51 protein-coding genes, 1 tRNA gene, 2 pseudogenes and 2 riboswitches (2 of these 56 cut by a window edge) are annotated in these 57,671 nt (G+C 59.4%); of the genes and pseudogenes, 19 read left to right on the forward strand and 35 right to left on the reverse strand.

Translation table 11 applies throughout. The features are described from left to right. Positions 1–639: the beginning of a sugar ABC transporter ATP-binding protein gene (locus FPT12_RS09325; protein ID WP_145015918.1), read on the reverse strand. The gene continues 852 nt to the left of window position 1, outside the view; the window shows 639 of its 1,491 coding nt (coding positions 1–639); its start codon is at positions 637–639; its stop codon lies beyond the left edge, outside the window. A 162-nt stretch (positions 640–801) separates the two neighbouring features. Between FPT12_RS09325 and gcvA the strand changes: the two genes are divergently transcribed. After that, complete coding sequence (gene gcvA / locus FPT12_RS09330; protein ID WP_178098669.1) at positions 802–1,782, forward strand: transcriptional regulator GcvA; 981 nt, start codon at positions 802–804, stop codon at positions 1,780–1,782. Between the two features lie 76 nt (positions 1,783–1,858). Then, positions 1,859–2,087: pseudogene (locus tag FPT12_RS28310) on the forward strand (phage baseplate assembly protein V); the annotation flags it as partial. Positions 2,088–2,871: 784 nt separating this feature from the next. On the opposite strand, the gene FPT12_RS09335 reads toward FPT12_RS28310, so the two are convergent. Next, positions 2,872–3,834 carry an SDR family NAD(P)-dependent oxidoreductase gene (locus FPT12_RS09335; RefSeq protein WP_145015921.1) on the reverse strand — a complete coding sequence of 321 codons (963 nt, stop codon included), beginning with the start codon at positions 3,832–3,834 and terminating at the stop codon, positions 2,872–2,874. 79 nt (positions 3,835–3,913) lie between these two features. On the opposite strand from FPT12_RS09335, the gene FPT12_RS09340 reads away from it, so the two are divergent. Further along, on the forward strand, positions 3,914–4,879 hold the full coding sequence (locus tag FPT12_RS09340) for an AraC family transcriptional regulator (RefSeq protein ID WP_306108834.1): 966 nt from the start codon (positions 3,914–3,916) through the stop codon (positions 4,877–4,879). Positions 4,880–4,888: 9 nt separating this feature from the next. On the opposite strand, the pseudogene FPT12_RS09345 reads toward FPT12_RS09340, so the two are convergent. Beyond that, positions 4,889–5,128 (reverse strand): annotated as a pseudogene (locus FPT12_RS09345) (transposase domain-containing protein); the annotation flags it as partial. Between the two features lie 287 nt (positions 5,129–5,415). Here FPT12_RS09345 and FPT12_RS09350 point away from each other — a divergent pair. Next, positions 5,416–6,693 (forward strand): sugar MFS transporter, encoded by a 1,278-nt coding sequence (locus tag FPT12_RS09350; RefSeq protein WP_145015923.1) that lies wholly within the window; start codon positions 5,416–5,418, stop codon positions 6,691–6,693. A 123-nt stretch (positions 6,694–6,816) separates the two neighbouring features. On the opposite strand, the gene FPT12_RS09355 is transcribed toward FPT12_RS09350, so the two are convergent. Next, on the reverse strand, positions 6,817–8,244 hold the full coding sequence (locus FPT12_RS09355; protein ID WP_145015925.1) for a phosphatidylserine decarboxylase family protein: 1,428 nt from the start codon (positions 8,242–8,244) through the stop codon (positions 6,817–6,819). Between the two features lie 331 nt (positions 8,245–8,575). Here FPT12_RS09355 and FPT12_RS09360 point away from each other — a divergent pair, with 331 nt between their 5' ends. Continuing rightward, entirely contained in the window at positions 8,576–9,025 is a 450-nt protein-coding gene (locus FPT12_RS09360; protein ID WP_145015927.1) for a hypothetical protein, read from the forward strand. Positions 9,026–9,241: 216 nt separating this feature from the next. Here FPT12_RS09360 and FPT12_RS09365 read toward each other — a convergent pair whose 3' ends face one another. Both FPT12_RS09365 and FPT12_RS09370 read right to left on the reverse strand, forming a co-directional pair. Continuing rightward, complete coding sequence (locus FPT12_RS09365; protein WP_145015929.1) at positions 9,242–9,586, reverse strand: cupin domain-containing protein; 345 nt, start codon at positions 9,584–9,586, stop codon at positions 9,242–9,244. Positions 9,587–9,867: 281 nt separating this feature from the next. Beyond that, a complete protein-coding gene (locus FPT12_RS09370) occupies positions 9,868–10,425 on the reverse strand; it encodes an ester cyclase (RefSeq protein WP_145015931.1) in 558 nt (185 codons plus the stop codon). A 103-nt stretch (positions 10,426–10,528) separates the two neighbouring features. Between FPT12_RS09370 and FPT12_RS09375 the strand changes: the two genes are divergently transcribed. After that, complete coding sequence (locus tag FPT12_RS09375; protein ID WP_145015933.1) at positions 10,529–11,452, forward strand: LysR family transcriptional regulator; 924 nt, start codon at positions 10,529–10,531, stop codon at positions 11,450–11,452. Positions 11,453–11,455: 3 nt separating this feature from the next. On the opposite strand, the gene FPT12_RS09380 is transcribed toward FPT12_RS09375, so the two are convergent. Further along, positions 11,456–12,448, reverse strand: a complete 993-nt coding sequence (locus FPT12_RS09380) for a sodium:calcium antiporter (RefSeq protein WP_256676683.1) — start codon at positions 12,446–12,448, stop codon at positions 11,456–11,458. A 33-nt stretch (positions 12,449–12,481) separates the two neighbouring features. After that, a riboswitch (yybP-ykoY riboswitch) is annotated at positions 12,482–12,640 on the reverse strand. 409 nt (positions 12,641–13,049) lie between these two features. After that, a riboswitch (M-box (ykoK) riboswitch) is annotated at positions 13,050–13,225 on the forward strand. A gap of 145 nt (positions 13,226–13,370) precedes the next feature. On the opposite strand from FPT12_RS09380, the gene FPT12_RS09385 reads away from it, so the two are divergent. Further along, entirely contained in the window at positions 13,371–14,321 is a 951-nt protein-coding gene (locus tag FPT12_RS09385) for a magnesium transporter (protein WP_218570716.1), read from the forward strand. Positions 14,322–14,380: 59 nt separating this feature from the next. Here the strand turns inward: FPT12_RS09385 and FPT12_RS09390 are convergent. From FPT12_RS09390 to FPT12_RS09465, 16 genes are all read right to left on the reverse strand, one after another. Next, a tRNA-Sec gene (locus FPT12_RS09390) sits at positions 14,381–14,476 on the reverse strand. Positions 14,477–14,482: 6 nt separating this feature from the next. Further along, positions 14,483–16,402 carry a selenocysteine-specific translation elongation factor gene (gene selB / locus FPT12_RS09395; RefSeq protein WP_145015937.1) on the reverse strand — a complete coding sequence of 640 codons (1,920 nt, stop codon included), beginning with the start codon at positions 16,400–16,402 and terminating at the stop codon, positions 14,483–14,485. Further along, positions 16,399–17,829 (reverse strand): L-seryl-tRNA(Sec) selenium transferase, encoded by a 1,431-nt coding sequence (selA, locus tag FPT12_RS09400; RefSeq protein ID WP_145015939.1) that lies wholly within the window; start codon positions 17,827–17,829, stop codon positions 16,399–16,401. The genes selB and selA overlap by 4 nt, the downstream gene beginning before the upstream one ends. 85 nt (positions 17,830–17,914) lie before the next feature. After that, the gene (gene fdhE, locus FPT12_RS09405; protein ID WP_145015941.1) at positions 17,915–18,841 is read right to left on the reverse strand and encodes a formate dehydrogenase accessory protein FdhE; all 927 of its coding nucleotides are present in this window, start codon (positions 18,839–18,841) and stop codon (positions 17,915–17,917) included. Between the two features lie 4 nt (positions 18,842–18,845). Beyond that, positions 18,846–19,499, reverse strand: a complete 654-nt coding sequence (locus tag FPT12_RS09410) for a formate dehydrogenase subunit gamma (RefSeq protein WP_145015943.1) — start codon at positions 19,497–19,499, stop codon at positions 18,846–18,848. Continuing rightward, positions 19,496–20,446, reverse strand: coding sequence for a formate dehydrogenase subunit beta (fdxH, locus tag FPT12_RS09415; protein WP_145015945.1), 951 nt, complete (start codon positions 20,444–20,446; stop codon positions 19,496–19,498). Before fdxH ends, FPT12_RS09410 begins: the two co-directional genes overlap by 4 nt. Further along, positions 20,446–23,511, reverse strand: a complete 3,066-nt coding sequence (gene fdnG, locus FPT12_RS09420; RefSeq protein WP_145015947.1) for a formate dehydrogenase-N subunit alpha — start codon at positions 23,509–23,511, stop codon at positions 20,446–20,448. The genes fdxH and fdnG overlap by 1 nt, the downstream gene beginning before the upstream one ends. Before the next feature lie 143 nt (positions 23,512–23,654). Further along, positions 23,655–24,002 (reverse strand): carboxymuconolactone decarboxylase family protein, encoded by a 348-nt coding sequence (locus FPT12_RS09425; protein ID WP_145015949.1) that lies wholly within the window; start codon positions 24,000–24,002, stop codon positions 23,655–23,657. Positions 24,003–24,061: 59 nt separating this feature from the next. Beyond that, on the reverse strand, positions 24,062–24,316 hold the full coding sequence (locus tag FPT12_RS27825; RefSeq protein WP_218570717.1) for a DUF255 domain-containing protein: 255 nt from the start codon (positions 24,314–24,316) through the stop codon (positions 24,062–24,064). A 24-nt stretch (positions 24,317–24,340) separates the two neighbouring features. Further along, positions 24,341–25,189, reverse strand: a complete 849-nt coding sequence (sufT, locus tag FPT12_RS09435) for a putative Fe-S cluster assembly protein SufT (RefSeq protein ID WP_178098671.1) — start codon at positions 25,187–25,189, stop codon at positions 24,341–24,343. Positions 25,190–25,195: 6 nt separating this feature from the next. Then, on the reverse strand, positions 25,196–25,654 hold the full coding sequence (gene sufU, locus FPT12_RS09440; RefSeq protein ID WP_178098672.1) for a Fe-S cluster assembly sulfur transfer protein SufU: 459 nt from the start codon (positions 25,652–25,654) through the stop codon (positions 25,196–25,198). Continuing rightward, complete coding sequence (locus FPT12_RS09445; protein ID WP_145015953.1) at positions 25,647–26,924, reverse strand: cysteine desulfurase; 1,278 nt, start codon at positions 26,922–26,924, stop codon at positions 25,647–25,649. Before FPT12_RS09445 ends, sufU begins: the two co-directional genes overlap by 8 nt. Next, positions 26,921–28,231, reverse strand: a complete 1,311-nt coding sequence (gene sufD, locus FPT12_RS09450) for a Fe-S cluster assembly protein SufD (protein WP_145015955.1) — start codon at positions 28,229–28,231, stop codon at positions 26,921–26,923. Before sufD ends, FPT12_RS09445 begins: the two co-directional genes overlap by 4 nt. After that, positions 28,228–28,992, reverse strand: a complete 765-nt coding sequence (gene sufC, locus FPT12_RS09455; RefSeq protein ID WP_145015957.1) for a Fe-S cluster assembly ATPase SufC — start codon at positions 28,990–28,992, stop codon at positions 28,228–28,230. The genes sufD and sufC overlap by 4 nt, the downstream gene beginning before the upstream one ends. A 16-nt stretch (positions 28,993–29,008) precedes the next feature. After that, positions 29,009–30,457: a Fe-S cluster assembly protein SufB gene (gene sufB / locus FPT12_RS09460; RefSeq protein ID WP_145015959.1), complete on the reverse strand. Its 1,449-nt coding sequence runs from the start codon at positions 30,455–30,457 to the stop codon at positions 29,009–29,011. 89 nt (positions 30,458–30,546) lie between these two features. Next, positions 30,547–30,864 carry a non-heme iron oxygenase ferredoxin subunit gene (locus tag FPT12_RS09465; protein WP_145015961.1) on the reverse strand — a complete coding sequence of 106 codons (318 nt, stop codon included), beginning with the start codon at positions 30,862–30,864 and terminating at the stop codon, positions 30,547–30,549. 213 nt (positions 30,865–31,077) lie between these two features. Between FPT12_RS09465 and FPT12_RS09470 the strand changes: the two genes are divergently transcribed. The 3 genes from FPT12_RS09470 to FPT12_RS09480 are packed head-to-tail and all read left to right on the forward strand — an operon-like array spanning position 31,078 to position 35,029. Further along, positions 31,078–32,451, forward strand: a complete 1,374-nt coding sequence (locus FPT12_RS09470) for a glutamine synthetase family protein (protein ID WP_145015963.1) — start codon at positions 31,078–31,080, stop codon at positions 32,449–32,451. Positions 32,452–32,473: 22 nt separating this feature from the next. Beyond that, entirely contained in the window at positions 32,474–33,865 is a 1,392-nt protein-coding gene (locus tag FPT12_RS09475; RefSeq protein ID WP_145015965.1) for an aldehyde dehydrogenase family protein, read from the forward strand. A 3-nt stretch (positions 33,866–33,868) separates the two neighbouring features. After that, the gene (locus FPT12_RS09480; RefSeq protein ID WP_145015967.1) at positions 33,869–35,029 is read left to right on the forward strand and encodes an iron-containing alcohol dehydrogenase; all 1,161 of its coding nucleotides are present in this window, start codon (positions 33,869–33,871) and stop codon (positions 35,027–35,029) included. Between the two features lie 51 nt (positions 35,030–35,080). Here the strand turns inward: FPT12_RS09480 and cls are convergent, their stop codons facing one another. After that, positions 35,081–36,475 carry a cardiolipin synthase gene (gene cls, locus FPT12_RS09485; protein ID WP_145015969.1) on the reverse strand — a complete coding sequence of 465 codons (1,395 nt, stop codon included), beginning with the start codon at positions 36,473–36,475 and terminating at the stop codon, positions 35,081–35,083. A gap of 237 nt (positions 36,476–36,712) precedes the next feature. Between cls and FPT12_RS09490 the strand changes: the two genes are divergently transcribed. Next, positions 36,713–37,441, forward strand: a complete 729-nt coding sequence (locus FPT12_RS09490; protein ID WP_145015971.1) for a Crp/Fnr family transcriptional regulator — start codon at positions 36,713–36,715, stop codon at positions 37,439–37,441. A 123-nt stretch (positions 37,442–37,564) separates the two neighbouring features. Further along, positions 37,565–38,260 carry a Crp/Fnr family transcriptional regulator gene (locus tag FPT12_RS09495; protein WP_178098690.1) on the forward strand — a complete coding sequence of 232 codons (696 nt, stop codon included), beginning with the start codon at positions 37,565–37,567 and terminating at the stop codon, positions 38,258–38,260. 5 nt (positions 38,261–38,265) lie between these two features. Here the strand turns inward: FPT12_RS09495 and FPT12_RS09500 are convergent, their stop codons facing one another. The 5 genes from FPT12_RS09500 to FPT12_RS09520 all read right to left on the reverse strand — a co-directional run bounded on the left by FPT12_RS09500 (position 38,266) and on the right by FPT12_RS09520 (position 41,829). Next, complete coding sequence (locus FPT12_RS09500; RefSeq protein ID WP_256676684.1) at positions 38,266–39,117, reverse strand: sensor histidine kinase KdpD; 852 nt, start codon at positions 39,115–39,117, stop codon at positions 38,266–38,268. Position 39,118: 1 nt separating this feature from the next. Continuing rightward, entirely contained in the window at positions 39,119–39,568 is a 450-nt protein-coding gene (locus tag FPT12_RS09505) for a carboxypeptidase regulatory-like domain-containing protein (RefSeq protein WP_145016110.1), read from the reverse strand. Between the two features lie 125 nt (positions 39,569–39,693). Further along, positions 39,694–39,852, reverse strand: a complete 159-nt coding sequence (locus FPT12_RS09510) for a DUF3309 family protein (protein WP_081013818.1) — start codon at positions 39,850–39,852, stop codon at positions 39,694–39,696. A gap of 244 nt (positions 39,853–40,096) precedes the next feature. Next, a complete protein-coding gene (locus FPT12_RS09515) occupies positions 40,097–40,657 on the reverse strand; it encodes a YSC84-related protein (protein ID WP_145015973.1) in 561 nt (186 codons plus the stop codon). 239 nt (positions 40,658–40,896) lie between these two features. Further along, positions 40,897–41,829 (reverse strand): helix-turn-helix domain-containing protein, encoded by a 933-nt coding sequence (locus FPT12_RS09520; protein ID WP_145015975.1) that lies wholly within the window; start codon positions 41,827–41,829, stop codon positions 40,897–40,899. Positions 41,830–42,002: 173 nt separating this feature from the next. On the opposite strand from FPT12_RS09520, the gene FPT12_RS09525 reads away from it, so the two are divergent. The 5 genes from FPT12_RS09525 to FPT12_RS09545 all read left to right on the forward strand — a co-directional run bounded on the left by FPT12_RS09525 (position 42,003) and on the right by FPT12_RS09545 (position 47,284). After that, positions 42,003–43,361, forward strand: a complete 1,359-nt coding sequence (locus FPT12_RS09525; protein ID WP_145015977.1) for a glutamine synthetase family protein — start codon at positions 42,003–42,005, stop codon at positions 43,359–43,361. An 87-nt stretch (positions 43,362–43,448) separates the two neighbouring features. Then, positions 43,449–44,537 carry a polyamine ABC transporter substrate-binding protein gene (locus tag FPT12_RS09530; RefSeq protein ID WP_145015979.1) on the forward strand — a complete coding sequence of 363 codons (1,089 nt, stop codon included), beginning with the start codon at positions 43,449–43,451 and terminating at the stop codon, positions 44,535–44,537. Further along, complete coding sequence (locus FPT12_RS09535; RefSeq protein ID WP_145015981.1) at positions 44,534–45,844, forward strand: FAD-binding oxidoreductase; 1,311 nt, start codon at positions 44,534–44,536, stop codon at positions 45,842–45,844. The genes FPT12_RS09530 and FPT12_RS09535 overlap by 4 nt, the downstream gene beginning before the upstream one ends. A gap of 36 nt (positions 45,845–45,880) precedes the next feature. Beyond that, complete coding sequence (locus FPT12_RS09540) at positions 45,881–46,378, forward strand: GNAT family N-acetyltransferase (protein ID WP_145015983.1); 498 nt, start codon at positions 45,881–45,883, stop codon at positions 46,376–46,378. A 108-nt stretch (positions 46,379–46,486) separates the two neighbouring features. Continuing rightward, positions 46,487–47,284, forward strand: coding sequence for a DJ-1/PfpI family protein (locus tag FPT12_RS09545; protein WP_145015985.1), 798 nt, complete (start codon positions 46,487–46,489; stop codon positions 47,282–47,284). Between the two features lie 12 nt (positions 47,285–47,296). On the opposite strand, the gene FPT12_RS09550 is transcribed toward FPT12_RS09545, so the two are convergent. Together FPT12_RS09550 and FPT12_RS09555 are read right to left on the reverse strand one after the other, a co-directional pair. Further along, positions 47,297–49,561, reverse strand: coding sequence for an ATP-dependent DNA helicase (locus tag FPT12_RS09550; protein ID WP_145015987.1), 2,265 nt, complete (start codon positions 49,559–49,561; stop codon positions 47,297–47,299). Then, positions 49,558–51,210, reverse strand: a complete 1,653-nt coding sequence (locus FPT12_RS09555) for a VRR-NUC domain-containing protein (RefSeq protein WP_145015989.1) — start codon at positions 51,208–51,210, stop codon at positions 49,558–49,560. Before FPT12_RS09555 ends, FPT12_RS09550 begins: the two co-directional genes overlap by 4 nt. A 332-nt stretch (positions 51,211–51,542) precedes the next feature. On the opposite strand from FPT12_RS09555, the gene FPT12_RS09560 reads away from it, so the two are divergent. Next, complete coding sequence (locus tag FPT12_RS09560) at positions 51,543–51,770, forward strand: YgdI/YgdR family lipoprotein (protein ID WP_145015991.1); 228 nt, start codon at positions 51,543–51,545, stop codon at positions 51,768–51,770. A 9-nt stretch (positions 51,771–51,779) separates the two neighbouring features. Here FPT12_RS09560 and FPT12_RS09565 read toward each other — a convergent pair whose 3' ends face one another. Beyond that, positions 51,780–52,166 carry a hypothetical protein gene (locus FPT12_RS09565; RefSeq protein ID WP_145015993.1) on the reverse strand — a complete coding sequence of 129 codons (387 nt, stop codon included), beginning with the start codon at positions 52,164–52,166 and terminating at the stop codon, positions 51,780–51,782. Between the two features lie 286 nt (positions 52,167–52,452). Here FPT12_RS09565 and FPT12_RS09570 point away from each other — a divergent pair, with 286 nt between their 5' ends. Next, positions 52,453–52,896 carry a hypothetical protein gene (locus tag FPT12_RS09570; RefSeq protein WP_256676688.1) on the forward strand — a complete coding sequence of 148 codons (444 nt, stop codon included), beginning with the start codon at positions 52,453–52,455 and terminating at the stop codon, positions 52,894–52,896. Between the two features lie 49 nt (positions 52,897–52,945). Here FPT12_RS09570 and FPT12_RS09575 read toward each other — a convergent pair whose 3' ends face one another. The 3 genes from FPT12_RS09575 to FPT12_RS09585 form a co-directional block, all read right to left on the reverse strand. After that, complete coding sequence (locus FPT12_RS09575) at positions 52,946–54,799, reverse strand: polyurethanase (RefSeq protein WP_145015995.1); 1,854 nt, start codon at positions 54,797–54,799, stop codon at positions 52,946–52,948. Between the two features lie 106 nt (positions 54,800–54,905). Then, on the reverse strand, positions 54,906–56,600 hold the full coding sequence (locus FPT12_RS09580; RefSeq protein ID WP_145015997.1) for a polyurethanase: 1,695 nt from the start codon (positions 56,598–56,600) through the stop codon (positions 54,906–54,908). Positions 56,601–56,646: 46 nt separating this feature from the next. After that, positions 56,647–57,671, reverse strand: the 3' portion of a protein-coding gene (locus tag FPT12_RS09585) for an autotransporter serine protease (RefSeq protein WP_145016112.1). Its footprint extends 2,029 nt past the window's final position; 1,025 of the gene's 3,054 nt are visible here — the last part of the coding sequence; its start codon lies beyond the right edge, outside the window — the gene reads right to left on this strand; the stop codon is at positions 56,647–56,649.

Below are 57,671 nucleotides of genomic sequence, written 5' to 3' on the forward strand. Positions count from 1 at the left end.
GGTCACGGCGTCTGCCATGCGCTTGATGTCATCGATCTTGTGCGAGATGTAGAGAATCGCTGTGCCTTTGGCGCACAGCACCTGCAACGCCTGGTGCAGGCGATCGGCTTCCCTGGCACCCAAAGCAGCGGTCGGCTCATCGAGAATCAGCACCGAACAGCGCCGGCCCACGCCACGGGCGATTTCCAGCAACTGCCGTTCGCCCAGAGACAGCTCATCGACCAAGCTGTCCAGCGATACATCCAGGCCCACCATGTTCAGCACTTCAGACGCTTGCTGGCGATCCAGACAGTTGTTCCGCGCCCACGAATGTTGCGCAGTACCCAGGCCAAAGGCACTCAGGTTTTCAAGCACGGTCAATGGGGTGAACAAGGTGGAGTGCTGATAAACCGGAACCACGCCCTGGTTCAACGCATCGCGCACCGAACCGAAGACCACCGGCTGCCCGTCCAGCACGAGTGCGCCGTCGTCCGGACGAATGGCGCCGACCAGGATTTTGACGAATGTCGATTTTCCTGCGCCGTTCTCCCCCATCAATGCGTGAATCTGCCCCGCTTTCAACACCAGGTTCGCATCACGCAGAGCGCAGGTAGTGCCGTAGTGCTTGGAAATTCCTGACGCCTGAAAAATGGTTTTCATTGTACTTAGGCTCTTCCAACTCTGGGTTTACACGCCCCCGCCGGCACTAGTCGCCGGCTGATGGGTGATATTAGGGGCGACCTGCGAGGCCTGACAAACAACTTGTTGCACCCCCATGCATGAGCCAGAATCATGCATGGACCTTTCCCAGGTGGTACCCATATGTCGTCTCAGTTACCTCCGCTCGCTGCCCTCAGGGTGTTCGAAGTCGCCGCCCGTCATCTGTCTTTCACCGATGCGGGCAAGGAGCTGTTCATTACCCAAAGCGCCGTCAGTCGCCAGATCCGCACCCTGGAATCCTTCCTGGGCTGCAAGCTGTTCGTGCGCATGACCCGGCGCATCGAACTGACCGACGCCGGCAAGCAATACCTGCAGAGCATTCAGGCCGCGTTCCAAGCCATTGCCAAGGCCACCACCAAAGTCAGGAACTACAAAGACCCGCAGAGAGTGACGGTCAACGTGCTGCCGACGCTCGCCACACTCTGGCTGATGCCACGCTTGGGCAATTTCACCCAGGCTTATCCGGACATCGAGCTACGCCTGATCACCTCGATCCATCCGGTGGATTTTCATTCAGGCACCGTCGACGTCGCACTACGGGTCGGGCGGCTGCCGGGCAAGGTCTATCAGAAGAACCAGCCGCACATAGAATTGGAAATGGTCGAAAGTTGGGCCGGCGTCAGGGCTGAGCCGTTGTTTGCCGACGTGCTGGTGCCGGTCATTGCCCGCCGCCTACTGTCCCAGGGCGCACCGCTGGAGACGCCCAAGGATCTGTTGCATTACCGGCTGATCAATACCTCAAGCCGCAAGCATGCCTGGCCTGACTGGCTTGGCCTGCACAAGCTCAATTACGAAAAATTCAAGGAGACGGTGGATTTCGGGCACTTTTTTATTGCGTTGCAGGCAGCACGGGATTGCAAGGGCGTGGCAATCGTGCCGTTGGTGCTGCTCCAGCAATGCGATTTTCGCCATGAACTGCAGTGCCCTTTCGAGCCTGGGCTTGAGAGTGCCGGGGAGTATTACCTGCTGACCGGCAAAGACGCGGCGGAGGACCGCTCCCTGAGATTGTTCTGCAAATGGGTGCAGAGTGAGGCGGCGCAGATTCGTGAACTGGCGAGCAAGATCATTCATGAAGCCAAGTGAATTCCACCGCGCATGCCCTCAGCTCATGCCTGCGTGCAATCAAATCGTTTGTCAGTGCATGAGCACCTGCCAATGATCGATGGTCACCGCACTGGCAGACGAAGAGATCCAGTGCAATCAGTTCGGCAGGGTCAAGGTGAAGTTCCATTGGGACCACGAAGGCAAATTAGACGACAAGAGTAGTTGCTGGCTGGGAGTATCCCCCAGTAGAAGCTGTGACATTGCGATCCCTCGAATGGGAATGGAAGTGATAGTTGCATTTCTTGAAATGCGACCCTGACCAACCGCTGATCAGCGGCTGCCTGTCGTCGTGATAGTACTCAAGGGCACATCGCCCTTGAGATGATTCTTTCCCTACTCTCTCCACGCGCGAGGTCCTGCTACTGTCAGGCATCTATGGACCTGTTCAGCGGGTTTTGGGCGACGCCTTGACTGAACGGCGTGAGCTCTTCTCGCCGAGAGAGCTGTGGCACGCCGCCAGCTGTTCGCTCAGAACCTCCGCACGCGCTAGTGCCGCAGCAGCTTGCTCGCGGGTGCTGGTCAGCTCAGTCTCAACCCGCTGCAGGGTATGCTTGAGGTCGTCACGTTGTTCGCTTGCCGCCACGCACGCCTGGCGGGCCTGCTCCAACTGCTCACGCCAGGCCTGACCCTGCGCCTCGGCGGTGTCCTACCTGTTTCTTGATTCGGAAACCGGATCTGGCCCGAATATCTATGCGTGCATTGGCGAGAAAGCCATGGTGAGCGAGGTTATTTCCTACAGCATCTAATCATCACTGCCCCCATGGGAGTAGATGATCATCCGCCAGTCATTGCTTGCCAAGGCAATGACATTACGCAAGACGGGATTACCGGGCGCGTACAGTGGAATTGATCAGTTGCTGCCGCATAAGTGTGACTGTCCGGCGAAGTCGCCTTTTCTAAGCCACCAGTGCGGATGAGCAACTGTTCGCACGGGGTCTTTGTGCAGTTCTTACATCATGCGCGACAGCGGCGGCGAGTCGATAGCAGTTTCTCCGCTGCGCAGCCGAAGTGAAGTTCTCCAGCCACGAACAGAAGGAAACATAGGTATGGAAGTTCCATACCGATGACTCATTTCCTTTCAAAAGCGTCAATCCCTGTTAGTTGAGCGGATAGTGCCCAAAGGCGTTCGGCTTGATCAGGGTCGGCTGCATAAGGCCGAACGCCGACAAAGGATGGTGGTTCGCTTGCATCCAGCGAAGCGATCTCACAGTCCTCACAATATAAGCCTCCCATGCCATTCAACTGTGGAGCTGTTGCGGCCCAAACTTGGGTTGCCGCACCTTGCTGCGTCGTCTTGAAAGTCGGATCGGCAAGGTGGCCGTTGACGTCTAGCCAGCCGGCGGCAATCATTTCATCCTGCGCCAGATGACGCTGGAGCGGAGTGAGAATCTTGCCGGGGTGAAGGGAGAAAGCCCGGACACCCTCGTGTTGACCAAGCCGATCAAGGTGGACAGCAAACAATGCATTGGCCGTCTTCGACTGCCCATATGCCAACCACTTGTCGTAGCCCTGCGTAAATTGCACATCGTTCCAGCGGATACCCGATTGGTGATGCCCCGCCGATGACACTACTACCACTCTTGCTCGACCCTTTAGCGCAGGCCATAGCAAATTCACGAGGGCGTAGTGCCCCAGATGATTGGTGGCGAACTGTGCCTCCCAACCCGCCCCTACGCGGGTTTCCGGGCAAGCCATGATTCCCGCGCTGCCGATCAGGATGTCGACGTGTCGGTCGCTTGCCAAGAAACGCTGAGCGAAGTCGCGTACGCTGGTCAGATCAGAAAGATCCAGTCGCTCGATTTCTACATTGGAGATTCCGCTAGTCTTTGCGCGAGCAGCTTCTACATCACGCGCTGCAACAACGACACTCGCGCCTGCCTTCGTCAGTACTCTTGTCGTCTCCAGACCCAGGCCGGAGTGCCCCCCGGTGACGATGGCGGTGGTGTTGGACAGATCGCACCCTTCAAGTAGCTCTGATGCGGTGGTTACCGCTCCGAAACCGGAGCGGATGGGAGACTGTTTGCTGGTCATGGTGGTTCCTTGGGCATCTGACATGGAGTCGGGGCAAAACCCACGTCCACTATTGTCTAGGCTAGACTTAGGACTGTGAATGCAGCAAAGTCCCATTATCTATCGAGATCGTCCTAAACACCTTATGGATCCCCTGTCCGAAGCCCTCTCCATCCTAAGTACTCATAGCTCCTTTTTTGCAGGTCTGAAGGCTGGTGGAGACTGGGCCATCGACTTTCCACCACCCGACGGCATCAAGTTCAATGCAATCCTTGAAGGTACTTGTTGGCTGGTAGTGGAAGGCGTGGAGCAACCCATCCGATTGACGGCCGGAGATTGCTTTCTTTTGCCGCGCAAGCGGGCGTTTTCACTCCGCAGCGACTTGGCATTTCCGGCCATCCACTCGGATGCGATTTATCGCCATGCCGTCGATGGCATCGCCAGTTGTGGGACGGCCGATGCGTTTTTCCTGATCGGGGGACGTTTTGACTTCGGTGAAGAAGCGCGCATTCTATTTGACGGACTGCCTCCCGTGGCAGTCATCAAAAGTGGTTCGGATCAAGCATCTGTGCTGAATTGGGCCTTGCAGCGTATTGCTCATGAACTCACCAATCCGTCTCTTGGTAACTCGATTGTGGTTCAGCATCTCGGCCACATCATGCTGGTGCAGGTTCTACGAATTTATTTGATCCAAGAAGGAAATAGCGCGCCGAGCTGGTTGCTTGCTATATCTGATCCACGTATCGGGGCGACCATTCAAGCCATTCATGCCGATCCGGCGCGTTCTTGGACGGTCGAGAACCTTGCCAAAATCGCGGGTGTTTCTCGCTCGACCTTCGCTTTGCGATTCAAGCAAAAATCTGGTGTCGCCCCTTTAGAGTACGTCTTGCGCTGGCGCATGCAATTAGCTACGAGATTGTTGAAAACAAACCACACCACCATTTCGTCCATAGCACAAAAGCTGGGCTATGACTCCGACAGTGCATTTAGCCACGCTTTCAAGCGCATTATGACGTGTTCGCCTCGTGAATACAGAGAGAGAGTGGCCCCCATATCCCAGCAATAGGGCTGATATTCAGTAGGCTGACGAGGCACATGCTTTGATAAGTAAGGTAGGTATCCATTGATGTGGCAGCAGCAGCTCGATCTCACTGGCTCGCTGCGTCGGCAACCGCGTCAGCACATCCTTGAGATACGCATACGGATCATGCCCATTCACGCGGGCTGACTGGATCAAGCTCATGATCGCCGCCGCCCGCCTACCGCTGCGTAGCGACCCGGCGAACAACCAGTTCGAGCGTCCAAGTGCCCACGGCCCTGCTGCAGCCCAAATGAACGAATTTACCCCTTATCTCGGCATAACCCCCAAGAGATCCAGCGGCTTGCCAAACGAAAAGTCAGGCACTAAGGTAGCGCCCTCTAACGACTGGCCCCGGACTTTGGGTGAGCGGTAGCGGCTACAGACAAAAAATCAAATGGCAGCGCACCCTCCTTTGGCGAGTACTTCACCGCACAAAGATAGCGCTGTCTCACTATCAAGGTGCCTGAGACTCGATAGAGTTTTCCTTGAAAGTAACAATCACAAGAAAGAGGAAGCCCGTGATGACGAACGCTAGTGCTAGCGCGACTGTCACCAACAGTTTGGCAACACCCAACACTCAACGGATGAGCATCTACGTGTTCGCGCTGTTTTTCATCCTCGGCAGCATCACCAGCCTTAACGATGTCCTGGTGCCAAAACTCAAGCACCTCTTCAGCCTCAGCTATACCGAGGCCATGCTTGTGCAGTCGTCATTCTTTTTTGCCTATTTCATTTTCGCCATACCCGCAGGCCTGCTCATTTCGCGAATCGGCTACATGAGAGCGGCCGTCCTCGGGTTGCTGCTGATGGCTGGTGGATGCCTGCTCTTCATTCCTGCCACCCAGTCCGCATTATTTCCAGCCTTCCTCGGCGCCCTCTTTGTGCTTGCGATTGGCGTGACAACCGTTCAGGTCGTTGCGAACCCGCTGCTTTCACTACTAGGAACCGCCGCAATGGCCCCCAGCCGCCTCACCCTCGGCCATGCATTCAATTCGCTGGGAACCACGGTCGCACCCTACCTGGGTGCCATGCTGATTCTGGGCTCCCTCAATGCGGTAGATACCTCCGCATTGTCGCCAGCAGAACTGACGTCCTTCCTGTCGCAGGAAGCCAGCGTGATCAGCAACACCTATGCAAGCATTACGCTCTTCATCTGCATCGTCGCCTTGATCGTCTGGCTGAAAAGAAATGAACTGCAACCGTCAACAAGACCTGAACGTCTCAATCCACTCGCTGCGCTCGACCTTCTAAAGCAGCCGCGCTTTGCACTCGGCACCGTTTGCATATTTCTCTATGTCGGCGCCGAAGTCACGATTGGCAGCCTCATCACCGACTACCTCATGCTGCCGACAACTCTGGCCCTTCCCGCCGAAGCCGCAGGCAAGCATGTTGCCTTCTATTGGGGTGGCGCCCTGGTTGGCCGCTTTATCGGCTCGGCGCTGATGCGCACTTTCGCGCCCGGGAAACTGCTGGCCTTTGCCGCCACGGCAGTCATTGTGCTGTTGACGATCTCTGCCACCACACAAGGCGTTGTTGCCGGATGGTCGCTGCTGGCCGTCGGGCTGTTCAACTCCATCATGTTTCCGACGATCTTTACCCTTGCGACCGCAGGGCTCGGTCATCGCGCGGCGGAAGGTTCGGGCCTGTTCTGTTGCGCCATTGTTGGCGGGGCATTTATTCCGCCATTGACGGGGTATGCGGCCGACCTCACGACGCTCGCGATGGCATTGAGCGTGCCAGCGACCTGTTATGCCGGCATCGCAATCTACGGTTGGTATGCCCGCGCTCCGAAGCACTAGCATTCCCTGGCGCGCGGCTAGCCCATTGGTAGAAGCTAACGATCCGATTCAACCGCTTGTTCGCCGTACCAGGATCTCAGGGCACTGGCGCGATTGCGCCGGTGCCCCTTGTCAGCCATCAGATTACTTTGACCCTGTTTTATCCAGCGCCGTGGCGATGACACTGCCCATTCGCGTAGGTTGGGGATCGTTCTGGTGCTGCACTGCGTTGACAGCCCACTCCTCGAGACGCACCCGGTCTCGCTGGAAGATCATCATGTGCGTCGAACCGCCAAACTCGAAGTGTCCGATTTCGGTACCACGGGTGATGCTGACGGGTTCAGCCCCCTCATCGACGATGAACTCTGGCTCGATAATGCACGTCGACACCTCGACCATCCCTATGCAGATGAGCCCGACGTAGCCGCATGCCGGGTGCTCGAAGATGAAGATGGCACGGGCTGCAACATGGCCGAGGTAAGGCTGCGATTCGGTACCTTCCCAGGTGCCACTGTCCTCGCCTTGTCCCGGGCGCTGTGCGAAGTAGGTTCCCGGCTGCACCCATGAACGCACAAGGGTGCCGTCCAGCGGTGCGTTCCAACGGTGGTAGTGTGTCGCCGACAGGAACCCCTGGTAGATTTGTCCCCCCTCGAAGGGCTTCGCCCACCGTTCCTGTCCCCCGAAAATGTCGAGCAAGGAGTAGTTGACATCCTTGATCCAGAAGTCGCTCTCGAACGAGACGTTATTTTCGTATTGCCACGGCGTGGTCTCACAGCCAATGTCGATCTGGGTCGTTGGATCTCCCAGGAACGGACGTGCGCCGGACACGAACTTGCGGATAAAAAATGAGTTCCATGAATCAAAACCATACCCCGGCTTCTCGGGATCACACTCCATTTCATCCCACACACCGGCCTTCCACGCAGCTTCGGAGATCCAAGAGCCTTCTTTCTCGGGGTCATTGATGTCGAGCTTGTCGAGTGAGTCACTGCTCTTGAGGAACGTGTTCCACGCATTGAGCACCTTCTTGAATTGAAGGTTGAACGTCGTATCGTGGAACAGCGCGACGCCCGCTTTAGTGGCCATCGAAACCGCCAGGAAGCCATTCATTGGAGTACCGACCTGGGCCGTCGCATTGAAGGACGAGGACGTCGTGATGATCTCGTTGAGAATCTCGAAGAAGCTGTCGTAGCCTTTAATCCAGACAGCGTCGCCATCCTCGTCTTTGATCTCCTCCCTGGTTTTTTCATCAAGCGTCAGGACGAAAGCGTTCGACTGCTCGATCATCGACATAACCCACATGCGGTACACGCTGTGCGTTGTCACCCAAGCCTTGAATTCAGCTATCTGAGGTTGCATCGGGGTGAGCGTACCGGCCCTTTTTTTCGCGGCGATAAAGTCACGAAGCGGAACGAGGTACCTAGCAGTCGCCCACACGCGGTTGGGAACCCAGAAGCCCATCTGGATAGGCCCGGCATTCTCTAGCGTGAGCAAGCTGGACGAGGTCCCTTCTATGCGGGCTTCCTTCGAAGGCTGTTTTGGGTTTGATATCTGGTTATCGAATTGAGTCATTTCTTACTCCTTTAAATTTAGGGACTCCCAAAAATTCCATCCAGGCAATTTGTAGAGTCGCTATTCCAGACTGCGGTTGTGTAACGACTAGCTATAAACAGCCCCCACAAGGGGCAAGAACTCACACCTTCAGGTGTGATAACGATTTAACGGGCTGGGTGGGCAACATTCCTTGTTCCCTGTCCAGGGAGGGGTGTTGCCGCGTCCGGATGACCGTATAGAAGTGTTGTTCACAATAGTTGGTAACGCCGTTCTCGCTAGCTTTTGACTGAAAGCGGGCACATTTATTTTCCAGAAGCTTAATGGTTTCTTTGACCTAGAGCCGCCGGTCATGAAGCGCATCTTTCGGCTGATCGTGTTGAAAAAGTCGGATTTTCAGATCGCCAGAACTCAGTCACTACCACCATCGGAGACGCAATTGTGGTTCTTCAGTAATTCCGCTTGCAGGCCTAAGAGCCGCGGCAGGCGGCCTCAGCAGGAAAAGCAAGCCGCCCCTCTGCTCCTGCAACACCTGGAACAAGCTGTTCAGTGGCTGGAACAAGAGGCGGGACAAGCAGCCGCGCAGCACGACCTGACAGGCATGTTGCGCAGTCGGCGTGATATTGCGTTGGTGCTGATTGGGTTCTGGCGCGGGTTTCGCGGCGATGAATTGTCACGACTCAGGGTCGAGCATATTCAGGCTGAAACCGGCTCAGGGATTACCTTCTACCTGCCGCACAGCAAAGGTGATCGTCAGCACCTGGGAACGACCTTCCGTACGCCAGCCTTGAGAAGCTGCTAATGGCTGGGATGTAAAAGCACTGATGACGTACGTCGGCTGGAAGGACATGAAATCGGCTATGCGCTATATCGACACGGCCGACTCATTTGGGGAATTAGCGATGGAGCATTCGCCCTATCCTTCGCTAATGCCAAGAAAATATTCCAGCACTCTCGCCGAAACGCTCTAGGAAGTGGCATTAATTCAGGTTGCCTGATAACCGCTCAATAGCTGAGTTCACTCTTGCCTGACAATATCGACCGAGATCTCCACCGCCGCAATCGTTCCTCTGTTCTCAAGCCAGTGCGTGGTGTTCCTGTCCTCGGGCCAGCCCACTCCCGGCCCGTAGTCCGTGGCGACTCCATTTCGATGGTCAGTGATCGTTCCTTGCAGAATGTAGACGATGCCTGGTCGGTCTTTATGGTTGTGAACCGGACCGAAGACGCCTCCAGGCTCGATGGTTACCATACGCATTCGAAATTGGTGTCCTGCCATGCCCTCGATCTCGGGACCAAGGTCAACCGTGGCAAGTAACTTCACCGCAACACCTTTCGTTTCAGGTGCAACTTGCTCGTTGCTCATCGTGTTCTCCTCTCTGTACAGACAGGGCCTAGCTGAAAGTAGACACCCTAAAAGGCTAACCGGGGTCCTATCGTAACGCTACGGGGCCATATAACGGTCTCGGCTCCGACCAGATGCACGCATTTATAGGGTTTCAGCTTCGCGATGCGGTCATGCGCACTGACCGACATCATGCGGCTGCCGCTCCGGCGCGATTGAGAAATGTCCGGCGACTGACTTGTTCCAATGTACTGGAGTCGTCAGCAATCGATTCATGATCAATGTCCATCAGCGTGATCCCCTTACTTCACCATGCCAAGCTGTTGCAGCAGGGTCAGGTTATCTTCGAGATGCCAGTTCTCGGCGATACGACCTTCGACGACGCGATAGATGTCCGTCGCGATGAAATCGATCGTCTGCCCTTTGCCCTGAACACCCTTGAACTGGCCGGTAAAGTGACCGGTGAAACGCAAATGAGCGATGACCCGGTCGCCGACCACCATCATCTGCTCCACTTCACACTGGATATCGGGAATCGCCGCATGCATCGTTTTCGATGCCGCGATCGGTCCTGTGATGCCTTGGGGGCGACCTGGCGGCAGTGTCGAATCCTTGAAGTCGGGTATCAGGGCCGCGCGAGCGAGCGCTTCGTCGCCGGTGGTCCAGAACGTTCCATAACGACGTGCAGCCAGGATCTGCTCCTCGACCTGCGCCTTTGCAAGACTATGGTCGACGATCACCGTGCGGGGCTGGACGAGCGGATCGGTCGCGGCGAAGACGGGGCTCACCGCAACGGCGACCAGGGAAGAGAGCAACCAGCAACGTGCGTGGGTCGGGCGTGCAACAGGGAAAAGTGACATCAGGAGTCTCCAATCGTTGATTCATGTCGCCATTCTGTGCAGATCCCGCTTATTTGATAATTGACGTACTATTTGAATAACTTTCAAAAGATATCGAAATATCATGGACTACCTGGGCGACATCAGGCTGTTTGTCGAAGCCGCCAATCTGGGCGGATTGTCGGCCGCTGGCCGCAAACTCGGACTATCCCCCGCTGCCGCCAGTGCGCGCCTCGTCAAGCTCGAATCGGTGTTGCATACGCGTCTATTCGAGCGCACGACACGCCACCTGCGCTTGACGGATGAGGGGCAGGCGTATTTGGCCTATTGTCAGCAGGCACTCCAGGCACTCGATGATGGCCATGCCTTTCTACAGGCCGGGAAAAGCGTCGTGGGGGGTAAGGTGCGAATTTCCGCAACCTCGGATTTCGGTCGCAACGTGCTGAAGAACTGGCTTGACCAGTTCAACACGCAATACCCCGAGGTGAAGTTCGCGTTAGTGCTGTCGGATTCGTTGTCGCATTTGTTGCAAGACGATATCGATCTCGCCATCCGATTTGGTGTGCCACCGGACAGCTCCTTCGTTGCCCGCCCCCTGGCACCCAACCGGCGCGTGCTGTGCGCATCGCCCCAATATCTAGCAACCCATGGCGCCCCCGAGCATCCACGGGATCTGGAGCATTTCGACTGCATTGTCCTCAACGCTGTTGCCGGGCTCGCGAACGAATGGCGCTTTACCCGAAATGGCAAAGTCGACAGTTATACGGTCCCGCTCGCAAACGCTCGCGAGACGAATGACGGCGCGGTCGCTCGAGAATGGGCAGTTCACGGTTACGGCATTGCAATGAAATCACTGTGGGATATTGGCCCGGACCTGCGAGCAGGACGCTTGCAGATCCTGTTGCCGGAGTGGCGAACTGCGGAGGCGCCAGTACATGCCCTGTATCAACGCAACCGGTACATGGCGCCCCGCGTACGTGCCCTTCTGGATTTTCTGGCCGAGCGCTTTGCAGAAGAATCCAGCCACCTGGACGACTACTTGAGCTGACAGCTACGCCAGATCAAGAACCTTCAAAAGGACTGCAAAGAGGATGTACAACAACACCATCGATGCCAATAGCCAGCGCGAAATGATGCCCTTTCGGAAAGCGAAGAACATGATGCCCACACCTATCAAGGTGATAATTGCTGCCAGAACCAGCGACGTGTCCAGCGCCCAAGACGTAAAGAACAACCCGAATGCGGTGGGCACTGTGGCTTGAATCATCATGGCGCCACTGATGTTGGCCAAGGCCAGTCGGTGTTTACCCTGCCGAACCCAGATGATGGCATTCAGTGTTTCAGGTAGTTCGGTAGCAATTGGGCTGAGCAACAGGGCCAGCAGTTGTGGGTGAATACCCAGCATTGGCCCCAGGACATCGAGTTGTCCCACAAAGAAGTGAGAGGCCGCGAAGATAACCGCCAATGCGATAAGCGTTTGAATCACCGCCGCCGAGGTCGACGGAGTCGCTTTGCCTGGCGCAAGTTTCAGGGGCTCAAGTTCATGCTCTTCTTCATCCTGCCCGCCACGCATTTCCTTCCAGAAATACGCCGCATAGGCCGCCAGGAAAAGCACCCCCAACCAGGGTTTGTAGACGAACACGACAAGACCGAGCGCAATCTTCGCCACAAAGATTGCGAGGAACCATCCTTGATCGCGGCTGAGTCGTTTGAAGTCCTGACGGATGGCCTCGGTATTCGCCAGGCGCTGACGACACAGCAAGAGTGTTACACCGACTACCGCATAGGCGATCGTCGCCAAAACCAGAGGGCCGCCAAGTGCAGCACCGACACCGAGGGACTTCTGCTCTGGTGTGTCGCCAAACACAACGGCAATAAACGTGATGACGCTTTCGGGTAACGCCGTACCAAAGGCCGCCAGAATGGAACCAGTGGCTTGTTGCCCGACCGCAAGTTTGCGACCGACCCACTCGATGCCATTGACGAAGTATTCACAAGCCAGATAGATGACAACCGCGGAGCCCAACAGCAACGCAAACGTCATGGGCATTGAATGCATGAGGAAACCTGAGGGGCCGGACACAAGAGCCAATGGTTCAGACACCCGCGTCCGACCCACAGACAGGTATCTTCACCAATGGTCTTGCCAAGTCATGTGACCGGTCACGCCATGGCTTGCGAGCCAAGTATGTTGACGTGACCCCTTCCGGAAACGAAGGCGGCTACTCCCCAAGGGAGCGGCGATCCTAATGACGAAGCACAAAGGCGTCAACGGCTTAGTTGCAGGTACAACATATTAAATGACCACGAATAGAGTCGGCACTTCAAACTTCCGCCCTATTACTTTGTTGCAGGCCCATATATAGCTGGCGCGGGAGGTGCTTTAAACAGCCGACACAAATATTTGTAACATTATATGTTGCCAAAAACCTAAAATATCACTTTCTGAATGAACGCTGAACACTATCCATCGAGTGGGTTACAGCAAAGGTAATCCCTCTTATTCTTGTTCCGGACGTAATCCTTCAGGGGATTACCGAATATTCTTTAATGGCAATTATTATTGATGAGGTGATTAAACAGCGGCGAACTGACACCGGCGTTGCCCGACTCCAGATCGGTACCGCCCTGATGTATTTAATGTTGCAGTATCTCGTTCGGCGAGGCTCCTATACAAACACAGGTCACTGATCTGACGACGTCGAGAGACGCCCAAGGTTAAGACAGGCTCTATCGGATTAAGGTTTAGCCCAAAGTGACTTCCGGCCGGAGTGGCCCGGATACGTTGTACAGTGCCAAAACTTAGACGTGGAGATCGCTTTCTGCACTCTCTTCTCTGGTTTACGCCCCTATGTGAGAACTGTTTGTGGTCAAAACAGCTATGGGGACTACCTCAAATGTCAATGGCAAGCGCTACCCCTTCCACCTTCAAGGATATCCGCCTGAAAGACACAGTAGTGTCTTACATGAGCCCTCTGCTCATCACCGTGAATGGCAACATGACGGTGGACCAGGCTAGGGAACATCTGCTCAAGCAACTGCCGGACGATGATATTCCGGCCCACATTTTTGTCACCGATCCGCATAGCACGTTGCATGGCCAGTTGTCGGTCAAAACACTGCTTACCGAGAAAAACACCGACCTTTGTGTCCGCGATCTGATGAAGCCCATCCGCTTTTCGGTTTCGCCGAATCAACTCCGGCACGATGTCGCCCCGGAGCTGATCGAGAAAGGCGTGGACATCGTTCCCGTGGTCAGCGAAGGCCGACTGCTGGGTGTGCTGTATGAAAAGGAAATCGCAGCACTGATTCAAGACGAAGGCACCGACGACGCCCAACGCCAGGGAGCAAGCCTGCCTCTGGAAACGCCCTACCTCAGCACCAGCCCGTGGAGCTTGTGGAAAAAGCGTTTGCCATGGCTACTGCTACTGTTTCTCGCCGAAGCCTACACCAGCACCATCTTGCAAGTATTCGAAGAGCAGCTCGAAGCCGCCATCGCCCTGGCCTTCTTCATTCCCCTGCTGATTGGCACTGGCGGCAACAGCGGCACCCAGATCACTTCCACGCTGGTACGGGCCATGGCCCTGGGCGAAGTCAGCCTGCGAAATGTCGGTACGGTGCTGCGCAAGGAAGTGACCACCTCCTTCATGATCGCACTGGCGATCGGTATCGTGGCCTGGATCCGGGCGTGGATGCTGGGCGTGGGATCGGAGATCGCCATGGTGGTCTGTCTGACGCTGGTCGCCATCACCATCTGGAGCGCCATCGTCTCCTCCATCATCCCGATGCTGTTAAGAAAAATGCGCATTGATCCGGCAGTGGTCTCTGCTCCCTTCATCGCGACCTTTATCGACGGTACCGGCCTGGTCATCTATTTCAACATCGCCAAACTGGTGATGACCGACCTGCCGGCTTAAGCCACCCGCCAGACCGCCCCGAATCGCCAGATCCCGGGGCGGCCTTGTCTTTGAAAAAATGGCGGAAAGCAGCAGGAGTCGAACCTGCCCGGGAACGGCTGCCGTCCCCAACCGGGTTTGAAGCCCGGCCGCGCCACCGGACGCGATTGCCTTCCTTGAAATCAGTCCTCGGGTCGCTGTGCCAGGGCGTTGTCCGCACGGATGCGACGCTCGTCGCCAAGCCGTCGGGTCAAGCCGATCCGGTCGAAGAACTCGAGTATCTGGATGCTGCGCTTGCGGCCGATCCCTACCTTGTCGCGAAACGCCGCCGCCTGAATCAGCGGATTGTCGTCGACCAGTTGCATCAGCATAGCCGCCAGCTGGTGCACCGACGCATCGAGGTAAAACAAGTCACGGACGACCTGGTGAACCAGCCCTAGTCTCGCCATTTTGCGCAGCAGCAAACGCACGGCAGCTTCGTCACGGCCAATGGCCTTGGCCAGGTTGCGCACCCAGGGTGGATCGAAGCCAGCTTGCTCGATCAATGGCTGCAACTGCTGCCACATGGCCTCGTCTTCTTCACTCAGTCGCACCTGGTGTTCGGGTAAGTGCAGCCACGGTCCACTGACTGCAATGGCGCCGCTGGACAGCAGTTCGTCGAGCAGACAGATGAACGTCGGTCGGTCCAGCGACATGGCCGAAAACCGCCGCAAGCGATCCCGGTCCGGGCCCAGCTCATCCGGTTCAAGTTGATGAAAGTGTGCCAGGTGCTCCAGCAACGTGATTTTCAGCGTCTCCCAGCGTTCGGTGTTGAACAATAACGGACCTTGGCGCGTGGCAATGACACGGACATCCGCCGGCAATTGCCAGGTGCTGCGCAGGCGATTGAACTGGCGTTCCAAGCGCAATGGATCGAGCCCGGCGTCACTATTGGCAAGCAGCACTGGCAGTATTTGCTCCAGGCTTTCGCCGGTGGCCAGCGCTTGCAACTGCACCAGCCTGGCCGGACTGCGGCGCTGGCGGGCCGGTGCAAACGGGTCGAGCACTCGCCCGCCGCCGAGGGTGCGCCGCGCACTCTGATCACGCAGAACCAGACGGTCGCCATGCACCGCCTGCAGCGAAGTGTTCAACAACAGTTGCGCGAACATCCGCGCCCCCGGTTCCAGGCGCGTGCCCTCCAGCAAGGCGACCCGGGCGGTGACGTCCTGAGTGCCCAGATGCACATGCACCGGACTGAAATGTTCGAAGGCACGTGGTTCGCTGGTCAACAACTGCATCTCGATGTCCAGGCGCTGTGTAGGTGCGAACAGCCACTCGGCCAGCAGCCAGTCACCGCGATGGATTTGTTCCAGGGCCAGGCGTTCGGCACTCAGGTTCAACGCCACCCGCTGCCCGGCCCACGCCTCGACGACGACGTGATTCTGCGCATGCAAACTCCGCACTCGCACCGGCTTGCCGGTCTGGCCCAGCAGGAGTGTGTCGCCCACCCTCACCTGCCCGGCCAGCGCTGTGCCGGTGACCACAATACCGGCGCCGGCGACGCTGAAAGCGCGGTCGATTGCCAGACGGAATCCCCCGCTGGCGCTACGCTGCCTGACTTCACGCTGGGCAACCAACAATGCCTGGCGCAGGGCTTCAATGCCCTCCCCGGTCAGGCTCGACACGGTGAACTGCGGCGCGTCGCAATAGGGCCCCGGCGCGAGCAATGCGGCGACCTCGGTTTGTACTGACTGCACCCGTGCCGGCTCGACCCGGTCGCATTTGCTGATCACCACCAGTGCCCGTGGAATCCCCAGCAGCTCGACAATCGCCAAATGCTCGCGGGTCTGGGGCATGACCCCGTCATCGGCGGCCACCACCAGCAACACCAGGTCAATGCCCTGGGCACCGGCGAGCATGTTGTGGATGAAGCGTTCGTGACCCGGCACGTCGATAAAACCGGTCATCTCCGCCCCAGGTTCCAACGGTGCATAAAGGAAGCCCAGGTCGATGGTGATGCCGCGTTCGCGTTCTTCCCGATGGCGATCGCCGGCCTGTCCTGTCAGGGCTTTGAGCAAGGCCGTTTTGCCATGGTCGATGTGTCCAGCGGTGCCGACGATCACCTGGCCTCCCCCACTCCTTGCAGCTGGTCGAGTTGGGCAAGCCAGACCGCTTCGTCGTCCAGTTGGCGCAGGTCCAGCCACAGGGCATCGTCGTCGATGCGACCGAGCACCGGAATGGGCAAGGCCCGAAAAGCGGCTTCCAGGCCATGCAGTTGCCGACCACGCAAGCGTTTGGACACCTGCGGACGCAAGCACAAGGCGGCGCTTGGCAAGCGCGCAATCGGTTGGCTGCCGCTGCCGATCATGCCCAGTGCCGGTAACGCGGTTACCGCCCAGCCGTCGCCCAGTACGCGCGCCAGCAGCGGACACAGGCGTTCGGCCTGAGCGAGGATATCGGCTTGCGGGCGGGTGAGCAGGCGCAGGCTGGGCAAGCGCTCGGCCAATCGATCGGGATCACGGTACAACCCCAGCACGGCCTCGAGGGCGGCCAAGGTCAGTTTGTCCACGCGCAAGGCCCGTTTGAGCGGATTTTTCTTGATTCGGGCGATCAACTCCTTGCGACCGACGATCAGTCCCGCCTGAGGACCTCCAAGCAATTTGTCACCGCTGAAGGTGACGATATCGGCCCCGTCGGCCAGCGCCTGGCGCACTGTCGGTTCGGCGGGCAGGCCCCAGCGGGTCAGGTCCAGCAGACTGCCGCTGCCCAGATCTTCAAGCAATGGCAGCCCGTGCCGGTGGGCCAGTTGCGCCAGTTCAGCGGTCGGCACCTGGGCAGTAAAGCCCTGAATGCTGTAATTGCTCGCGTGGACGCGCATCAACAAACCGCTGCGTGGGCCGATGGCGGCTTCGTAGTCACGGGGATGGGTGCGGTTGGTGGTGCCGACTTCATGCAGCCTGACCCCGGCCCGCGCCATGATGTCGGGGATGCGGAATGCCCCGCCGATTTCGATCAGCTCGCCACGGGAGATGATCCCCTCTTTGCGCGCGCCCAGGCTGTTGAGCGCGAGCAACACGGCGGCTGCATTGTTGTTGACCACCGTCACCGCCTCGGCACCGGTCAGTTCACGTATCAAGCCTTCAATCAGATCATCACGATCACCACGCTCACCACTCGCCAGGTCGAATTCCAGATTCAGCGGATAACGGGCAGCCTGTTGCACCGCCTCGATCGCTTCCTCCGGCAACAGTGCCCGACCGAGGTTGGTATGCAGTACCGTGCCGGTAAGATTGAACACTCGCCGTACCCGGCTTCGGTGCTGGGTTGCCAGGCGTTCGCCGGCCCTCCCCGCCAATACCTGAGCCGTGAGCTCAATGGCGTCAAGCTGACCCCGTTGAACCGGTTCACGCACATCGTCGAGCAACTGGCGCAGGGTCGCGAGCAAGGCATCGCGGCCATAACGTTCAGCCAGCGGCTGGCAGGCGGCGTTGCGCAACAGGCTATCGATGGAAGGTAAACGCGCGGGGACGCTGGCAAGTTTTACGGGCATCAAGGAGCTCCCTGAAACGGTTTACCGTCGCGGGAGTGGAATCAAACAGGCTCCGGTCCCGGAAACCTGAGTGTAGCCGCTGTGATCAATCTCCCCCGGGCGCCAGCATCAGGTTCGGTGCCAGCCGCTGGTAGCCTTCCAGGTCCAGGCGCATGTCCAGCGTCAAGCTGGCGAGGTCCGTTGAGAGGGCTTCGGCCTCAGCGTCGTTTTCCAGGTACAGCAGTTTCAGGTAGCTGTTGCAGCCGGGGCAGATTTCAGCCCGCAGTGGCGCCTGGCTGGCCGTATGCCGATCATCCTCGAAACTGACGTATTTGAGTCCTTTGCTTTGCTCGCAGTAGACGCATTTGACCCGCACCACATGCCATTCGCAGGCACACAGCGAACACACCAGGTAACGCAACCCGTTGTATTTTCCCCGCTGGTAAATCACCCCGGCCATGGCCGGCGAACCGCAGGCCGGGCATTGGCCAAGGCTGGCGCAAGGCTTCAGTTCGCCCGCCGGCAGGCTGAGCAACCAGTGGCTCCATGCCGCCTGCAAGGCCGCGCCGAGAAACGGCACCAACGCCGCCGGCAGCCCTGCATACTGACCGCTGAGCAAGGCAATTGCCCAGACTTTGCGCTGCCCGACACTGGCGTTGTACAAGGTCGCCACGGCACTTTTCACCGCCGAGCGCGGCGGTGCCTGGTAACGCCGCAGCAAGGTTTCCAGATATGGCAGCCAGCCGTCTTCGCGCACCAGACTGTCGGCGGCCAGAGGCGGCAAGCCATGTTCCTGGCACAACAACAGACGCTCAGGGTCCGGCGCCGGGGCCAGCGGTGGCTCGTCCAACAGGCTTTGCTGGACGTGACACAGGTCGGCGGCCAGCCGCAGGAAATCGGCCAGTGGATGTCCGTTGGCCAGGCGCTCCAGGCGCTCAGCACGCAAGGTGAACAGGTTGTGCGGCGGCAGGCGCAGGAACGGCGGCGTGCTCGCCGCCGCCTCGATTTGTCCGGGCTCGAGTATCGTGCTCAAGGCATCATCCTTTCTTGCTTATCTGGCTGTCGGGGTTCTTGTCGCGCGTGACCTCGCGGTACCAGAGCGCATGATGTTTCTTCGCCCAGGCACGGCTGACCCAACCATGCAGCATCGCGCTGACCGAGCCCTTGATCCAGATGCCGGCGTAGATGTGCACGATGATGCTCAGCACCAGCACGAACGCCGCCAAGGCATGCAACAGCATCGCCAGGCGAATCGAGGTGATACCGAAGTATTGGCTGAAATAGACCCGCCAGATCACCACCCCGCTAAACAGAAGCACCAGCATGCAGGCCAGCAGGGTCCAGAACAGCAGCTTCTGCCCAGGGTTGTATTTGCCGATTGGCGGTACGCCCTCCTCTTCGTTGCGCATCACCCGGTTGAGCCGCTTGAGCCACAGGCGGTCATTGTCGATGAAAAAGTTGGCCCGCCAGAAGCGGATCACCAGCCCGAGGAAAAACACCAACATCAGCACACCCATGAAGGGGTGCAGGATCCGCGTCCAGGGCCCGCCGCCGAACAACTGGCTGAGCCAGAACAGCGACGGGTGGAACAGTGCCAGACCCGACAGGGCCGCCATGAAAAACAGAATCGCCACCAGCCAGTGGTTAGTGCGCTCATTGGCGTTGTAGCGCAGGATCGTTTTGTCTTTCATGGTCGCCTGTCCTCCTGCGATCCTGGCGTGTTCGGGTCATAGACATGCACAGTCGGGTCGACCTCATGCACGCTGGAGTCCTTGCCGGGCGGATGCCCGTCTTCCTCGACGCGCTGCGGGCCGATACGCACGTAATGAAAGAATCCCGCCAGCACCGCGGCCCCCATGGCCAACAACGCCAGTGGTTTGCTCATGCCTTTCCACAGCCCGACCAATGGACTGATGGCCGGCTGATTCGGCAAGCCGGCGTACAGCGATGGTTGGTCGGCGTGATGCAGGACGTACATCACGTGGGTGCCGCCGACGCCGGCGGGATCGTAGAGACCGGCGTTCTCGAAGCCCCGTGACTTGAGGTCAACGATGCGTTCGGCGGCGTGTTCTTTCATGTCCTCCTTGCTGCCGAACACGATGGCGCCGGTCGGGCAGGTCTTGACGCAGGCCGGTTCCAGTCCGACCGCCACCCGGTCCGAGCACAGCGTGCACTTGTAGGCCTTGTGGTCCTTTTGCGAAATGCGCGGAATGTTGAAGGGGCAGCCGGTGATGCAATAACCGCAGCCGATGCAATGATCCTGATCGAAGTCGACGATGCCATTGGCGTGCTTGATGATCGCCCCGGGACTTGGGCAGGCTGCGAGGCAGCCGGGTTCCGCGCAGTGCATGCAGCCGTCCTTGCGGATCAGCCATTCGAGGTTGCCGGCGTCGGTTTCGTGTTCGGTGAAGCGCATCAGGGTCCAGGTCTCGGCGCTGAGGTCCTGAGGGTTGTCGTAGGTTCCATGGTTGTGACCGACCTCGTCGCGCAATTCATTCCATTCCGAGCAGGCCACCTGGCAGGCCTTGCAACCGATGCATTTGGTGGTATCGATGAGTTTGGCGACTTCCTCCTGTTGACGTACCGAGGGCGGCAAGGTGGTGGTGGCCGAACGGGCAATGATGTCTTGGTTGGCCATCAGATTTTCTCCACATTGACCAGGAACGACTTGGATTCCGGGGTCTGTGTATTGCCGTCACCGAGGAACGGCACCAGGGTGTTTGTCAGGTAGCCATGCCGGGTTGCCCCGGTGAAACCCCAGTGCAACGGAATGCCAATCTGGTGCACGGTCTGGTTGTTGACTTGCAGCGGACGAATCCGCTTGGTCACCACCGCCACCGCCTCAATATGCCCGCGCTTGGAGCTGACCCGTACCCGATCGCCTGGGGCAATCCCCTTCTCCTTGGCCAGGGCTTCACCAATCTCGACGAACTGCTCGGGCTGGGTGATGGCATTGATCGGGCAATGCTTGGTCCAGAAGTGGAAGTGCTCGGTGAGCCGGTAGCTCGTGGCGGCATAGGGGAAATCCTTCGCCGTCCCGAGCGAGTCCCAGACCGAATCGAAGATGCGCCCGGCCGGGTTGCTGGTTGCCTTCTTGTTGGTGGGGTGCAGCGGATTGATGCCGATCGGCGTTTCGAACGGTTCGTAATGTTCCGGGAAGGGACCTTCGTTCATCTTGTCGAGGGCGAAGAAACGCGCCACCCCTTCGGGGTTCATGATGAACGGGTTCATGCCCGCGTCCGGCGGTACATCGGCCTTGTAGTCGGGCACGTCGGTACCGCCCCAGGTCTTGCCGTTCCACCACACCAGACGCTTTTTCGGGTCCCAGGGTTGGCCTTTCGGATCGGCCGAAGCGCGGTTGTAGAGAATGCGCCGGTTCATCGGCCAAGCCCAGGCCCATCCCAGGTTCTGCTTCATCCCGAAAGGGTCGCTGTTGTCGCGACGGGCCATCTGGTTGCCCTGCTCGGTCCAGCTGCCGCAGAAGATCCAGCAGCCCGATGCCGTGCTGCCGTCGTCCTTGAGCTGGGCGAAACCGGACAGCTGCTGCCCGGCCTTGAGCGTCGTGCCCGTGGCGTCGGTGACGTCGGCAATGGCGTAGCCATTGAACTCCTTGGCAAGCTCTTCCGGTGTCGGATCGTCAGGCACCTTGTAGGGCCAGTTGAGCTTGAGAATCGGCTCGGCGAAAGTCCCGCCGTTGGCCTGGTAGCGCTGACGCAAACGGATGAACAGCTCGCTCATGATCTTGATGTCGGTGCGTGCTTGTCCCGGGCCGTTGGCGCCCTTCCAGTGCCATTGCAGCCAGCGGCCACTGTTGACCAGTGAGCCGTCCTCTTCGGCGAAACAGGTGGTGGGCAGGCGGATGACTTCGGTCTGGATGCCGGCCGTTTCGACATCGTTGTAAGGCCCGACATTGCGCCAGAATTCCGAAGTCTCGGTGGCGAGCGGGTCCATCACCACCAGCCACTTGAGTTTGGCCAGCGCGGCCATCACCCGGTTCTTGTCAGGCAAGGCGGCGATAGGATTGAAGCCCTGGCAGACGTAGCCGTTGACCTGCCCGCTGGACATCATGTCGAACACTTTCAGGATGTCGTAGCCGGGGATATCGAGCTTCGGCAGCCAGTCGTAGCCCCAGTGGTTGTCGGCGGTAGCGTTGGCGCCGTACCAGGCCTTCATCAGGCTGACGTGGAACTTGCCGTAGTTTTGCCAGTAGGACAATTGCCCGGGCCGCAACGGTTTGAGCGCACGCTTGGCAATGTAAGCGTCGTAGTCCTGTTCGGCATCGCCCGGCAGGGTCAGGTAGCCGGGCAGCAGGTTCGACAGCAACCCAAGGTCGGTCAGGCCCTGGATGTTGGAGTGCCCGCGCAGCGCATTGACGCCCCCACCCGGCATGCCAACGTTGCCCAGCAGCAGTTGCACCATGGCCGCACTGCGAATCATCTGCGAGCCGGTCGAATGCTGGGTCCAGCCCAGCGCATAGAGAATCGTCATGGTCTTGCCCGGTTGCGAGCAGGTGGCGATTTCTTCCCAGATTTTCATTATGGCGTCTTGCGGCATGCCGCAGATCAGGCTCGTCAGTTCCAGGGTGTAGCGGCTGTAGTGCTGCTTCATCAACTGGTAGACGCAACGCGGGTGCAGCAGGGTCGGATCGACTTTGGCGAAACCGTCCTCGCCGATTTCATAGCCCCAGCTGGACTTGTCGCTGTAAGTGCGCTTGGTTGCGTCGTAGCCGGTAAACAGCCCGTCCTCGAAGCCAAAGTCGGCTTTGACGATGAACGACACGTCCGTATAGGCGTGCACGTACTCGTGCTGGATCTTGTTTTCGGTGAGCAAATAGTTGATCAGACCGCCCATGAAGGCGATGTCGGTGCCGGTGCGGATCGGCGCGTAATAGTCGGCCACCGAGGCGGTGCGGGTGAAACGCGGGTCGATCACGATCAGCCGCGCCTGGTTGTGCGCTTTGGCTTCGGTCACCCATTTAAAGCCACAAGGGTGGGCTTCGGCGGCGTTACCGCCCATGACCAGAACCAGATTCGCGTTGGCGATATCCGTCCAGTGGTTGGTCATCGCACCTCGGCCATACGTTGGGGCAAGACTTGCCACCGTCGGGCCATGTCAGACACGTGCCTGGTTATCGAACCCCAGCATGCCCAGACTGCGAACGACCTTGTGAGTCATGTAACCGGCTTCGTTGGAGGACGCCGAGGCGGCGAGAAAACCCGTCGTCAGCCAACGGTTGACCGTCTGGCCCTGGGCATTCTTCTCGATGAAGTGGGCATCGCGATCAGCCTTCATCAGGTCGGCGATGCGATCCAGCGCTTCATCCCAGGACACCCGCGTCCACTCCTTGCTGCCCGGCTTGCGTACCTGCGGATATTGCAGTCGGCTGGGGCTATGGACGAAGTCCAGCAGGCCTGCGCCTTTGGGGCACAGCGTGCCGCGATTGACCGGGTGGTCGGCATCCCCTTCAATGTGGATGATGCTCTGGCTGACGTTCTTGGCCGCATCGCCTTGGCTGTACATGATCAAGCCGCAACCCACCGAACAGTAGGGGCAGGTATTGCGGGTTTCATGGGTATGGGCCAGCTTGAAGTGGCGGACTTGCTCGGCGAAGGCTGGCGCGGGGGCCATACCCAGCGCAGCCAGGCTGGAGCCTCCAAGGCCGATAGCGGCGACCTTGAAGAACTGACGACGGTTGAGGTCCATCGTGCGCTCCTGATCAGGTGGAGTTACCCGGAACTGCCCGGGAAATCTTGGACGAACACGGTGACTGAACGACGGCCGCCGACACTTGAAACTATAGTCAAGATTGCACGGGATGTAATGAAACCCGGTCGTCGGCGGTGTACTCAGAGCTCTGGCGCGTCATTGCCTCTTTTTCCGATCACATCATCCACCCAGCTCATCGCCGCAATGACCGTCGGGAAGCCGATCGTGCTGGTCAAAGCGATCAGTGCGTGATGGATCTCCTCAGTCGTCGCACCGGCTGCCAGTGCCCGTCGGGTATGACTGTGCACTGCGCCTTCCGAGCGGATGGCCGCCGCGGCACCGAGCTGAACCAGCTGAACGGTTTTCTCGTCCAGCGGGCCGGCCTGATGCACCGCGGTACCCAAGGCCTCCATGGCGCTGAAATAATCAGGGTATTGATGTTTCAGGCGTTGATAGGTGAATGGGTTGTGATCGCTCTTGTTGTCCATCGTAGTCTCCTCGCATTGACGGTTCGATTCAGTTTCGGCCCTTCACTTCAGGCAGCGCTCTACAAGCTCCTCGGCGCTGGTGACCGGGGGTTCGCACGAGTGGTTTCGGCAGACATAGGCGCTGATTTGCCCCGCGAGCGCATGCCGGCCCGCGCCGATGGGCACATTCTCGGCAAAGGCCAGGACAGGTGGATGGGCTTGTCCTCGTCGCGTGCACGGCGGAACGCTTCCTCACCCCACGGATACCAATCGACGGGGTTCTCTGCATGCTGGCGCAGATAGGGCGAAGTCTCGTTGGCGAGTCGATTGCTCATGGCTGGCTCCTCACACCGGGCTCCTCAGAACAGCCCCAACTGCAAGCGCGCCGCCTCGGACATGCGACTTTGATCCCAGGGCGGGTCCCAGACGATCTCGACCTCGACCTCGCTGACCCCTGGGAGAGTCTGGACCTTGGTGCGCGCCTCTTCCTTCAGTACATCGCCCATTCCGCAACCGGGCGCGGTCATGGACATCTTGATCTCGACTCGCTGGCCGCCGTCGGCGAGCAAGCGGGTTTCACACTGGTAGATCAACCCGAGATCGACCACATTCACCGGAATCTCCGGGTCGTAGACGGTACGCAACATGTCGAGCACCTGCTGGATGTCGAAAGCGCCGCTGACCGCCGGTTGCACGCTCGCCTGAGGTTGCCCTTGCGGGAGCGCATCCTGGCCCAGAGCATCGGCGTCAGCGGCGGCGATCCGCGCCAACCGGCCCCTGGAGATTTGAACCGTGAAGCTGCCACCGAGCGCCTGGGTCACCACCACCCGCTCGCCACGGCCCAGTTGCAGCCGCTCCCCGCCCGGAATCAGGGTCACCGCGCAGTCACGCGTGAGTTCGATCGGTTGCAGGTAGCCCGGTTTGTTCGGGTTATCGAAATGGAAGCCGGCGCCATGCAGGTCGTACTCGAAATCGATGGACAAGCCATCCGCGCGCTCTGCGCTCGCGGGATCGAGCAACAGCTTGATGCCGTCTGCCTCGACCGTGAGATCACCTTCGGCAGCGCGTTCGAAGAAAAACTCATGGGCGAAATGCTCATCGATCCTGAGCCGCACACCGCGCACATGCCCGTCCGCCAGGGCATCGAGCAAAACTTTGCGTGCCGGTTCGCGCAGGTGAATACGCGGGATTGGTAATGTGGCTGCCATGGCTGATTACTCCGTCGTGACCTGCGAGGCGCCACCTTCGAGGGCGCTACGCAGCGTGTGCCAGGCCAGAGTGGCGCATTTGACCCGCACCGGAAACTCCCAAACGCCTGAAAGCACCGCGAGTTTACCGAGCTCCCCGGGTGTCACCCGGGCGTTTGGCCCTTCGGTGAGCAACGTATGCACCCGGGCAAAAAGTGCCTGCGCCTCTTCCGGTTTTTTCCCCTTCACCGCCAACGTCATCAAGGATGCCGAGGCCTGGGAGATGGCACAGCCAACGCCCTGAAAGCTGATGTCCTCGATCACCCCGTTCGCAAGCCGGAGATAAATCTTCAACTGATCGCCGCACAGCGGATTGAAACCCTCCGCCGTACAGGTCGCGTCATCAAGCGGGTGAAAATTACGCGGCCGCTTACCGTGGTCAATGATCACGTCCTGATAAAGCTCGCGCAGTTCGTCGCTACTCACGGAACACCTCCTGAACCTTGGCCAGCCCCGCCACCAGCGCATCGATATCACGCTCGGTGCTGTAGCAACCGAGTGAAGCGCGAGCCGTGGCGGGCACGCCGAAACGGTTCATCAAGGGCTGTGCGCAGTGGTGCCCGGTGCGAATCGCGATCCCTTCGCGGTCAAGGATGGTGCCGATATCGTGCGGGTGGATGCCGTCGAGGACAAACGAAAGAACACCGACCTTCTCTGCTGCCGTACCGATCAGCCGCAGGCCAGGCACTGTCGCCAGCGCCTTCAGTGCGTAGGCCTGTACGACCTGCTCGTGAGCCGCAATCGCCTCTGGCCCCAGTTCAGCGAGAAAGTCGATCGCCGCGCCGAGGCCGATAGCGCCGGCCATGTTCGGGGTTCCCGCTTCAAACTTGTACGGCGGTTTGTTGTAGACAGTGTTCTCGAAGCTGACCGAGAGAATCATGTCGCCGCCGCCCTGATAAGGCGGCATGCTTTCGAGCAGCTCGTGACGGCCGTAGAGCACGCCGATACCGGTGGGACCGTACATCTTGTGGCCTGACAGCGCGTAAAAATCGCAGCCCAGCGCTCGGACGTCGACCTTCAAGTGCGGAGCCGCCTGGGCGCCGTCGACCAGCACGCGTACGCCCCGCGCGTGGGCGAGTTCGACAATGCGCCGGATCGGGTTGATGGTACCGAGCACATTGGAGACATGAGTGACAGCCACCAGCCGGGTCCGGGGCCCGATCAGCCGTTCCAGCTCATCGAGCAGCAGTTCGCCGGCGTCATTGATCGGTGCCACCCGCAGCCGCGCGCCGGTCTGCTCGCAGAGCATCTGCCAAGGCACGATATTCGAATGGTGTTCCATGGCCGTGATCAGCACCTCGTCGCCAGTACGGAGCTGAGTCTTGCCATAGGTTTGCGCCACGAGGTTGACCGCTTCGGTCGTGCCGCGGACGAAGACGATCTCTTCGACAGACTCGGCATTGAGGAAGCCCTGGACCTTGGCCCGAGCCTTCTCGTACTCCTCGGTGGCGCGTACCGAAAGATAATGCACGCCACGGTGCACGTTGGCGTTCTCCTTTGAAAAGAAGTGCGACATGGCATCGATGACCGCCTGCGGCTTCTGGCTGGTCGCGGCACTGTCGAGGTAAATCAGCGGCTTGCCGTAGATCGTCTCCGCGAGAATCGGGAACGCCTGGCGCACACGTTCGACGTCGTAGCCTGGCGCAAGGTGTAACGGTTTCGCTAGCCCGTGAAGGCGGTATTCGAGGTCGCTCATGCCACCACCTCCCGCCCGCGCAATTGCGCGGTGACCAGTCGCTGCACATGCTCGCGCAGCGGCTCCAGCTCAATGAGCTCGAGCATCTCGCTGACGAACGCAAAGGTCAGCAGCGATCGCGCTGCCGCCAGCGGAATCCCCCGTGAGCGCAGGTAGAAAATGGCCTGTTCATCCAGTTGGCCAACGGCGGCACCGTGAGCGCACTTGACGTCATCGGCGAAGATCTCCAGCCGAGGCTGAGAGTTGACCTGGGCCGACGTCGACAACAACAGATTCTTGTTGGTCTGGCTGGCATCGGTCTTCATCGCCCCCGGACGCACGATGATCCGTCCGTCAAAGATTCCATGCCCATGATCATCGATCACGCCTTTGTAGCGTTCGCGGCTGGTGCAGCTCGGCGCTTGATGCTCGATGGTCGTCTGATTGTCCAGGTGTTGCTGACCTCGCGGCAGGTACAGACCGTTCAACGCGACCCGCGCGCCGGGGCCTTCGAGTACCACGCGCAGCTCCTGCCGTGCCAGTTTCGAGCCCAGTGCCAGGGAATGCGCGATGAAGTGGCTGCCTCGGGCCTGGCGCACGCTGAGCAGCGCGACATGGAATGCCGCCGTGCTCTCGTTCTGCACCGTGTAATGCTCAAGTGTGGCGTCAGCGTCGAGCAGCACCTCGCTGACCGCGTTACTCAAGTAGACCTCGTTCCCGCTGCCGACGTGGCTTTGCACCAGAGTCGCCCGGCTCCCTGCCCCCATCTGCACCAGGACACGCGGATGGGTCACCCGTGGCGTGGCGTCCGACGTCGAAAGAAACACCAGATGGATCGGGGCGTCGAGCGTCGTGTGGGCGGGAATCTGCACCAACGCCCCGTCCTCGGCGAACGCGGTATTCAGCGCCGTAAAGGCTTGCGGCCGTGAGCGAAACGCGTGGGCGAACAGGCTTTCGAGCACGCCGTTGTCGGCGTTCAGCAGTGCTGCAAATGGGCACACCTTAACGCCGTGGGGCAGTCCTTCAAGTGCCGACAGCTCAGCGGCGAAATAGCCGTTGACGAAGACCAGTCGCACACCGCCGTAGTTACCGGCAAGTCGTTCGATGTTGACGGCGGACAGGTCCCGACTCGCGTCCGTTTCGACCGCCTGGAAAGGAATCTCCAGGATCGGCGCGACTCGCGTGTGCTTCCAGGCTTCGTCCTTGACCGTGGGAAAGCCCTGCTCGGTCACCCACTGGAACGCGGCGCGGCGCAACGCTTGCAGCCAGGCCGGATGCCCAGCGTCAGATCCGGGGGTGAGCTGCGTGAGGAACGCCGCGCTGTTCATGGCCTGGCTCCGGGCGCTGCAGAATCCTGCTCATAGCTCGCATAGCCGTGTTTCTCCAGCTCGAGGGCCAGCTCTTTGCCGCCGGATTGGACGATCCGGCCGTTAGCCATGACGTGCACGCGATCCGGGACGATGTAGTCGAGCAGTCGTTGATAGTGGGTGATCACCAGCAGCGCGCGATCCTTGCTGCGTAGCGCATTGACGCCAGCTGCGACTGTCCGCAGCGCATCGATGTCGAGGCCCGAGTCGGTCTCGTCGAGGATCGCCAGCCGGGGTTCTAGAATCGCCATCTGGAAAATCTCGTTGCGCTTCTTCTCGCCCCCCGAAAAGTCCACGTTGACCGAGCGGTTCATGAAGCTCTGGTCCATCTCGACCAGCGCCATGCGCTCCTTGGCGAGTTCAAGGAAATCCAGCGCATCCAGCTCTTCGAGCCCGCGCTGCTTGCGCACGGCGTTGAGGGCCGTGCGCAGAAAGTACAGGTTGCCGACGCCGGGGATTTCCACCGGGTACTGAAACGCCAGGAAAATCCCGGCAACCGCCCGCGCTTCCGGCGGCATGGCCAGCAGGTCCTGGCCGTCATACAGCACCTCGCCGCTGACCTCGTAGGTCTCGAGGCCTGCGAGCACCTGGGCCAGCGTGCTTTTGCCGGAGCCGTTCGGCCCCATGATCGCGTGCACCTCGCCCGCTTCAACCCGCAGCGTGATGCCCCGCAGAATTTCACGGCCGTCGACGCTGGCGTGCAGATCATTGATCTCGAGCATGCTCCCACCCCGGGCCTTAGCCCACGCAGCCCTCCAGGCTCACACCCAGCAGTTTCTGGGCTTCCACCGCGAACTCCATCGGCAGCTCCTTGAGCACCTCGCGGCAGAAGCCGTTGACGATCATCGGCACCGCATCCTCTGCGCTGATGCCGCGCTGCCGGCAGTAAAACAGCTGCTCGTCGCTGATCTTCGACGTGGAGGCCTCATGCTCGACCTGGGCGCTGGGGTTCTTCACATCGATATAAGGAAACGTGTGCGCGCCACACTCGCTGCCCAGCAGCAGCGAGTCACACTGCGTATGGTTGCGGGCACCGGTTGCGCCTTTCTGGATTTTCACCAGGCCGCGATAGGTATTCTGCCCATGACCGGCGGATATTCCCTTGGACAGAATGGTGCTGCGCGTGTGCCGACCGATGTGGATCATCTTGGTGCCGGTGTCCGCCTGTTGGTGATTGGCGGTCAGGGCGACCGAATAGAACTCGCCGACCGAATAATCGCCCTGGAGAATCACTCCCGGATATTTCCAGGTGATCGCGGAGCCGGTTTCAACCTGCGTCCAGGAAATCTTCGAATGCGCGCCTGCGCATTTGCCGCGCTTGGTGACGAAGTTGAAGATCCCGCCGCGTCCCTGGGCGTCGCCCGGGTACCAGTTCTGCACCGTGGCGTACTTGATCTGGGCGTTATCCAGCGCGACCAGTTCGACCACCGCCGCATGCAACTGGTTATTGTCGCGCATCGGTGCGGTGCAGCCCTCGAGGTAGCTCACATAGGCGCCCTCCTCCGCAACGATCAGCGTGCGCTCGAACTGGCCGGTGTCCGCGGCGTTGATACGGAAATAGGTCGACAGCTCCATCGGGCAACGCACGCCCTTGGGCACGTAGCAGAAGGAACCGTCGGAAAACACCGCCGAGTTCAGTGTGGCGAAGAAGTTGTCGCTGTAGGGCACCACCGAACCGAGGTACTTGCGCACCAGTTCCGGGTGGTTTTGCACGGCCTCGGAGAACGAGCAGAAGATCACCCCGACTTCGGCGAGTTTGTGCTTGAAGGTAGTCGCTACCGAGACCGAGTCGACCACGGCATCCACCGCAACGCCGGTCAGGCGTTCCTGTTCGGCGAGCGAGATGCCGAGCTTGCCGAACATCTCGCGCAGCTCGGGATCGACCTCGTCAAGACTGGTGGGCCCCGGGGTTTTCGGCTTCGGCGCCGAGTAATAGATGATGTCCTGGTAGTCGATGGGATCGAAGTGGACGTTCTGCCAGGTGGGCTCGCGCATTGTCAGCCAGTGGCGATACGCCTTCAGACGCCAGTCGAGCAGCCACTGTGGCTCGTTTTTCTTTGCCGAGATCAGGCGGACGAGGTCTTCGTTGAGCCCGCGCGGGGCCGCGTCGCTCTCAAAATCAGAAACAAAGCCGTACTTGTAGGCCCGGTTGCTGAGTTCGCGGATCCTCGCATTGTCAGTGCTCATCGCGGATGCCTCCTGCTGTTGGCAGGACCATGTGATCGTTTAACTATACTCCTTCCCTGTTCCTTACGACCCGAGCTAGCCCCTGGCGTTCAAACATCCGACGATTGCCGTAACAGGATGTCGTTGCCGTCCACCCGGACCTCGAACTGTTCGACCTGGTAAGCCGGTTCTGTGAGGCATTCGCCGCTGGTCACGTCGAACTCATAGGCGTGAACCGGGCAAATCACCACGTTGTCGCAGAGTATTCCGTCTCCCAGCGAACCGTCTTCGTGCGGGCAGGTGTTGTGGATGGCGAAATACCGGCCATCGACATTGAACAGCGCGACGGGCGTACCCCCAAGGTCCACGGTTATGCCGTTACCCGGTTCGATATCCCCCACAGATGCGACCTTGACGAACTCACTCATAGTGCCACTCCCTCTTGAGTGTCATTTTAGCTGCTGGATCTGCTGCCGACTCGTCGGGATCCGATCACCGAGACTTGCGCCCGGCAGCAGTAGGCTAAGCTTTCAGCAGCTCATTGCTCACGATGCTCGCGCCTGCAGGTTTTGGGTTTTTCTGAAGAGCGTCTGCAACAGCTATTTCAGACAGGCCCAAACCACTCACGCAGGACTGACGTGATGACCGAGCCCCTCCTCAGCTTCGAAGAACTGAAACTCGCCGCTACCGCAGGTGATATCGATACCGTGCTGGTCTGCATGGTCGATATGCAGGGGCGACTGGTCGGCAAGCGATTCCAGGTCGAGTTTTTCATCGACAGCGGCCATGAAGAAACCCACTGCTGCAATTACCTGCTGGCCGACGACATCGACATGGAACCGGTGCCAGGTTATGCCGCCGCCAGCTGGAGCAAAGGCTATGGCGATTTCGTGCTGAAACCCGACATGGCCACCTTGCGCCGCGTGCCGTGGCTGGAATGCACGGCGCTGGTGCTCTGCGACGTGCTCGATCACCACCATCGGCAGGACTTGCCCCACAGCCCGCGGGCAATCCTGAAAAAGCAGATCGAGCGACTCCGTGAGCGCGGCTACAGCGGCATGTTCGCCTCGGAACTGGAGTTCTATCTGTTCGACGAGAGTTACGAGGCCATCCACGAGCGCAACTACCACAAGCCGAAAACCGCCGGCCATTACATCGAGGATTACAACATCCTCCAGACCACCCGCGAGGAGCCAGTGCTGCGGGCGATTCGCAAACACCTGCAGGCCTCCGGCATTCCCGTGGAAAACTCCAAGGGTGAATGGGGCCCGGGCCAGGAAGAAATCAACGTCCGTTATGCCGATGCCCTGACCATGGCCGACCAGCACGTGATCATCAAGCACGCCTGCAAAGAGATCGCGCAATTGCAGGGCAAGGCGATCACGTTCATGGCCAAGTGGCGCTATGACGCCGCCGGGTCCAGTAGCCATATCCACAACTCGTTGTGGGACAAGAATGGCAAAAAGCCGCTGTTCTTCGACCCCAAGGCCGAGTTCGGCATGTCGACGCTGATGCGTGCCTGGGTGGCCGGGCAGCTCAAGTACGCCAACGACATCACCTGTTTTCTCGCGCCTTACATCAATTCGTACAAGCGCTTCCAGGCTGGCACTTTCGCGCCGACCCGGGCGATCTGGAGTCGGGACAACCGCACCGCAGGCTTTCGTTTGTGCGCCGAAGGCAGCAAATCCATCCGCATCGAATGCCGCATCGGCGGCGCCGACCTCAACCCTTATCTGGCCTTCGCCGCGTTGATCGCCGCAGGCCTGGCCGGTATCGACGAGCAGCTCAGCCTGGCGCCACCCTTTGAAGGCGATGCCTACCTCGACGAACACTTGCCGGAAGTCTCGAAGACCCTGCGCGAAGCCTGCGCCGCGCTCAAGGCCTCGAGCATGTTGCGCGAGGCGTTCGGTGACGAAGTGGTCGACCACTACGTGCACACCGCCGAATGGGAGCAGAAAGAGTACGACCGACGGATAACCGACTGGGAACTGCAGCGCGGTTTTGAGCGCTATTGAGCAATCCATTATTGAGGCAGCCATGACGTCGATGATTCAACTCATCTCCCCGGTCGATGGCCGGGTCTACGCCGAACGCCACTGCGCCAATGCGACGCAGATCGAGCAGGCGCTGACGGCTGCCGCAGCCGCCCAGGCGTCATGGAAACGCCGGCCACTGAGCGAACGCGCCGCTTTATGCAGTGCCGCCGTGGACGCGATGCTGGCCATGAAAGACGAAATAGTGCCGGAACTGGCCTGGCAAATGGGCCGCCCGGTACGCTTTGGCGCTGGCGAGCTGCGCGGATTCGAAGAGCGTGCCCGGCATATGATCGCCATCGCACCTGAAGCCTTGGCAGCGGTCGAACCTGCGCCTGTCGTGGGGTTTCGACGCCAGATCAAACGCGAGCCGCTGGGTACGGTGCTGGTTATCGCACCCTGGAATTACCCCTACCTCACGGCGGTCAATACGATCATCCCGGCGCTGATGGCCGGCAACAGCGTCATTCTCAAACACGCCTCGCAAACGCTGCTGGTCGGTGAACGTTTCGCTGAGGCCTTTCGCCGCGCCAACCTGCCCGAAGGGCTGTTCCATAACCTGCTGCTCAATCACACCTATACCGCGGCGATCATTGCCTCGGGACGGGTGCAGCACGTGAACTTCACCGGTTCGGTCGAAGCCGGCAAAGCCATCGAAATCGCCGCCACCGGGCGCTTCCTCGGCATCGGGCTGGAGCTCGGCGGCAAAGACCCGGCCTACGTCCGCGCAGACGCCAACCTTGAGCATGCCGTGGAAAACCTGGTGGACGGCAGCTTCTTCAACTCCGGGCAAAGCTGCTGCGCCGTCGAACGTATCTATGTCGATCAAACAATTTACCCGGCGTTTGTCGAGCGCTTTGCCGCCCTGACCCGCCAATATGTGCTGGGCAACCCGCTGGACGAAGCCACCACCCTCGGCCCGTTGGTCAATCCGGGAGCTGCCGAGTTCGTGCGTGGGCAGATCGCCGAAGCGCTGGCAAAAGGTGCTAAAGCACTGATCGATCCAAAGACCTTTCCAGCGGATGTGCCCGGCAGCGCCTACCTCGCGCCGCAGGTGTTAGTCGATGTCAGCCATCAAATGTCGGTGATGCGCGAGGAAAGCTTTGGTCCGGTGGTCGGCATCATGCCGGTTGCCAGCGACGACGAAGCCATCGCCTTGATGAACGACAGCGAATTCGGGCTCAGCGCCTCAATCTGGACGGCGGACCTCGCCGCCGCCGAACGTATCGGCGACGAGATCGCCACCGGCAGCGTATTCATGAACCGCTGCGATTACCTGGACCCGGCCCTGGCCTGGACCGGGGTGAAAAACAGCGGGCGCGGCGTATCGCTGTCGCGCATCGGTTACGAACACCTGACCCGAGCCAAATCCTTCCATCTGCGCCATGAGATCTGAGCCATGAGCCTGACCGCGAACTGGAACTACCCCACGAGCATCCACTTCGGTGTTGGCCGTATCGCCGAGCTGGCCGACACCTGCCGCAGCCAAGGTATCCAGCGACCGTTGCTGGTCACCGACAGTGGTCTGGCGCGCGCACCGATCACCACCGCGGCGCTGGAATCCTTGCGCGCCGCCGGCCTCGGCGTAGCACTGTTTTGCGACCTCAAGCCGAACCCGGTCGAGGCCAACCTGGCGGGAGGGCTCGACGCCTGGCGTGCCGGCAAACACGATGGCGTGGTCGCCTTCGGCGGCGGCAGTGGGCTGGATATGGGCAAACTGATCGCCTTCATGAGCGGCCAGACCCGACCGGTGTGGGATTTCGAAGACATCGGCGACTACTGGACCCGCGCCGATGAAAGCAGCATCGCCCCAATAATTGCGGTGCCGACCACGGCGGGTACGGGGTCCGAGGTCGGCCGCGCAGCGGTGATCATCGACGAGCGTACACACACCAAACGGATCATCTTCCATCCAAAAATGATGCCGCGGGTGGTCATCAGCGACCCAGCCCTCACCGTTGGCATGCCGGCCAAGGTCACCGCCGGCACCGGCATGGATGCCTTTGCGCATTGCCTGGAGTCGTACTGCGCCCCCGGTTTTCATCCCATGGCCGAAGGGATTGCGGTAGAAGGCATGCGCCTGGTGGCCAACGCCCTGGTGCGGGCAGTACGCACACCCTCCGACCTTGAGGCGCGCGCGGAAATGCTCGCGGCCGCCGCGATGGGCGCCACCGCCTTCCAGAAAGGTCTGGGCGGGATGCACGCGCTCGCACATCCGGTCGGCGCCCTGTACGACACCCATCACGGCATGACCAATGCCACCTTCATGCCCTATGTCTTGAAGTTCAATCGCCCGGCCATCGAGGAACGCATCACCCGCCTGGCGGCTTACCTGCGTCTGCCGACTCCGGGCTTCGACAGTTTTCTGGCCTTCGTCCTCAAGTTGCGCAAGGACATCGGCGTGCCGCATACGCTGTTTGAGCTGGGAGTGGATGATCGGCAGGTCGACCTGATCGCCGACATGGCGATTGTCGACCCCTGCGCCAGCGGTAACCCGCTGCCATTGACACGAAATGGCGCGGTAGAGATTTTCGACGCGGCGTATCACGGCCGGCTCTAGAGCTACTATTCACCCTGCTCAAAAGCCCGATGGGCGTCGTTTGTGCTTGCATTACAGCCAGTACTCCCAAAGGCGCCCAAACTGTTCCTTGACTCTCACGCCGAGGGAACGCTGCTGCCACTTCTCAAGCGTAATTTCATTCGACTTCAGTAGATCCGCGAGGAACGCCGCACGCATTTTCTCGCCGAATCCGGTACCCAGCACCACGACGTTGACTTCCTGGTTGTGCAGAAAACTCCGCCAGTCAAGATTGGTTGAGCCGACCGTGGACCAGACGCCATCGATCACCGCGGTTTTGACATGCAGCAAGGCATCGCGGCGTTCGTAGAGCTTGACGCCGGCCTCCAGCAGCTCGGTGTAGTGCCTGCGGCCAGCGTTGAATACCAGCCAGGAATCGGTGCTGCTGGGCAGCACCAGCTTCACATCGACGCCTCGTGCCACTGCGTTCTTGAGCTCCGTCAGTAGTTGCGGATCGGGCACGAAGTAGGCGTTAGTCAGCCAGATTTCGGTTTGCGCACTGCGTAGCGCCGAAATAAGCGTGGCGTAAATCAAACTGTAGGGTTCATCTGGTGAGCTACCGATGGCGCGTACTACCTCGTGGCCTTTGCGTTCGGCCGTCGGGAAATAATGGCGTGTCGCAAGCGGTTTGCCTTTCTGCTTTTCCCACGTCTCGATAAATAGCTTTTGCAGTTCAGCCACTGCCGGTCCTTCAACCCGCAGGTCGGTATCGCGCCAAGGCAACTTGCCGCCGGGCCTGACTTTTGAGTTCAGGCTGAACGAGTTGCCTGAATGGACACTGCTGACGTTGATACCGCCGAGGAAGGCAACGCGGCCATCAATGATCAGTAGCTTACGATGATCCCGCTGGTTCACTTGCCACCCAGCCTTGGCGGTCGCTGGATTGACCGGATTGAATTCCAGCACATTGATGCCTGCGGCGGTCAGTCGGGTGAAAAAAGCCGACGGTGTGCTGAGGGTACCGACGCTGTCCCGGATCAGATTGACCTGTACCCCAGCCGCTTGTTTGGCAATCAGCGCTGCGGCGAAGCGCTCGCCGATTTCATCGTCGTCAAAAATGTAACTCTCGATATTGATGTGATCACGCGCGCGGCCAATCGCAGAGATCATTGATGGGTAGGTAGTCGGACCGTTCTGTAACAGTTCGACCTTGTTGCCGTCCGTCAGCGGGCTGCCGACGATGGCCTCCTCGATCGCCATATGCAGGTCGAAGATGTTCGTCTGGACGCCATTGGCCTTCAAACGGTCAATAACGGCCTTGCTGCGTTCGGCTGACAGCGGTCCATGCGTACTGTCGATCTTCACAGAGGCCGGGTTGGTGTAGGCCATATCGGGGGCGATGGTGGGCAACGAACCACACGCCAGGAGCAGTGTCAGGCTCAGCACTGTCAGAGTTCGGAGCAAAATCCGGATGGAAAACAGATTCATGCAGCCTCCGCCCGAAACTGAAGGAGTGCCTGTATCGGGGCAGTAAATGAGCACGGTTTCGGTGCGATAACGTTCTTAAATTTAGACTCTGCACAACAGTCCCGCGGCTTTTTATCGCTGACAGCGGATTTGAACGCGTGCAGTAATACCGACAGACGGTTAAGCGCGGTCATGTACACAGCACGCCATGGATTAATCTGTAGAGCTAGGGAATCTCAACTTCGGACGGTGGCTGACATGTTTGATGCTCCAAAGCCACAACAGAACCATCTGCTGGCAGCCCTGCCCGCACAATCACTGGAGCGCTTGCTGCCGCACCTCGAGCCGATCACCCTGCCGCTTGGCAAGGTGCTCTACGAGTCCGGGGATGCCCTACGGCACGTCTATTTCCCCACCGACGCCATCGTGTCCCTGCTGTACGTGATGGAAAACGGCGCATCGGCGGAAATTTCAGTGGTCGGCAATGAAGGCTTGATCGGCATCGCCGTCTTCATGGGCGGCGAAAGCACGCCGAGCCGGGCGATTGTCCAGAGTGCCGGGCATGCTTTCCGGTTGCCCGGCCAGCGTCTCAAGGATGAGTTCAACCGCCACGGAGAGATGCTCCTGCTGATGTTGCGCTACACCCAGGCGTTGATCACCCAGATGGCCCAGACCGCGGTCTGCAACCGCCACCACTCGATCGATCAACAATTGTGCCGCTGGTTGCTGCTGTCCCTCGATCGCCTGCAAGACAATCAACTGATCATGACCCAGGAATTGATCGCCAACATGCTCGGCGTACGCCGCGAAGGAGTGACCGATGCCGCCGGCAAGCTGCAACGCCTGGGCGTCATCGAATACAGCCGTGGCCACATCAAGGTGCTGGACAGGTCCGCGCTCGAGCAACTGAGTTGCGAGTGCTACGCGGTGGTCAGAAAAGAAACCGAGCGCCTGCTGCCCTACGTTCCGGTAAAGCCGACTCGCTGATTGCCAATGTCTGCGTGTTCTAGCGAACAGACTGGCCTGCCAGAGTCACCCATACTGAACGCATTAGACGGCCCCGGCACCTGTCCCGCCCATTCAGGGCCCACTGTGCCGCAGGATCTGCGCATGCCAATTATGTCTGGGCGACCAATAGAAAACCGGCTACTCCAGGGGCTGTCGAAGACTGACTACGGCCGGCTGGAGGCACAGTGCAATAACGTCGAACTGGCCTTTGGCACTGTCCTGTGCGAACCGGGCCATCCAATCCTGCATGTGTATTTCCCGCAAACAGCGCTCATCGCTGAAGTGGTGACGTTGCACCGCCACCCTCCTCTGCACATGAGCCTGATCGGCAATGAAGGGATGCTCGGAGCGACACTTGCTCTGGGGGTTAATACCGCCCCCATGCGCGCCGTGGTGCAAGGCGCCGGTACGTGCCTGAGGATGAGTGGCTTACAGCTTCAGGTCTCGCTACGCGAGAGCCCGTTATTGTTGCGCAGGCTCAATCAGTACCTGTACGTGCAGATGATGCAGCTCGCTCAAACTGCCGCCTGTACCCATTTTCACGAGATTGAGCCACGCCTGGCGCGCTGGTTGCTGATGACTCACGATCGCGCGCACGCCAATCACTTTCATCTGACCCACCTGGCCCTCGCGGACATGCTTGGGGTTCGGCGCAGTGGCGTGACACTGGCCGCCGGCACGCTGCAACAGCGTGGATTGATCCGTTACACCCGTGGTGAAATCACGATTCTTGACCGTAAAGGATTGGAAGCGGCGTCATGCGAGTGCTATAGCGACACCCGCTCGACTCCGCTATGACGCGGCTATCGTGGCAAGGGAAAGGTTGCTGTAAACGTAGTGCCCTCTTCTATCGAGGAACTCACCCTCACGTCGCCGTGATGCGCTCTGACGATCTCTCTCACAATGAACAGACCGAGCCCGACACTGCGCAGTCCTGCATTATCCTGGCTGCCGCGAATCATCGGTTCGAACAGGTTGTCGAGCAACTCTGTGGGTATCGGCGTGCCAAGGTTGTGCACGGCAATGGTCACCTGATCCTCGAAGCACGAAGACACCGTGACCCCACCCACAGCCGTGCCATAGGCAATCGCGTTGGCAACCAGATTGCCAATGAGCTGGTAGAGCCGGTCACTGTCGGCGATGAAATCACCTTGGCCGACACAGCGATGGGTCAGCGTGTGCTCAGGAAACACCAGACTCAGCTCGTCCAGGCATTCGCCCACCAGTGTGTGCAAATCAACCGGTTTGAGGGAAACCGCAATGCCGCGCCCGACTTGTCTCAGGGTGAAGTCCAGCAGGTCTGCCACCAGACGTTGCGCGCGCTCTGCAGCGTGGGTGATGTGACCGAGTATTTGTGCTTGCTTGGGAGGCAAGTCACGGCATCCGAGCAGTTGCGAAGCCATTTTTATCGCCGCCAACGGATTGCGCAGGTCGTGACTGACGATCCCGATCAACTGTTCGGCGAACAGCGCCCGGTCTTCTGCCGCTGCGTAATTGCTCCATAACGCGTCCCGTGCAACATCCATTGCGTATTGGGCCTTGAGGTTCATCGCCAGATGCCGTTCGGCAAGCATGCGAGCGGCGAGAGGCCGGTCGTCTGCCTTGAACAGCCTCATCTCATGAAACGTGCCGTGATACGTAATGCTCGGTTGCACGCTACTCACTCCAGTGCAAGTTCAGCGTTTCGATGGATTTGCCATCGACTGAAATGGTGTGGCGCTCTTCATGACCATTCAAACTGGCAATGACCAGGTATTTGTTTGCCGGCAATTGCGCGTACACGATCGGGCCCACCTGACTCAACGACAACAGGGGGCTGCCTTTTTCGCTCTGGATCACCACGTCGACATTGCTGACGTACTGATTGGCCGATCCGGTTGAAAAGGTCATGTGAAAGTTGTAGCCCTGGGTCTGGAGCAAGGCCTTTGACTCATCCAGGCCGATGCCTCCCGTCAGATAGCGGATGCCGTTCTGCTCCTGCGGCTCCAACTGCACGGCCGACATGTCGACCGGTTCTGCGGTGGCTGCATGCAGCACCACGGGAGACAAACCCAGCAGTAGGGCCAGGGCAAATCTTGAAAGCGTCAGTGAATGGTTGAACAACATGAGGGTTTTCATAGTTTCTCCGGTAAATAACTGGCAGCAATCTGCCTGGCACTCAGAGTGCGCGTGGTGGGCAGATTGGGTCTGTGCGCTAGTGCACGCAGAGGTACCAGTGTTATTGACAGGTGTCAGATTCGCCCTAATAACAGCAACACAACCAGGACAATAACGACCACGCCTAATAAACCGCTCGGCGCATAGCCCCAGCTACGGCTGTGCGGCCATGTCGGAATGGCGCCAACCAGCAGCAAAATCAGCAGGATCAACAGTATGGTTCCCAAGCTCATGGCTTTTCTCCTTGGGTCTACACGTAGGTGAAATTTATGCAGGCAGTGAGACCTTGAGCTGCGCGTTGCATATGAACAAATTGGCGTAAGTACCCGGTACGGTCTGTACGGCAACACACCTATCGTCAGTGTTTAATGATTCAGAGGCGCAGTCGTTGTTATTCCACTGATGCAACGGGTTTTGCGTTATTTAGGGAGAGGCTGCCTTAGGCAGCCTCTCTAACCCAGAGATACGTTGTCAGGCTTATCGTTTAATCAGCGAAATCTTGGTGCCTTCAATGCTGACGCCTGCCATCAAGCCTTGCTGGCCAAAGACAAACGCATAAGCATCGTCCTTCAATGTCGAACTCGACAGATTTTTCGCCAGCCCTTCGTCAACCAGCACAACCGTCGGGCCTACGCCAACTTCCCAGCCCTTGGTCTCACGTACATACTTGACCGCCTTGTCAGTCATAAGGAACACGGCATAAGCATAGGACTGTGCACCCGCCTGCAAGCCCCATGAACCGGTCACGGTGTTGTAGTAATTGTCTACTTTCGAGCCGCTGAACATGACCCCTTCACCATAACTGCCACCAAATACCAGACCCGCCTTGATAACTTTTGGGAAGACGAGCACGGCCTTGGCGGTGCGCGACATGGTCTCGGCCACCGGATTGGCTTTGTAGAGGATTTGCAAGGCATGCCGGGAGTCCTGTTCCAGATCCGCGGCCGTTGCGGCGCAGGCAGTATTGAGCAAACCGGTTGAAGTCAGCGACAGGGTTGTGAGCGCGATAAACAGCAGTGAGCGTAGTGAAGTTGTCATGGTTGTTCTCCAATGCCAGCGATACACACGATGCGGCAAGCTGATTACCAGCAGGATGGGTAGCCGCGACTGTCCATTAGAGTGTAGTAGCGACCTGGCCATGTCTGTTCGGTGGCGCACACTGCCAGCCGCTGAAAGGCTTCACCATGAACTGCGCGAACGTTCAAGGCCCCACACATAACCTGTGGGAGCGGGCTTGCTCGCGATATGGTGATAGGGGTGATAACCCCGCCAACGTTCTAACGATGCAAGCGCCCATTCGACTGAGTGGCGCATGCACGCTTCAAGGTGTCACTCGGCAGTTCCTTGAACAGTGCCCGGTAGCTGCTGGAAAACCGGCCGAGGTGCCAGAACGACCAGTTCATCGCCACTTCGGCCACCGTGGTGTCGGTCGCGGTGCGGCTGAGCAATTCGCGACGGGCGCTGTTGAGCCGGCGCAGGCGCAGCCACTGGGTCGGCGCCATGCCGGTGTAGGTCTTGAACGCGTGTTGCAGTTGGCGCAGCGAGACTTCGGCGACCTGGGAAAGCTCCAGCAAATTGAGGTTCTCTTCCGGCGTATCCGCCGCCCATTCACCGATCCGTTTCATGATCGTTCGCTCCCCTGCCCGACGCTGCAACGCGCCTTGGTCCAGGCAAACGCAGGCGTTGTCGAGAATAAACAGGCAGTCGTCCAGCAACTGTTGAGTCAGCACTTCCTTGCTCGGCGGATCGATGGTGTGCGACAGCCGGGTCAGAGTGCCGCTCAGCCAGCGGCTGAACAGCGCGTTCTGCTGCGAATTGAGCGGCGCCATGAACAAACCTTCAAGCCGTTCGACGTTCAATCCATGGTGCTGAACGAATTCCGGGCCGAAGACCACGGCCACTTCCTGATAGTTCTCTGGTGTGATCCAGATGTTGCGACTTTCGCCGTTCAGCACATACAGCGCGTTGTCACTGCGATCGAAACAGAACGCCAGCGAGCCCGGCGGCGCGCTGAAATTCTGCTCGACGCGGGTATTCATGCACTCCTCGTAAATCTCCACGCCTTGCAGGTCCAGATAACGCACCAGGCCTGCGAAATGCCCGGGCGACATCTGCTGATAGTGCTGCACCCACCCAGGGGTCGCGCGGATCTGTTCGGCGACATCAGCGGTGTTGAAAGCCTGCACGTGCAAGGGGTTTGACTCTGTCATGGAATGACCTGCACGCACTTTTTTGGTGCGCTTTGGTTCTGATTAAAGTGGATAGATGGATCGAAACGCGTCGACCAAGATAGTCGTCAACGCGCTACAGGGAAAGTCTCTCGCCACTTGTACGAGATGCAGAGACCGACTCTGGCGCTGATAAAACCAACAACGAGGTCTTTATGAATGCCCCTTTCGATCAGCTGTCCTCATGGCTGAAAGAACACAAGATTACCGAAGTCGAATGCGTGGTCAGTGACCTGACCGGTATCGCTCGCGGCAAGATAGCGCCCACCAACAAGTTCCTGCATGAGCGAGGCATGCGCCTGCCGGAAAGTGTGCTGTTGCAAACGGTAACCGGGGACTTTGTCGACGACGACGTTTACTACGACCTGCTCGACCCTGCCGACATCGACATGGTTTGCCGCCCGGACTCTTCGGCGATTTACCTGGTGCCGTGGGCGATCGAGCCGACCGCCATCGTGATTCACGACACCTTCGACAAACTCGGCAATCCGATCGAGCTGTCGCCGCGCAACGTCTTGAAGAAAGTCCTCAAGCTCTATGCCGACAAGGGCTGGCAGCCGATTGTGGCACCCGAAATGGAGTTCTACCTGACCCAGCGCTGCGAAGATCCGGACTTGCCACTCAAGGCGCCATTGGGTCGCTCGGGCCGCGCCGAAAGCGGTCGCCAATCGTTTTCCATCGATGCGGCCAACGAGTTCGATCCGCTGTTCGAAGACGTCTACGACTGGTGCGAACTGCAAGGTCTGGACCTCGACACGCTGATCCACGAAGACGGCCCGGCGCAGATGGAAATCAACTTCCGTCACGGCGATGCGCTGGATCTGGCCGACCAGATCACCGTGTTCAAGCGCACCCTGCGCGAAGCGGCGCTCAAGCACAACGTCACCGCGACCTTCATGGCCAAGCCGATCGGTGACGAACCGGGCAGCGCCATGCACCTGCATCAGAGTGTGGTCGACATCGCCACCGGCAAGCCGATCTTCGCCGACAGCGACGGGCAGATGAGCGAGCTGTTCCTGCACCACATCGGCGGCCTGCAAAAATACATTCCGAAACTGCTGCCGATGTTCGCGCCCAACGTCAACTCGTTCCGCCGCTTCCTGCCGGACACCTCGGCACCGGTGAACGTCGAATGGGGCGAAGAAAACCGCACCGTCGGCCTGCGCGTACCGACTTCCGGTCCCGAGGCCATGCGCGTGGAAAACCGTTTGCCGGGCGCCGATGCCAACCCGTACCTGGCCATCGCCGCCAGCCTGTTGTGCGGATACCTGGGCATGATCGAACGCCTCGAACCGAGCGCCCCGGTGCAAGGCCGCGCCTATGAACGACGCAATTTGCGCCTGCCGATCACCATCGAGGATGCGCTGGCGCACATGGAAGACTGCCCGACCATCGAGCGTTACCTGGGGGCCAAGTTCGTCCGCGGCTATGTCGCGGTCAAGCGCGCCGAGCACGAAAACTTCAAACGGGTGATCAGTTCCTGGGAGCGCGAGTTCCTGTTGCTGAGTGTTTAACCCGCAGCGCTGATGATCGTTCCCACGCATAGCATGGGAACGATCAGTGCAAAAACATCGAAAACAATCATTCAAAGAGGTGTCGAAATGCGTCTATTGAAGTCAGTCGTTCCCGCAGCGCTCGCGCTGTTCTGCAGCCTCGGCGCGCAAGCGCAGCCGAGCGTCAGTGTGTACAACTGGACCGACTATATCGGCACGACCACCCTCGCCGACTTCCAGGCGAAATCCGGTATCAAGGTCATCTATGACGTATTCGACTCCAATGAAACCCTGGAAGGCAAACTGCTCGCCGGGCGTACCGGGTATGACGTAGTGGTGCCTTCCAACCACTTTCTGGCGCGTCAGGTCAAAGCCGGCGCGTTCCTTAAACTGGACCGCTCGCAGCTGCCAAACTGGAAAAACCTCGACCCTAAATTGCTGGCGCTGCTGGAAAAGAACGACCCGGGTAACGTGCACTCAGTGCCGTACCTGTGGGGCACCAACGGCATCGGTTACAACGTCGACAAGATCAAAAAAGTGCTGGGGGTCGATCACATCGACTCCTGGGCCGTCTTGTTCGAACCGGAAAACCTGAAAAAACTCAGCCAGTGCGGCGTGTCGATGATGGACTCGCCCGACGAAGTATTCCCGGCGGTGCTCAACTACATGGGCATGGACCCACTCAGTTCGAATGTCGAAGACTACAAAAAAGCCGAAGCCAAGCTGCTGACCATCCGCCCATACATCACCTACTTCCACTCCTCCAAGTACGTGTCGGACCTGGCCAACGGCGACATCTGCATCGCCTTCGGCTACTCGGGGGACGTGTTCCAGGCGGCAAACCGCGCCAAGGAAGCCAAGAACGGCGTGAACATCGCCTATGCGATTCCCAAGGAAGGCAGCAACCTGTGGTTCGACTTGCTGGCCGTACCCGCCGACGCCGGCAACACCAAACAAGCCCACGAATTCATCAACTACCTGCTGCAGCCGGAAGTGATCGCCAAGGTCAGCGCCACCGTCGGTTACGCCAACCCCAACCCAGCGGCCAAGCAATTCATGGACGCAGAACTGGTGAACAATCCAGAGGTTTATCCCTCCCAGGCGGTGCTGGACAAGCTGTACATCTCGACCACACCGACAGCGGAAATCATGCGCGTGATGACCCGTTCCTGGAGCAAAGTGAAGTCCAACAAATGAATCAGATCGCTATAAACCTTTCGGCGGAACACGCCCGCTCCTATTACAACGCCTCTGCCAATGCGATGCTGCAATACCCAACGCTGACGTCGGATCTGCAAGCCGACGTCTGCGTGATTGGCGGCGGTTTTACCGGTGTGAACACCGCCATTGAGCTGGCCCAGCGCGGGCTCTCGGTGATTCTGCTGGAAGGCCGAAAGATCGGCTGGGGCGCCAGTGGCCGCAATGGCGGGCAGTTGATCCGCGGCATTGGCCACGACGTTTCGGGCTTTGCCCGTTACGTCGGCCAGGAAGGCGTGCGCTATCTGGAGCGCGCCGGTATCGAATCGGTCGAGGTGGTGGGCAATCGCATCCGCGAGCATGGCATCGACTGTGACCTGCGTTGGGGTTTCTGCGAGCTCGCCAACACACCCGCGCAGTTCGCCGCGTTTCAGCTGGAGCAAGAAACCCTGAGCGCCCAGGATTATGCCCATGCAACCCGCCTCGTCAGGCCTGAAGACATGCGCCAGGTGGTGAACTCCGGTGTGTACGCCGGCGGACTGGTGGACATGGGCTCCGGCCATCTGCACCCGCTGAATCTGGTGCTCGGCGAGGCTCGGGTGGCCGAGTCGCTGAGGGTGCGGATTTTCGAGCAAAGCCCGGTGCTGGAGATCATCCATGGCAGCACCGTGCGGGTTCGCTGCGCAGGCGGCACGGTGCGCGCCGGCAGTCTGGTGCTGGGCTGCAACGCGCACCTGGAGGATCTGGAACCACGGCTCAGCGGCAAGGTGCTGCCGGCGGGCAGCTACATCATCGCGACCGAGCCATTGTCAGCGCAGGCTGCCGCCGACCTGATCCCGCAGAACCTGGCGCTGTGCGACCAGAAGGTCGGACTCGACTACTACCGGCTTTCGGCAGACCGACGCCTGCTGTTCGGCGGCGCCTGCCATTATTCCGGGCGCGATCCGGCGGACATCGCCGCCTACATGCGCCCGAAAATGCTCAAGGTGTTCCCGCAGCTGGCCGATGTGCGCATCGACTATCAATGGGGCGGCAGGATCGGCATCACCGCCAATCGCTTCCCTCAGGTCGGGCGGTTGTCACAGTACCCGAACGTGTTTTATGCCCAAGGCTATTCCGGTCATGGCCTCAACGTCACACACTGGACCGCGCGATTGCTGGCCGAAGCGATTCATGCCGGACACAGCCAGGGCCTGGACGTTTTCAGTGCGGTGCCGCACATGACCTTTCCAGGTGGACGGGCGTTGCGCACTCCGCTGCTGGCACTGGGCATGTTGTGGCATCGTTTGCGTGAGGTGCTAGGTTAATGACCATCGCCATCGAATCGTCTGGAGCTTCGGGCAATGACCGCGATCGAACTGCACCGCGCACAACGGGATGAACTGGACTGCATCGAAAACCTGATGCAGTTCTATATGTACGATTTCAGCGAGTGGCTGCCGCTGGAGTTTGGCGCGCATGGCTTTTTCAATATTCAGCCAAAACTCGACTACTGGCGACAGCCTGCGACGCAGCCGTTCCTGATCAAGGTTGACGGGGAGATCGCCGGGTTCGTGACGGTTGACGACGCAGTTCGTTTCGACGATGTGCAGTACAACATCGGTTATCTCTTCGTCAGCCGCCGCTATCGCGGTCGCGGCGTCGGCAGGTTTGTGGTGTCTGCCCTGCTCCAGCAGCTTCCCGGTCAGTGGCAGATTTTTCATATCGATGCCAATCAGCCGGCCCAGGCGTTTTGGTCAAAAATCATCCCTGAGCTGACCCTGGGTCAGTTCACTCGCCATCAGCTTCCCGTCGACGGCTACCCGTGCACGCTGTTCAAGTTTCGGTTCACTGAGGCTTGAGCCGCTGACTGCATCAAATCGGCAGGCAACGGCTGGCGAAGTCCAGTCCCTGCGTCCAGACTCAGAGCAATAGACGATCCCCAGCGCTGACGACTCGAGGCTTTGAGCATGCTGCTTTTCCTGTTACCTCAGGCTGACTACGACCCCACTGAAAGCAGTGTGCCCTGGCAGGCGTTGCATGACGCCGGAATCGAGGTGCGCTTCGCAACGCCAAAAGGCTTGCCGGCCTACGCCGACGCTCGACTGGTGGACATCGGTTTCGGGCCACTGAACTCGCTGCTGATGACCCGCAAGGAAGATCTTCAGTGTTACGCGGCCATGACTGCCGACGAAGGTTTCAAATCACCCATGGCCTACGCCGAAGTAAATCCCGAGCAGTACGAGGGGCTGGTGATCCCGGGCGGCCACGCCAAGGGCATGCGCAGTTTGCTGGAATCCGAAGACGCCCGGCGGATTGTCCGGCACTTCTTTGATGCACAGAAACCGGTCGCGGCGGTCTGCCATGGGGTATTGCTGCTGGCCCGAACGCTGGATGCCGACAACGTTCTTTCGGTACTGCACGGGCGCAAGGTGACCGCGTTGCTGGCCAACACCATGGAGCTGCCAGCCTGGTGGCTCACTGCGCCTTGGCTCGGCCGCTACTACCGCACCTATTCGCAAACGGTGCAGGCCGAAGTCACCGCTGCATTGGCCAGCGTCCATGACTTCTTGCCGGGGCCAAGATTCTCGCAACGTGATTCGACAGAAAACCCGCAATGCGGGTTTATCGTGCATGACGGCAACCTGTTGACCGCACGTTGGCCGGGCGACTGCCACCGTTTTGCCGCGGAGCTGGTCAGCATGGTGCACCAGGCACGCAGTGTTCAGACCTCACGCCGGGCCGACCGGACAGTCGGCATGCATTGACGGCGGCGCGTCTCACGCCCGCCCGTTGACCGACCACCAGCGCGGCAACAACTGCTGAACCTTGCTTTCGCCAAAGCGGTCATCGATCAGCATCACCACGCCTTGATCCTGTTGGGTTCGAATCACCCGCCCGGCGGCTTGCACCACCTTCTGCACACCGGGAAACAGGTAGGTGTAGTCGTAACCTGCGCCGAAGATCGCCGCCATGCGCTGCTTCAGCTGCTCGTTGACCGGGTTCAGTTGCGCCAGCCCCAGCGTCGCGATGAATGCACCGATCAAGCGTGAGCCCGGCAAGTCGATACCTTCGCCGAACGCCCCGCCCAACACCGCAAAGCCGATGCCCTGGCTGGTGGGCGTGAACTGCTCCAGAAAGGCCTGACGCCGGGCTTCGTCCATGCCGCGTGACTGTGACCACAGGTTGATCTGCGGCCAAGTCTCGGCGAACAACTGCGCCACTTGTTGCAGGTAATCAAAGCTGCTGAAAAACGCCAGGTAGTTTCCGGGGCGCTCCACGAACTGTCGGGCCATCAACTCGACAATCGGCGCAAGCGAGGCCTGCCGGTGCACGAATCGGGTGGAGATCTGACTGACAATCTGCACCTTGAGCTGCTCGGCGCTGAACGGCGACTCGACGTCGATCCATACCGTGCTCGCCGGCAACCCGAGCAGGTCGGCGTAATAGCGCTGCGGGCTCAAGGTCGCGGAAAACATCACCGTGCTGCGCGCCGCCGTCAGGCGTGGGCGGATGAAACCGGCCGGCACCACGTTGCGCAGGCACAGCTGCGATAGACTGCGCGTGGTACCAAGGTCACGCTTGCTGATGTCAAACAGGAAATGCTCATCGAACAGCTCGGCGACCCGGCTGAATTGCAGCGCATCGAAATAGAAACTCTGCAACGCAGCATCCAGCCCTTGCGGGTGATCGTTGAGGTAATCACCAATGGCGGTCGTGCAGAGCGACAGCGCCTGTAACAGTTTTTCCGGGGCCTTGGCGTAGGCCTGATAAGGGCTGATCTGTGTTTTGTGCAGCGCGTTCCATTCACGGTTGACCCGCTGCAAGCTCTTCTTCAGCACCTCGGGAGCGCTTTTGCGCAGCGTATTCAAGGCGAATTGATCGAGGCTGGCGCTGTACATCTGCCGACCGCGCTCCACCAGGTTGTGGGCCTCATCCACCAGCACCGCGACCTTCCACTGGTTGGCCTGGGCCAAACCGAACAGCAACGCGCTGAAGTCGAAATAGTAGTTGTAGTCGGCAACCACCACGTCGGCCCAACGGGCCATTTCCTGGCTCAGGTAATACGGACACACCTGATGTTCAAGGGCGATCTCGCGCAGGGCAGCCTGATCGAGCAAGGTCACCTGACTCGCCGCCTCACGGGCCGCCGGCAAGCGATCGTAAAAACCTTTCGCCAACGGGCAGGATTCGCCGTGACAGGCTTTGTCCAGATGCTCGCAGGCTTTGTCGCGAGCAATCATCTCAAGCACTCGCAACGGTAAACCGTCGCTGCCGTCGACGATCACCTGTGTCGCATCCAGCGCCAATTTTCGTCCGGGAGTCTTGGCAGTGAGGAAGAACACTTTGTCCAGTTGCTGCGGCGCCAACGCCTTGAGCATCGGAAACAGTGTGCCGACCGTCTTGCCGATGCCGGTCGGGGCCTGGGCCATCAGGCAGCGGCCGGTGCTGACCGCCTTGAACACTGATTCGGCAAGGTGACGTTGCCCCGGGCGAAAGTCCGGGTACGCAAAGCGCAGCACCTGCGCGGCCTGATTACGTGCTTCCCTATGCGCCATTTCCTGCTCGGCCCAGTGCAGAAACAGCCCGCACTGCAGTGTGAAGAAACGCTCCAGCTCAAGCGCGCTCCAGGTTTCGACCAGGCTGGTTTCCTTTTCGCTGACGATATCGAAATACACCAGCGCCAGTTTGATCTCGGCCAACTGCAATTTCTGGCACATCAACCAGCCGTAGATTTTCGCCTGGGCCCAATGCAACTGGCGGTGGTTGGCGGGCATCCGCTCCAGTTCGCCACGGTAGGTTTTGATTTCCTCAAGATGGTTCTGGCCGGGGTCATAACCGTCTGCCCTGCCCCTGACCTTCAACTGCCGATATTCGCCTTCGAGGGCCACTTCGTTTTGATAGGTCTCACTGCGCCGCGAGGCGACGGTGCGGTGACCGACGATGCCTTCCAGGGCTGTTGGCGACGGGGTGAAACGCAAGTCGAGATCACCGACCTTGGCAGTGAATTCACACAGCGCACGCACCGCAACGCTGTAGCTCACGCTTCGGCCTGCGCCCATTGCACATAACAGACCGCGACCGGCATCTGGTGTTCGTGACAGAACTCCAGCCAGCGCAGCTGGTTGTCTTGCAGGCGATCGCCCGGGCCTTTGACCTCGATCATCCGGTAGGTCTTGTGTTGCGGCCAGAACTGGATCAAGTCCGGCATCCCGGCGCGATTGGCCTTGATGTCCAGCAACAGGCGATTGAACCAGTGCTTGAGGTGTTCGGCCGGCAGACAGTCCAGCGCCTGTTCAAGCAGCTCCTCGGTCAGCACACCCCAAAATACGAAGGGCGACTGCACACCTGATTTGACGCGAAAACGCTGGCGGATGGTCTCGGCATAGCGCCCATCGTCCAGCTCTGCCAGACACGTCTGGAACAGCTCGGCACGCCGGGAATGAAAATCCTCGCTGAGCAGGTCCACCGGCCCGCGCTGGAACGGGTGAAAGAACGCTCCCGGCAACGGTGCGAAAATCGCCGGCCAGCAGAGCAGCCCGAACAATGAGTTGATCAGGCTGTTCTCGACGTAATGCACCGGCGCCGTGGGTTCGTCGAGATGAGCCTGAACATGGAATTCGACTGACAGTGCCGGGTCGATTCGCGACAGGCTCAGCTGCAGGTGCTCAACTTCGCGGGCCTTGACCCGTGGCGTCGGCGGCCCACCGAGTTTGCGCCGCAACCTGGGCAGCACCCGCAACAATTGTTGTTGCTCGGCGGCGCTCTCCGGCGCGTGTTCGGCGTGGGTCGCCAACTCCAGGGCCAATTGAAATTCGGCGCAACGTTCCAGCACCCGAATCAAGCGCAACCTGGCGCCGGGGTACGCACATTCGCGGTAGATCGTCAGCGCTGCCGAGAAATCGGCGATGCGCTCGCAGTGTTGCCCGATCTGAAACAGTAGCTTGGCGCGTCGCCGCTCAAGCCAGGGGTTGGCGGTTTGCAGTACTCGGATCTGTTCAACGATTTGTTCCAGCGCCTCCCCGGCTTCAAAACGCAACTGACAATCGTGCAGATAGAGAAACGCCTCGACGTCGTCACGACTGCGCAAGCCTCGGGACTCGGCGCAAAACTCGACTTTCTCGTAGGTAAAGATCCCAAGATCCGCCAGAACGAACTCCGACCAGTCCTGATACAGATTGCCGAAGAACATCAGCCGCAGCCGATCGCACAGGTCCATGATGGTCAGGCTCAACAACCGCTCATCCAGCGTCGGGCACCAGTTCCTGAAGCACTGCGCCTCGGTGAACTGCTCGCTCAGTGCGGCCAGCCACTCGGACTTCTTCGCTTTGGGCTGCTCGATGGCCGCACTGAAGCACTGAAGGATTTCCGGTTTGAGCAGCACCTCGAACAGTTGCTCAATCGACAGTGGCGCCTGTTCGTCAACCCAGCCAAGGGTCAGCAAGGGTTCTGCCGCGCGGGCGATTTCGCCAATTTCGGCGTAATGCAACTTGCCGAGGCGAAAATGCTCGCCCTTGCGCATGACCATCCTGACCAGCAGTGCCTGAGAGGCACGCGGCAACTGGCCAAAATCAACGATGAATTGCTGCTCCTCCGCGCTCAGCACATCGGCATAGCGCTGCTCAAGCCAGGCGAGCACTTGTTGGAAGTTGTTCAGGTAATAGAACGGATCTTCGAGCGGATTGACTGTCACGAATAGAAAGCGCCATGGCGAGCAGATACTGGTTATGCGTACAGATATCAGCTGAACCCGGTGCTGGCAAATGGAAAAAGATCAGCGGCCGGTATTGCGTAATGAAGGTCACCATGTCCGGGCACGACCCATGACCCGTAGCAGCCGAACGCTGGCTTCGCCAGCTGCTACGGATCGTGTTACGGCTTAACTGATCGTCATCATTCGGTTTTCGACTTTTTCCGCCATCAACCGAACTTTCCTTGAGTGAGTGACACCAACAACGGTCGGTATCGAAATGACGCACCTATGCGTCGAGACGATCAAAAAAATTCTGTAAGAGAGGTTTATTGATGAATATCCGCACTCTGAGCATGCCCCTGGCTATCGTCGTAGGCTTGCTGGCATTAGGCGGTTGCGCGTCGCCAACGGTGGTGACGTTGCAGAACGGCACCCAATATTTGACCCAGGACATGCCGAAAACCAAGGGCACGGACGGTTTCATTGAGTTCAGGGATATTTCCGACGCCAAGATCAAGGTCAAGGCGGACGACGTCGCCACCATCCGCACAGAAAAATGATCGAAAGCCTCAAGGCATCTGCAATGCCGGGTCTTGCCCCGGGATACTGTTATCGCAGGAAATGACCTGCCCGCCGCGTCGCAGCAATTGCCCCCTGATGGTTTGACAGCGCTCGTATTCCCGGGCATTCGCGTTGTCGATGCTGATATTGCCGGTCACGGGCGGTTGCTTGCCGTCACCCAGGCTCAGTTTCACCCAGGGTTGTTCCGGCTGAATCTGGAAACGGCTGTTCTCGGGTTCAGGCTCGGTCTGTTCGACCTGCGCGGGGGTTGACAGTTGATCGGCGGTCACGCCGTATCGGTTCAAAATCGAGCCATGAGGCAACTCCTCAGCCAGCGCACTCGCCGATAACATCATCAGCGCTGCTGCGACTGCCTGCCTCTTGTTGTTACTCACTGTGTTCAATCTCCTGTTTTCGATTCATCGCGCCCTACGTCTGTACCGCGCGAAGGAAGGTCGTGCCCTCTGGAAACGCATGGCCTGGCCGGTGGTTTAATGCCATGGTAAAAAAAACGGGGCGCACGCAGAAAATTCTAATTTGCGCCTGGCTCACCGGAACATTGTGGCTATGCTTTTCAGAGTCGACGGGCGTTTTCCTGATCCCGGGGAAATGCTTTTGTCCGGTATTTGAGCCCGTCGTGTAGCGACAGGTCACCTTTTTCAATCAGAAGGAATTACCAGCGTGCAGCCCCTACAACGCCCTTTGAGCGATAAGGACTTCGCGCTTCCCCTGCCCGGCTTCAAAGTGCTGGCACTGGCCCTTGCGGTATTCGGGCTCAGTGCATGCAGCAGTATCCACGCACACACCACCGAATACGCCGGGGCCCAGCACACAACCGCCACGTCCCCGGACTCGGTGCAAATACTGCGTACCGCGCCGACACGACCGTACACGCGGTTGGGTGAAGTGATTCTGCACACACGCACGCAGCCGGCCCCACCCGTCAGCGAGTTCGAGCAGAGACTGCGTGAAGAAGCGGCAAAAATCGGCGGCGATGCGGTGGTGGTGATCTACGACATGACCCTACCCATTTCGGATTACGTCAGCGCTGCGCTCCCGATGGACCGGGATCTCCATTCCGAGCAGAGACGCAAGCTCAAAGGCATCGTGATTCACTATGAATAAGTGCTGAAAAGCCCGGCGCGAACCGAGGTTCGCGCCGGGCTTTTTAATGTCAGGCGATAACCACGCCTGAGCTGGCCAAATGATCGAGCCCAACCCCGACCAGCGTCACCGAGTCATTGCCGAAGCTCAACACGGTATCGGCGCCAACCGCTTTGGCGTGGTCGCGTACGTCGTAGTTTTGCCCGACACCTTCGACGCCGAGGAACACCAGCTTGTCGCTGGCTTGATAGCCGAGGATCCGGTCGTTACCGAAGTGGCCGCTGAACAGGAAGGTGTTGTTGCCGCCTCCCGACTCCATCAGGTCGCTTCCGGCACCGCCAACCAGCACGTTATTGCCCTTGCCACCGATCAGATGATCATTGCCGTCCAGGCCAAACAGCCAGTCGCCAGCTGCATGCGCCGTGAGGACGTTGTCCGCGGCATCACCTTTCGCCGATGACGCGTACTGGGTCAGGTTATTGCCGGCCTGCAAGCCTTTGTCGGTGACGCTATGGGTCACGTCATCCTTGAGCAAGCCCCAGAGGAACCCCGGTTCTTTACTGATGATGCTGCCGATGTCACGGGTGATGCTGATCCCGCCGTTGGCATCGCGCACGTACAAAGTGCCGGCGCCATCGTTGGCAAAATCGAAGTTTTTCACCGACTGCTGCAAGTCCAGCGTGTTGCTGCCCTTGCCGCCCAGCAGGATGTTGTAGCCACCGGTATCCCTGAAGGTGTCGTTACCGTTGCCGCCCTCCAGGTAATCATTGCCTTTGCTACCCTGGATCAGGTCGTCGCCGTTACTGCCGATGATGAAGGTGCTGCCCTTGTGGGTTTCGGCGTTGCGATTGAGGTCCTGAACCCAGGTGTTGCTGCGCGCCGGGTCCGACAGGTTGGCGACAATGATCGTCGAGTCCTTGCTGGTCAGGTCGTAGAACTTCGACTCGAGCACCCGGGTCATGCCATCGCCGTAACCGGTGGGCAGATGGGAAATCCAGGTCGGGACATTGAGGATCGAAAACGGCAGCACGTTCCATGCCGCCGAGGCGTAATGGTCGTTGAAGCTGACAATGTTGTTGGTTGCCGAATCCTGATGCGCATCGTGTACGCCGACCGATGCCAGGTTGAACGTTGAACCGTCCAGCGCGCGAAATACCGGATCGTTTTCGTAACCGATGTTGAGCACCTTGTCGGTACTGCTTTGGGTCGGTGACGCGTAGGCGATGTAGTTGGAATCCTTGTAGAAGCCGTTCCAGTGATCGCCGCTCAGGTCCGCCAGGCTATTGACCGCCAGCCCGCCGAGGCTGTGGCCGCTGACCAGTACGTCCTTGCCGCTCAGGCCATTGGCGGTGGCAAATGCGGCGACATTCTTGAGCAATGAACCAAAGGCTTCGCCGACGTAGTTCTTGGCGTAGTCCTTGGGACCCAGCGCCGCCATCAGATCGTTGATCACATCGCCGATGGAGTCGCTGATCTGTATTTCACGGGGGCCGCTGGTACCGCGAAACGCGATGCCGATTTCCGTGAGATGCCCTTGAGAATCGTACTTGCCGAGAATCTCGACCTGAGCGCTGGTGTAACCGGCTTTCTCGCCGAAGAAGGTTCCCCGCACATCGACCTTGCCGCCATAGCCTAACTGGCTGGCGGTGATCGGGGTCCAACCGGCCTTTTGTACCGCGTCCAGCGCAGCTTTTTCCGAATCGGGATTCCAGGGAACGCCGGGGATCACCCCTTGCGAGTCGGTGCCGCCGATCAGCGCAGTGACCAGCGTCGCCGGCAGACCGAGGCCGAAACCATTGTGCTGATAACCCGTGGCAAAGCCGTTGTCGAGGTTGTGATAGGAATACAGCGTGATCGCCAGCGCATCGGAAAATAGCGCTTTGGATTCGGCTGAATTGCGGTTTTTGTAGTCATAAACACCCATGGTATTGCCTCTCTTTTGTTGAAATTGTTAGAGATAGCTCACGCAGCTGGAACGCCCCGCAGCACGGGACGTTCCGGCGTATTAGTGCAATGCCTTGTGCTGCGGTTTAAGCGAAGACGATCCCCGCGCCAGACAGGTTGTCGAGGCCGACACCGACCAGTGTCACCGCGTAATCGCCGACCTTGAGCAGCGTGTCGTTACCCGATTGCGAAACGTGCTGGCTGTAGTCATAGCCCTGCCCCGCGCCTTGAACGCCCATGAACACCAGCTTGTCGCTGCCCTGGTAACCATTGATGGCGTCGAAACCGAACGCACCGCTGAACAGGAAAGTGTTGTGGCCGCCGGAGGCATACATGACGTCATTGCCCTCGCCGCCGACGAACGTCACCTGGCTCTTGTCGCTGCGCAGCACGTCGTTGCCCGACAACCCGAACAGCCAGTCACCATCGGCGCTCGCCACCAGCGAATTGCCGTAGGCATCGCCATTGAGCGAGTGGTTGTAGTGGGTCAGCTCGGTGCCGGCCAACAAGCCTTTGGCGCTGACGTTGTAGGTAACGTCCTTGTTCAGCAGGCCCCACATGGCCCCCGATTCCTTGCTGACCAGCGCGCCGATATCGCGGGTCATGCTGATGCCGCCGTAGCTGTCGCGCACATACAACGTGCCGTCACCATCGTTGGCAAAGGTGAAGTTCTTCAGCGGCTGTTGCAGGTCGAAAACGTTCTGCCCTTTGCCGCCGAGCAGGATGTTGTAGCCACCCGCGTCCCTGAAGGTGTCATTGCCGTCGCGGCCTTCAAGGAAATCATTGCCCGCGCCGCCGCGCAGCAAATCGTTGCTGTCGGTGCCGATGATGAAGGTGCTGCCGGTGTGCGTTTCACCACTGCGGCCCAGGTCTTCGATCCAGGTGCTGGCGCGCAACGACTCCGACAAGGTCGAGACGAGGATCGTCGAGTCCTTGCTGGTGAGGTCGTAGAAGCTTGAACCGATCACCCGGTTCAGGCCGTCGGCATAACCGAGGGAGCTGTGGGCCGCCCAGTGTTGCGGGTTGGCAATGCTGAACGGGGTCATCTGGGTGGAGACGTAGTGGTCGTTGACGTTGACGATGTTGTTGGTCGCCGAGTCCTGAACCTTGTCGTGCTTGTACAGCGATGAACTGGTGAAGGTGGTGCCGTCGAGCACACGAAACACCGGGTCGTTTTCGTAGCCGATGTTCAACACATGGGTGCCCGCCGAACTTTGGGTCGGCGAGGCGAAGGTCATGTAGTTGGCGTCCTTGAAGTAACCGCCCCAGTGGTCGGCACTCAATTCGGCCACGCTGTTGGCGCCCAGACCGCCCAGACTGTGGCCAGTGATCAGCACGTCCTTGGCGTTCAGGCCCTTGCTGCTGGCGAACGCGGCGACGTCCTTGAGCAAGGTATCGAAGGCGCTTTTGGCGTAGTTCTTCGCATAATCCGTCGGGCCGACAGCAGCCAGCAGATTGTTCTTCATGTCACCGTAGGTGTCGCTGTAGCCCAGGCCTCCGGTCCCGCGAAACGCGATACCGAGGGAGATCAGCTTGCCCGCCGCGTCGTACTTGGCCAGCACCTCGGCTTCGGCGCTGGTGAAACCTTCCTGCTCGCCAAAGAACGTGCCCTGGGCACCGACCTTGCCCTGATAGCCCAATTGTCCGGCGGTGACCGGCGTCCAGCCGGTGGCCAATGGCTTGCCGGTTGGCGTGTAGGCATACAGCGTCAATGCAATCGCATCGCTGTACAAGGCCTTGCTGGCCTCGCTGCCGAACTTCCTGTAATCAAAAACACCCATTTTCTTGCCTCTTGGTTATTGCTGTTACGTGTTGCGGTTTTTCAAATCAGAACTGCCAGTCGAGGGTCAGCCCGACGCCGTGGATCTTGTCCCGCGAGCCCAGCAGTCCGTTGTAATCCAGGTTCAGCGTGACATCGCGTGCCAGCGCCAGGCCTGCGCGAACGCCGACCACTGCCGCATTGCGGTCCATGGAAACGCTCTGCACGGCGAACGGCGTACTGCCGGAGGCAAACGCGAGGTTTTCCTCGGAGTGGATGTTGCTCAGGTTGTGCTGCCAGCCCAGGGTCCCGGACAGGTCGAGTTGCTGATGCTCGGTGAGCGCCAGGCGTTTGCTCGCTCGCAGGCCCAGCGTGGAAAGCACCGCGTCACGGTTGTCGTCGCCGCCCTTGAGCGCCGCCGCACCGCCCTTCTCGGTGAAACTGTCACTGTCCAGATGCACGTAGGCCAGATTGGCAAACGGCTCCAGTGCCAACGGTTGCAGGTCCAGGCGATAGGCCGCCTCAGTGAACACTTGCGTGGTGTGCGCATCGCGCTTGGATTTCTGCTTGGCACTGACGTCGCCGAACTGCAGGTCACGTTTGGCGTCGATGCGGTGCCAACTGTACGCACCGCCGACGCTCAGACGCAGCGCATCCATTTCATGCCCGGCGTACAGGCCCAAGTGGTAGCTGTCGACCGTGGCAGAAGAATGGGTGCCATCGCCCATGTTCAGCGAACTGTTGCTGTAACCGGTGACGAAACCCAGACGCGTGTGGTCGGCAATCAAACCGTCACCCCCGGCCAACAGACCGCTGATGGAGCTGGTGTAGTTGGCGTTGTCATGGCCGCTGTCGGTCTTGCCCCAGGCGCCCAGCACTTTGACCCAGGCGTTGTTCTCACTGCTGTTCGGCGTTGCGGCGTCGTAGAGACCACCATCGCGCAGGCGCTCACCGACGGCATCACGCAGATAGCGCGAGTCGTTGACCAGCAAGGTGCCGATCGCCGGATGAATTTCCCCGGACAAATGCTGGAAGGCTTGCTGCGCGCTCGCCGCGTTCGGCGACAGCAGCAGGCTTTCATACACGGCGTTGC

The organism is Pseudomonas sp. H3(2019) (assembly GCF_007713465.1).
Lineage (GTDB): Bacteria > Pseudomonadota > Gammaproteobacteria > Pseudomonadales > Pseudomonadaceae > Aquipseudomonas.

Bases quoted from the DNA above. Each gene is read 5' to 3' on its own strand.
- gcvA (WP_178098669.1), top strand. From the start codon at position 802: ATGTCGTCTCAGTTACCTCCGCTCGCTGCCCTCAGGGTGTTCGAAGTC.
- FPT12_RS09335 (WP_145015921.1), bottom strand. From the start codon at position 3,834: ATGACCAGCAAACAGTCTCCCATCCGCTCCGGTTTCGGAGCGGTAACC.
- FPT12_RS09340 (WP_306108834.1), top strand. From the start codon at position 3,914: ATGCAGCAAAGTCCCATTATCTATCGAGATCGTCCTAAACACCTTATG.
- FPT12_RS09350 (WP_145015923.1), top strand. From the start codon at position 5,416: ATGACGAACGCTAGTGCTAGCGCGACTGTCACCAACAGTTTGGCAACA.
- FPT12_RS09355 (WP_145015925.1), bottom strand. From the start codon at position 8,244: ATGACTCAATTCGATAACCAGATATCAAACCCAAAACAGCCTTCGAAG.
- FPT12_RS09360 (WP_145015927.1), top strand. From the start codon at position 8,576: ATGAAGCGCATCTTTCGGCTGATCGTGTTGAAAAAGTCGGATTTTCAG.
- FPT12_RS09365 (WP_145015929.1), bottom strand. From the start codon at position 9,586: ATGAGCAACGAGCAAGTTGCACCTGAAACGAAAGGTGTTGCGGTGAAG.
- FPT12_RS09370 (WP_145015931.1), bottom strand. From the start codon at position 10,425: ATGTCACTTTTCCCTGTTGCACGCCCGACCCACGCACGTTGCTGGTTG.
- FPT12_RS09375 (WP_145015933.1), top strand. From the start codon at position 10,529: ATGGACTACCTGGGCGACATCAGGCTGTTTGTCGAAGCCGCCAATCTG.
- FPT12_RS09380 (WP_256676683.1), bottom strand. From the start codon at position 12,448: ATGACGTTTGCGTTGCTGTTGGGCTCCGCGGTTGTCATCTATCTGGCT.
- FPT12_RS09385 (WP_218570716.1), top strand. From the start codon at position 13,371: ATGAGCCCTCTGCTCATCACCGTGAATGGCAACATGACGGTGGACCAG.
- selA (WP_145015939.1), bottom strand. From the start codon at position 17,829: ATGCCCGTAAAACTTGCCAGCGTCCCCGCGCGTTTACCTTCCATCGAT.
- FPT12_RS09410 (WP_145015943.1), bottom strand. From the start codon at position 19,499: ATGAAAGACAAAACGATCCTGCGCTACAACGCCAATGAGCGCACTAAC.
- fdxH (WP_145015945.1), bottom strand. From the start codon at position 20,446: ATGGCCAACCAAGACATCATTGCCCGTTCGGCCACCACCACCTTGCCG.
- FPT12_RS09425 (WP_145015949.1), bottom strand. From the start codon at position 24,002: ATGGACAACAAGAGCGATCACAACCCATTCACCTATCAACGCCTGAAA.
- FPT12_RS27825 (WP_218570717.1), bottom strand. From the start codon at position 24,316: ATGAGCAATCGACTCGCCAACGAGACTTCGCCCTATCTGCGCCAGCAT.
- sufT (WP_178098671.1), bottom strand. From the start codon at position 25,189: ATGGCAGCCACATTACCAATCCCGCGTATTCACCTGCGCGAACCGGCA.
- FPT12_RS09445 (WP_145015953.1), bottom strand. From the start codon at position 26,924: ATGAGCGACCTCGAATACCGCCTTCACGGGCTAGCGAAACCGTTACAC.
- sufD (WP_145015955.1), bottom strand. From the start codon at position 28,231: ATGAACAGCGCGGCGTTCCTCACGCAGCTCACCCCCGGATCTGACGCT.
- sufC (WP_145015957.1), bottom strand. From the start codon at position 28,992: ATGCTCGAGATCAATGATCTGCACGCCAGCGTCGACGGCCGTGAAATT.
- sufB (WP_145015959.1), bottom strand. From the start codon at position 30,457: ATGAGCACTGACAATGCGAGGATCCGCGAACTCAGCAACCGGGCCTAC.
- FPT12_RS09465 (WP_145015961.1), bottom strand. From the start codon at position 30,864: ATGAGTGAGTTCGTCAAGGTCGCATCTGTGGGGGATATCGAACCGGGT.
- FPT12_RS09470 (WP_145015963.1), top strand. From the start codon at position 31,078: ATGACCGAGCCCCTCCTCAGCTTCGAAGAACTGAAACTCGCCGCTACC.
- FPT12_RS09475 (WP_145015965.1), top strand. From the start codon at position 32,474: ATGACGTCGATGATTCAACTCATCTCCCCGGTCGATGGCCGGGTCTAC.
- FPT12_RS09480 (WP_145015967.1), top strand. From the start codon at position 33,869: ATGAGCCTGACCGCGAACTGGAACTACCCCACGAGCATCCACTTCGGT.
- cls (WP_145015969.1), bottom strand. From the start codon at position 36,475: ATGAATCTGTTTTCCATCCGGATTTTGCTCCGAACTCTGACAGTGCTG.
- FPT12_RS09490 (WP_145015971.1), top strand. From the start codon at position 36,713: ATGTTTGATGCTCCAAAGCCACAACAGAACCATCTGCTGGCAGCCCTG.
- FPT12_RS09495 (WP_178098690.1), top strand. From the start codon at position 37,565: ATGCCAATTATGTCTGGGCGACCAATAGAAAACCGGCTACTCCAGGGG.
- FPT12_RS09505 (WP_145016110.1), bottom strand. From the start codon at position 39,568: ATGTTGTTCAACCATTCACTGACGCTTTCAAGATTTGCCCTGGCCCTA.
- FPT12_RS09510 (WP_081013818.1), bottom strand. From the start codon at position 39,852: ATGAGCTTGGGAACCATACTGTTGATCCTGCTGATTTTGCTGCTGGTT.
- FPT12_RS09515 (WP_145015973.1), bottom strand. From the start codon at position 40,657: ATGACAACTTCACTACGCTCACTGCTGTTTATCGCGCTCACAACCCTG.
- FPT12_RS09520 (WP_145015975.1), bottom strand. From the start codon at position 41,829: ATGACAGAGTCAAACCCCTTGCACGTGCAGGCTTTCAACACCGCTGAT.
- FPT12_RS09525 (WP_145015977.1), top strand. From the start codon at position 42,003: ATGAATGCCCCTTTCGATCAGCTGTCCTCATGGCTGAAAGAACACAAG.
- FPT12_RS09530 (WP_145015979.1), top strand. From the start codon at position 43,449: ATGCGTCTATTGAAGTCAGTCGTTCCCGCAGCGCTCGCGCTGTTCTGC.
- FPT12_RS09535 (WP_145015981.1), top strand. From the start codon at position 44,534: ATGAATCAGATCGCTATAAACCTTTCGGCGGAACACGCCCGCTCCTAT.
- FPT12_RS09540 (WP_145015983.1), top strand. From the start codon at position 45,881: ATGACCGCGATCGAACTGCACCGCGCACAACGGGATGAACTGGACTGC.
- FPT12_RS09545 (WP_145015985.1), top strand. From the start codon at position 46,487: ATGCTGCTTTTCCTGTTACCTCAGGCTGACTACGACCCCACTGAAAGC.
- FPT12_RS09560 (WP_145015991.1), top strand. From the start codon at position 51,543: ATGAATATCCGCACTCTGAGCATGCCCCTGGCTATCGTCGTAGGCTTG.
- FPT12_RS09575 (WP_145015995.1), bottom strand. From the start codon at position 54,799: ATGGGTGTTTATGACTACAAAAACCGCAATTCAGCCGAATCCAAAGCG.
- FPT12_RS09580 (WP_145015997.1), bottom strand. From the start codon at position 56,600: ATGGGTGTTTTTGATTACAGGAAGTTCGGCAGCGAGGCCAGCAAGGCC.